The 45,153-nt window shown below is 71.8% G+C and carries 47 protein-coding genes; 23 read left to right on the top strand and 24 right to left on the bottom strand.

The annotated features are described in order from the left end of the window. The 5 genes from JWR33_RS07785 to hrcA all read right to left on the bottom strand — a co-directional run. Nucleotides 1-487: PhoH family protein (locus tag JWR33_RS07785; RefSeq protein ID WP_297410792.1), on the bottom strand; the 487-nt coding region annotated here is incomplete at its 3' end. 67 nt (nt 488-554) lie between these two features. Continuing rightward, complete coding sequence (locus JWR33_RS07780) at nt 555-905, bottom strand: HIT domain-containing protein (protein WP_297410789.1); 351 nt, start codon at nt 903-905, stop codon at nt 555-557. Nucleotides 906-952: 47 nt separating this feature from the next. Continuing rightward, a complete protein-coding gene (locus JWR33_RS07775) occupies nt 953-1,687 on the bottom strand; it encodes a 16S rRNA (uracil(1498)-N(3))-methyltransferase (RefSeq protein WP_297410788.1) in 735 nt (244 codons plus the stop codon). Between the two features lie 4 nt (nt 1,688-1,691). After that, nucleotides 1,692-2,786 (bottom strand): molecular chaperone DnaJ, encoded by a 1,095-nt coding sequence (dnaJ, locus tag JWR33_RS07770; protein ID WP_297410787.1) that lies wholly within the window; start codon nt 2,784-2,786, stop codon nt 1,692-1,694. A gap of 54 nt (nt 2,787-2,840) precedes the next feature. Then, nucleotides 2,841-3,863 carry a heat-inducible transcriptional repressor HrcA gene (gene hrcA / locus JWR33_RS07765; protein ID WP_297410785.1) on the bottom strand — a complete coding sequence of 341 codons (1,023 nt, stop codon included), beginning with the start codon at nt 3,861-3,863 and terminating at the stop codon, nt 2,841-2,843. A gap of 186 nt (nt 3,864-4,049) precedes the next feature. Here hrcA and JWR33_RS07760 point away from each other — a divergent pair, with 186 nt between their 5' ends. Both JWR33_RS07760 and JWR33_RS07755 read left to right on the top strand, forming a co-directional pair. Then, nucleotides 4,050-4,499: a DUF4870 domain-containing protein gene (locus JWR33_RS07760; protein WP_297410783.1), complete on the top strand. Its 450-nt coding sequence runs from the start codon at nt 4,050-4,052 to the stop codon at nt 4,497-4,499. 176 nt (nt 4,500-4,675) lie between these two features. Further along, complete coding sequence (locus JWR33_RS07755) at nt 4,676-4,978, top strand: DUF4870 domain-containing protein (protein ID WP_297410781.1); 303 nt, start codon at nt 4,676-4,678, stop codon at nt 4,976-4,978. Nucleotides 4,979-4,981: 3 nt separating this feature from the next. On the opposite strand, the gene hemW is transcribed toward JWR33_RS07755, so the two are convergent. Further along, nucleotides 4,982-6,223: a radical SAM family heme chaperone HemW gene (gene hemW / locus JWR33_RS07750; protein WP_297410779.1), complete on the bottom strand. Its 1,242-nt coding sequence runs from the start codon at nt 6,221-6,223 to the stop codon at nt 4,982-4,984. Nucleotides 6,224-6,301: 78 nt separating this feature from the next. Between hemW and JWR33_RS07745 the strand changes: the two genes are divergently transcribed. Next, a complete protein-coding gene (locus tag JWR33_RS07745) occupies nt 6,302-6,967 on the top strand; it encodes an HAD family hydrolase (protein WP_297410777.1) in 666 nt (221 codons plus the stop codon). Nucleotides 6,968-6,969: 2 nt separating this feature from the next. On the opposite strand, the gene JWR33_RS07740 is transcribed toward JWR33_RS07745, so the two are convergent. Next, nucleotides 6,970-7,638: a DUF1990 domain-containing protein gene (locus JWR33_RS07740; protein ID WP_297410775.1), complete on the bottom strand. Its 669-nt coding sequence runs from the start codon at nt 7,636-7,638 to the stop codon at nt 6,970-6,972. Between the two features lie 154 nt (nt 7,639-7,792). Here JWR33_RS07740 and JWR33_RS07735 point away from each other — a divergent pair, with 154 nt between their 5' ends. Continuing rightward, a complete protein-coding gene (locus JWR33_RS07735) occupies nt 7,793-8,119 on the top strand; it encodes a DUF1905 domain-containing protein (protein WP_297410773.1) in 327 nt (108 codons plus the stop codon). Nucleotides 8,120-8,169: 50 nt separating this feature from the next. Here the strand turns inward: JWR33_RS07735 and lepA are convergent, their stop codons facing one another. After that, nucleotides 8,170-10,017, bottom strand: coding sequence for a translation elongation factor 4 (gene lepA / locus JWR33_RS07730; RefSeq protein WP_297410771.1), 1,848 nt, complete (start codon nt 10,015-10,017; stop codon nt 8,170-8,172). A gap of 84 nt (nt 10,018-10,101) precedes the next feature. Here lepA and JWR33_RS07725 point away from each other — a divergent pair, with 84 nt between their 5' ends. Beyond that, complete coding sequence (locus JWR33_RS07725; RefSeq protein ID WP_297410769.1) at nt 10,102-10,578, top strand: NUDIX domain-containing protein; 477 nt, start codon at nt 10,102-10,104, stop codon at nt 10,576-10,578. 96 nt (nt 10,579-10,674) lie between these two features. Here JWR33_RS07725 and JWR33_RS07720 read toward each other — a convergent pair whose 3' ends face one another. Then, a complete protein-coding gene (locus JWR33_RS07720; RefSeq protein WP_297410767.1) occupies nt 10,675-11,820 on the bottom strand; it encodes an aminotransferase class I/II-fold pyridoxal phosphate-dependent enzyme in 1,146 nt (381 codons plus the stop codon). A 24-nt stretch (nt 11,821-11,844) separates the two neighbouring features. Between JWR33_RS07720 and JWR33_RS07715 the strand changes: the two genes are divergently transcribed. The 3 genes from JWR33_RS07715 to JWR33_RS07705 all read left to right on the top strand — a co-directional run bounded on the left by JWR33_RS07715 (nt 11,845) and on the right by JWR33_RS07705 (nt 13,608). Then, nucleotides 11,845-12,585 (top strand): alpha/beta hydrolase, encoded by a 741-nt coding sequence (locus tag JWR33_RS07715; protein WP_297410765.1) that lies wholly within the window; start codon nt 11,845-11,847, stop codon nt 12,583-12,585. Nucleotides 12,586-12,758: 173 nt separating this feature from the next. Beyond that, nucleotides 12,759-13,019, top strand: a complete 261-nt coding sequence (rpsT, locus tag JWR33_RS07710; protein WP_297410763.1) for a 30S ribosomal protein S20 — start codon at nt 12,759-12,761, stop codon at nt 13,017-13,019. 145 nt (nt 13,020-13,164) lie between these two features. Further along, on the top strand, nt 13,165-13,608 hold the full coding sequence (locus JWR33_RS07705) for a rhodanese-like domain-containing protein (protein WP_297410761.1): 444 nt from the start codon (nt 13,165-13,167) through the stop codon (nt 13,606-13,608). Between the two features lie 138 nt (nt 13,609-13,746). Here the strand turns inward: JWR33_RS07705 and holA are convergent, their stop codons facing one another. From holA to JWR33_RS07690, 3 genes are read right to left on the bottom strand one after another with little or no spacing between them, the layout of a single operon-like run. Next, entirely contained in the window at nt 13,747-14,760 is a 1,014-nt protein-coding gene (holA, locus tag JWR33_RS07700) for a DNA polymerase III subunit delta (RefSeq protein ID WP_297410759.1), read from the bottom strand. Between the two features lie 9 nt (nt 14,761-14,769). Continuing rightward, nucleotides 14,770-17,085: a ComEC/Rec2 family competence protein gene (locus JWR33_RS07695; RefSeq protein ID WP_297410758.1), complete on the bottom strand. Its 2,316-nt coding sequence runs from the start codon at nt 17,083-17,085 to the stop codon at nt 14,770-14,772. Continuing rightward, a complete protein-coding gene (locus tag JWR33_RS07690) occupies nt 17,082-17,705 on the bottom strand; it encodes a ComEA family DNA-binding protein (protein WP_297410756.1) in 624 nt (207 codons plus the stop codon). The genes JWR33_RS07695 and JWR33_RS07690 overlap by 4 nt, the downstream gene beginning before the upstream one ends. A gap of 237 nt (nt 17,706-17,942) precedes the next feature. Between JWR33_RS07690 and JWR33_RS07685 the strand changes: the two genes are divergently transcribed. The 3 genes from JWR33_RS07685 to JWR33_RS07675 are packed head-to-tail and all read left to right on the top strand — an operon-like array spanning nt 17,943 to nt 21,047. After that, nucleotides 17,943-19,412 (top strand): hypothetical protein, encoded by a 1,470-nt coding sequence (locus JWR33_RS07685; protein ID WP_297410754.1) that lies wholly within the window; start codon nt 17,943-17,945, stop codon nt 19,410-19,412. 17 nt (nt 19,413-19,429) lie between these two features. Beyond that, the gene (locus JWR33_RS07680; RefSeq protein ID WP_297410752.1) at nt 19,430-20,290 is read left to right on the top strand and encodes a DUF4397 domain-containing protein; all 861 of its coding nucleotides are present in this window, start codon (nt 19,430-19,432) and stop codon (nt 20,288-20,290) included. A gap of 4 nt (nt 20,291-20,294) precedes the next feature. Next, complete coding sequence (locus JWR33_RS07675) at nt 20,295-21,047, top strand: class F sortase (RefSeq protein ID WP_297410750.1); 753 nt, start codon at nt 20,295-20,297, stop codon at nt 21,045-21,047. Nucleotides 21,048-21,136: 89 nt separating this feature from the next. Here JWR33_RS07675 and leuS read toward each other — a convergent pair whose 3' ends face one another. Together leuS and JWR33_RS07665 are read right to left on the bottom strand one after the other, a co-directional pair. Beyond that, on the bottom strand, nt 21,137-23,689 hold the full coding sequence (leuS, locus tag JWR33_RS07670) for a leucine--tRNA ligase (protein WP_297410748.1): 2,553 nt from the start codon (nt 23,687-23,689) through the stop codon (nt 21,137-21,139). 15 nt (nt 23,690-23,704) lie between these two features. Continuing rightward, nucleotides 23,705-24,973 carry an anthranilate synthase component I family protein gene (locus tag JWR33_RS07665; RefSeq protein WP_297410746.1) on the bottom strand — a complete coding sequence of 423 codons (1,269 nt, stop codon included), beginning with the start codon at nt 24,971-24,973 and terminating at the stop codon, nt 23,705-23,707. Between the two features lie 12 nt (nt 24,974-24,985). On the opposite strand from JWR33_RS07665, the gene JWR33_RS07660 reads away from it, so the two are divergent. Both JWR33_RS07660 and JWR33_RS07655 read left to right on the top strand, forming a co-directional pair. Next, a complete protein-coding gene (locus tag JWR33_RS07660) occupies nt 24,986-25,771 on the top strand; it encodes an aminotransferase class IV (protein ID WP_297410744.1) in 786 nt (261 codons plus the stop codon). Nucleotides 25,772-25,813: 42 nt separating this feature from the next. Then, nucleotides 25,814-26,509 (top strand): DedA family protein, encoded by a 696-nt coding sequence (locus JWR33_RS07655; protein ID WP_297410742.1) that lies wholly within the window; start codon nt 25,814-25,816, stop codon nt 26,507-26,509. On the opposite strand, the gene JWR33_RS07650 is transcribed toward JWR33_RS07655, so the two are convergent. The 5 genes from JWR33_RS07650 to JWR33_RS07630 form a co-directional block, all read right to left on the bottom strand. Beyond that, nucleotides 26,506-27,450, bottom strand: a complete 945-nt coding sequence (locus tag JWR33_RS07650) for an ABC transporter substrate-binding protein (protein WP_297410740.1) — start codon at nt 27,448-27,450, stop codon at nt 26,506-26,508. The genes JWR33_RS07655 and JWR33_RS07650 overlap by 4 nt on opposite strands. Nucleotides 27,451-27,496: 46 nt before the next feature. Beyond that, a complete protein-coding gene (locus tag JWR33_RS07645; protein WP_366073913.1) occupies nt 27,497-28,225 on the bottom strand; it encodes an ABC transporter permease in 729 nt (242 codons plus the stop codon). Continuing rightward, nucleotides 28,225-28,899 (bottom strand): ABC transporter permease, encoded by a 675-nt coding sequence (locus JWR33_RS07640; RefSeq protein ID WP_297410739.1) that lies wholly within the window; start codon nt 28,897-28,899, stop codon nt 28,225-28,227. The genes JWR33_RS07645 and JWR33_RS07640 overlap by 1 nt, the downstream gene beginning before the upstream one ends. Continuing rightward, nucleotides 28,896-29,780, bottom strand: a complete 885-nt coding sequence (locus JWR33_RS07635; protein WP_297410736.1) for an ATP-binding cassette domain-containing protein — start codon at nt 29,778-29,780, stop codon at nt 28,896-28,898. Before JWR33_RS07635 ends, JWR33_RS07640 begins: the two co-directional genes overlap by 4 nt. A 158-nt stretch (nt 29,781-29,938) precedes the next feature. Beyond that, entirely contained in the window at nt 29,939-30,586 is a 648-nt protein-coding gene (locus JWR33_RS07630) for a TetR/AcrR family transcriptional regulator (protein ID WP_297410734.1), read from the bottom strand. A gap of 95 nt (nt 30,587-30,681) precedes the next feature. Here JWR33_RS07630 and JWR33_RS07625 point away from each other — a divergent pair, with 95 nt between their 5' ends. The 5 genes from JWR33_RS07625 to JWR33_RS07605 all read left to right on the top strand — a co-directional run bounded on the left by JWR33_RS07625 (nt 30,682) and on the right by JWR33_RS07605 (nt 35,241). Then, a complete protein-coding gene (locus tag JWR33_RS07625) occupies nt 30,682-31,737 on the top strand; it encodes a phosphatase domain-containing protein (protein WP_297410732.1) in 1,056 nt (351 codons plus the stop codon). A gap of 181 nt (nt 31,738-31,918) precedes the next feature. Continuing rightward, nucleotides 31,919-32,110, top strand: coding sequence for a hypothetical protein (locus tag JWR33_RS07620; RefSeq protein ID WP_297410730.1), 192 nt, complete (start codon nt 31,919-31,921; stop codon nt 32,108-32,110). 68 nt (nt 32,111-32,178) lie between these two features. Further along, nucleotides 32,179-33,261, top strand: a complete 1,083-nt coding sequence (locus JWR33_RS07615) for a winged helix DNA-binding domain-containing protein (RefSeq protein ID WP_297410729.1) — start codon at nt 32,179-32,181, stop codon at nt 33,259-33,261. A gap of 16 nt (nt 33,262-33,277) precedes the next feature. Continuing rightward, a complete protein-coding gene (locus JWR33_RS07610; RefSeq protein ID WP_297410727.1) occupies nt 33,278-34,315 on the top strand; it encodes an FUSC family protein in 1,038 nt (345 codons plus the stop codon). Beyond that, complete coding sequence (locus tag JWR33_RS07605) at nt 34,312-35,241, top strand: alpha/beta hydrolase (protein ID WP_297410725.1); 930 nt, start codon at nt 34,312-34,314, stop codon at nt 35,239-35,241. Before JWR33_RS07610 ends, JWR33_RS07605 begins: the two co-directional genes overlap by 4 nt. Here JWR33_RS07605 and JWR33_RS07600 read toward each other — a convergent pair. Further along, nucleotides 35,189-36,394, bottom strand: coding sequence for a glycoside hydrolase family 3 N-terminal domain-containing protein (locus tag JWR33_RS07600; protein WP_297410723.1), 1,206 nt, complete (start codon nt 36,392-36,394; stop codon nt 35,189-35,191). The two genes, JWR33_RS07605 and JWR33_RS07600, sit on opposite strands and share 53 nt — an antisense overlap. 56 nt (nt 36,395-36,450) lie before the next feature. On the opposite strand from JWR33_RS07600, the gene JWR33_RS07595 reads away from it, so the two are divergent. The 3 genes from JWR33_RS07595 to JWR33_RS07585 are packed head-to-tail and all read left to right on the top strand — an operon-like array spanning nt 36,451 to nt 39,022. Next, complete coding sequence (locus JWR33_RS07595; RefSeq protein WP_297410722.1) at nt 36,451-37,284, top strand: UbiA family prenyltransferase; 834 nt, start codon at nt 36,451-36,453, stop codon at nt 37,282-37,284. A 58-nt stretch (nt 37,285-37,342) separates the two neighbouring features. After that, nucleotides 37,343-38,497 carry an acyl-CoA dehydrogenase family protein gene (locus JWR33_RS07590; protein ID WP_297410720.1) on the top strand — a complete coding sequence of 385 codons (1,155 nt, stop codon included), beginning with the start codon at nt 37,343-37,345 and terminating at the stop codon, nt 38,495-38,497. Nucleotides 38,498-38,515: 18 nt separating this feature from the next. Further along, nucleotides 38,516-39,022, top strand: coding sequence for a 2'-5' RNA ligase family protein (locus JWR33_RS07585; protein ID WP_297410718.1), 507 nt, complete (start codon nt 38,516-38,518; stop codon nt 39,020-39,022). On the opposite strand, the gene JWR33_RS07580 is transcribed toward JWR33_RS07585, so the two are convergent. The 4 genes from JWR33_RS07580 to JWR33_RS07565 all read right to left on the bottom strand — a co-directional run bounded on the left by JWR33_RS07580 (nt 39,009) and on the right by JWR33_RS07565 (nt 43,538). Continuing rightward, complete coding sequence (locus JWR33_RS07580) at nt 39,009-39,821, bottom strand: EI24 domain-containing protein (protein WP_297410716.1); 813 nt, start codon at nt 39,819-39,821, stop codon at nt 39,009-39,011. The two genes, JWR33_RS07585 and JWR33_RS07580, sit on opposite strands and share 14 nt — an antisense overlap. Before the next feature lie 176 nt (nt 39,822-39,997). After that, nucleotides 39,998-40,912, bottom strand: coding sequence for a J domain-containing protein (locus tag JWR33_RS07575; RefSeq protein WP_297410715.1), 915 nt, complete (start codon nt 40,910-40,912; stop codon nt 39,998-40,000). Nucleotides 40,913-41,098: 186 nt separating this feature from the next. Then, a complete protein-coding gene (locus tag JWR33_RS07570; RefSeq protein WP_297410713.1) occupies nt 41,099-41,737 on the bottom strand; it encodes a hypothetical protein in 639 nt (212 codons plus the stop codon). 133 nt (nt 41,738-41,870) lie between these two features. Next, nucleotides 41,871-43,538, bottom strand: coding sequence for an MFS transporter (locus JWR33_RS07565; RefSeq protein WP_297410711.1), 1,668 nt, complete (start codon nt 43,536-43,538; stop codon nt 41,871-41,873). Nucleotides 43,539-43,725: 187 nt separating this feature from the next. On the opposite strand from JWR33_RS07565, the gene JWR33_RS07560 reads away from it, so the two are divergent. Together JWR33_RS07560 and JWR33_RS07555 are read left to right on the top strand one after the other, a co-directional pair. After that, complete coding sequence (locus JWR33_RS07560; protein ID WP_297410710.1) at nt 43,726-44,466, top strand: GAF domain-containing protein; 741 nt, start codon at nt 43,726-43,728, stop codon at nt 44,464-44,466. Next, nucleotides 44,463-45,153: S8 family serine peptidase (locus tag JWR33_RS07555; RefSeq protein WP_297410708.1), on the top strand; the 691-nt coding region annotated here is incomplete at its 3' end. The genes JWR33_RS07560 and JWR33_RS07555, both read left to right, overlap by 4 nt.

Genomic DNA, 45,153 nt, shown 5'->3' with positions numbered 1-45,153 from the left:
GCAGGTAGCCGAGCCGCTCTCCGGCCTCCACCGCGGGACGGGTGAGGATGATCCGGCTCACCTCCTTGCGCTGCAGCGCCTGCACCGCCTTCGCCATGGCGAGGTAGGTCTTGCCGGTGCCGGCGGGCCCGATGCCGAAGACGATCGTGTTGCGGTCGATGGCGTCCACGTACTCGCGCTGGCCGAGCGTCTTCGGCCGGATCGCCTTGCCGCGCGCGGTGAGGATGGCCTGGCCCAGGAGTTCGGACGGCGAGGACCCCGGGTTGTCTTCGAGGATGCGGGCGGAGCTGCCCACGTCGACGGGACCGAGGTCCTGTCCGTTCCGGATCATCTGCAGGAGCTCCTCGATCAGTCGTCGTGCGGCATCGACGGAGGGCCGATCGCCGCGGAGGGACACCTCGTTGCCGCGTGCGAGCACCGAGACGCTGGGGAACCGGGATTCGATCTGCTTGAGGAACCGATCCTGGGGGCCGAGCAGGCGCACCATGGCGACCCCGTCGACCGCGATGCGCTCCTCCGCGCCCGATGCCCCGTCGAGCGGGGCGGGAATGCCGTCAACCCTGGCCAAGGGATCCTTCCGGTAGTGCGCCCGCGAGGACGTGCGCGTGGACGTGGAACACGGTCTGCCCGGCCCCCTCGCCCGTGTTGAAGACCAGGCGGAAGTCCCCGTCGCCGTGCTCCGCGGCCAGCTCTCCCGCCAGTGCCACCAGCTCGGCGAGCAGCCCCGGGTCTCCGGCGGCCAGCTCAGCCACGTTGCGGTACTCCTCGGTCTTGGGGATCACCAGCAGGTGCAGCGGCGCCTGCGGGGCGATGTCCCGGATCGCGAACAGGCGGTCGGTGTCGCGCACGATCTCGCCGGGAATGTCCCCGGAGAGGATGCGCGTGAAGATCGACGGCCCAGTCACAGCATCGATTCTACGTTCGCCCACTGTGTGCGGGGCCCGGGCTTGCCTCAGTCCCATCTCCCGAGGAGCACTCCCAGAGCGGCGATGGCGGCGGGACCGGCCGTCGACGTGCGCAGCACGGTGGGCCCCAGCCGCACCGGTCGCCCTCCCGCGGCGGTCAGCGCGGCCAGTTCACGCTCGGACAGGCCGCCTTCGGGACCGACCACGACGGCGAGGTCGCCCGTGACGCCGCGGACCGCGTCGGCGAGGCCCAGCTCGGCCGTCGGCTCCAGCACGAGGAGGGTGGTGGTCGCGGCGAGCGCCTCGATCTCCGTGCGGCCGGCGAGCGGCTCCACCTCGGGCAGCCAGGGCCGGAGCGACTGCTTGACCGCCTCGCGGGCGATGACCTGCCAGCGCTCCCGGCCCTTCTCCGCCTTGGGGCCGGTCCAGCGGGAGATGCTGCGCTCGGCCTGCCAGGGGATGATCCGGTCCACGCCGAGCTCCGTTGCGGCCTGCACGGCGAGCTCGTCCCGATCCCCCTTGGCGAGCGCCTGGACGAGGACGATCTCGGCCTCGGGTCGAGGAGTGGAGCCGATCCGGCCGATCCGGACCGAGACGGCCGAGGCGGAGGCGGTGTTGACGACGCCCCGCGCGACGGTGCCGCGACCGTCGCCGACCGAGACGGTCTCGCCCGAGCGGATCCGGCTCACCGACGAGGCATGCCGCGCCTCGGCACCCTCGACACGCACCAGCGAGCCCGGGGTGACGCCCTCGAGCGAATCGATCAGGTAGAAGTGCGCCATCCGCTCAGCCGAGGAAGCGGTCGCGGAGCTTGCCGAAGAGGCCCTGCTGGAAGTGCGACAGCTGCGGCTTCTGCGTGCGGTAGCGGCCCGCGAACTTCTCGATCAGCTCGCGCTCGTGCCGGTCGAGCTTGGTGGGCGTGACCACCTGCACGCCGATCTTGAGATCGCCGCGCCCCTGGCCGCGGAGCCGGGTGACGCCGCGTCCCTTGATGGTGAGCACGTCGGCGCTCTGCGTGCCGGGGCGGATCTCCAGCTCGACGTCCCCGTCGAGGGCCGCGACGTTGGCCACCGAGCCGAGGATGGCGTCCGTCATCGGGATCTCGAGCGTCGCGAGGAGGTCGTCGCCGCTGCGGCTGAACGTCTCGTGGTGCCGCACCTTCACCTCGAGATAGAGGTCACCGTTGGGGCCGCCGGCCGGGCCGATCTCGCCCTGACCGGGGAGCTGCAGCCGGAGTCCCGTCTCGACTCCCGCGGGGATGTCCACGGGCAGGGTGCGTCGCGCCCGAACCCGTCCCTGACCCTGGCAGGTGGCGCAGGGGCTCGGGATGACGGTGCCGTAGCCGCGGCAGGTTCCGCAGGGGCTCGAGGTCATCACGTTGCCGAGCAGCGAGCGCACGGTGCGCTGAATGGTGCCGCTGCCGCCGCAGATGTCGCAGGTGACCGGCGTCGTGCCGGGCTGGCAGCACGAGCCCTTGCAGGTCTCGCAGAGGACCGCCGTGTCGACCTCGACGTCGCGATGGGTGCCGAAGACGACGTCCTCGAGGTCCACCTCGAGCCGGAGCAGCGCGTCGCCGCCCCGCTCCCGCCGTGACCGCGGTCCCCCGCTGCGCTGGGCGCCGCCGAAGAAGGTCTCGAAGATGTCGCCGAAGCCGCCGAAGCCGGCGTCGCCTCCGCCGCGGCCGCCGAGGTCGTACTCCTGACGCTGCCGCGGATCGCTGAGCACGTCGTAGGCGTGCGTCACCAGCTTGAACCGGTCGGACGCGTCCGCCCCGGGATTCACGTCGGGGTGCAGTTCGCGGGCAAGGCGGCGATACGCCTTCTTGATGTCGTCGACGCTGGCGTCGCGAGCGACACCGAGCACTTCGTAATGATCAGCCACAGCGGAGGGAGAACCTTTCGGACGCGCGGATCGGCGCAGTCGAGAAGCGGAACGTCATCCCTCGCCCAGGAGGCGGGAGAGATAACGGGCGACGGCGCGCACGGCCGCCATGTTGTTCGAGTAATCCATTCTGGTGGGCCCGAGCACCCCCAGGCGGGCGAGTTCTCCAGACGAGGAACTGTAGCCCGTCGAGAGGACCGAGGCCTCGCCGAGTCCGAAGGCCGCGTTCTCCCGGCCGATGCTGACGGCGACGCCGTTCTGATCGTGCGCCATCTCGCTGAAGAGCTTGAGCAGCACGACCTGCTCCTCGATCGCGTCGAGCACGGGGTGGATGCTCCCCGGGAAGTCCTTCTCCGTGCGGGCCAGGTTTCCCGTGCCTGCGAGCACGAAGCGGTCCTGCCTGCCGGCGAGCGCCTGCTCGGTCAGTGACCGGGCCACCGGCTCGACGAGCGGCACCGACTCCGGGGCGAACGAGTCCGGCAGGGAGCGCAGCCGTTCCGCTGCCTCCGGCAGCGACGCGCCCCCGAGCGAGGCGTTGAGCTTCGTCCGGAGCTCGTCGAGGAAGTGCGCGTCGATGTCCTGCGGCATGTCGACCACGCGCTGCTCCACCCGTCCACCGTCGGTGATGAGCACGGTGAGCAGCCGCGCAGGGGCGAGCAGGACGACCTCGATGTGCCGGATCGTGGCACGGGACAGGGTCGGGTACTGCAGCAGGGCCACCTGCTGGGTGAGCTGGGAGAGCAGGCGCACCGTCCGCGAGAGCACGTCGTCGAGGTCGACGGACGAGCCGAGGAATGTCTCGATCGCCTGCTTCTGGGCGGCGCTCAGCGGTCGCAGATCGGAGAGCTGATCCACGAACACGCGGTAGCCCTTGTCGGTGGGCACCCGCCCCGACGAAGTGTGCGGAGCCGCGATCAGCTCCTCCTCCTCGAGCTGCGCCATGTCGTTGCGGATCGTGGCGGCGGAGACGCCGAAGCCGTACCGGTCGACGAGGGTCTTCGACCCCACCGGCTCACGGGAGGCGACGTAGTCCTGCACGATCACCCGGAGCACCTCGAGGCCACGCTCTGACACCATGGCGATCCCCTCCGCGGCAAGTCCTGGCACTCGCGCCGACTGAGTGCCAATTGTACCCCGAGCCAGTCATTTTTCCGCGATTGCAGGGACAATGCAGCGGGAGTATCTTGAGCCCGTGCCAGCGCGGATGCTCGCCAAAATCGAGCCTGCAGGCGTGATGCGCATCCCTTCGACGAAAGGCACCTCATGAGCAACTCGAACCTCCCGCCGCAAGGCCCGGCCGCCGGCGGGCCGCAGCAGCCCTACACGCCCGCGGCTCCTGCCGCCCCGCTCACCACGGCCGAGGACAAGCAGTGGGCCTCCGTCGCGCACTTCGGCGGCGTCGCCGTCCTCTTCTGGCTCGGCTGGGTTCCGCCGCTGATCACCTACCTGGTCTTCAAGGACCGTGGTCCTCGCACCAATGTGGAGAGCAAGGAGTCCCTGAACTTCCAGATCCTGGTGACCGCAGTCCTCGTGATCAATGCGATCATCGGCACGATCCTCTCGATCGTGACGTTCGGCCTCTGGGCACTGATCCAGCTGCTCATCCACTGGATCGTCGTGATCGTCGCGGTCGTGTTCTCCATCCTCGGCGGGGTCCGGGTCAACGCCGGCGGCACCTACCGCTACCCGGTGAACGTCCGCCTCATCAAGTAGGGCGGCCTCCGCTTCGATCGGCGCGTCGCACGGGCCGGGAACCGCGAGGTTCCCGGCCCGTGCGGTTTACTGGGGCTCCACTGAGAACCAGAAGGAATCCCATGAGCGCTACGCCGCCTCCTCCCCCGCCGGGCGCCTACCCGCCGGCCGCGCCGTTGTCCCCACATGACCAGCGCATGTGGTCGACGCTGACCCATGTCGGCGGCATCATCTTCGGCTTCCTCGCTCCGCTGATCACCTTCCTCGTGTTCAAGGACCGCGGCGCCTTCGTGGCGGAGCACACCAAGACGGCACTCAACTTCCAGCTCACGATGCTGATCGCCTATATCGTGTCGGGCCTCCTCTTCCTGGTGCTGATCGGCGTCGTGCTGTACTTCGTCGTGTTCGTGCTGGTGGTCGTCTTCGGGATTCTCGCCGCGATGAAGGCGAACGCGGGCGAGCCGTACTCGTACCCGCTCACCATCAAGTTCGTCAAGTAGAGGTCAGGTGAGCCGGCGCACCACGTCGTCGGCCAGGAGCCGCCCCCGCAGCGTCAGCGTCAGCCGACCGCGGAGGGCGGCTTCTGCGTCCACCAGGTCGTCGGCGATCAGTCCGGCGACGGCTGCCCGCGCCGGTGGGGGCAGCGTCGGGATCGCGATCCCCTCACGGATCCGGGTCCGGAGCAGCACGCGCTCGAGCTCCCGCGCCTCCGGTCCGAGCGTCTCGCGCCCCACCGCGGGGGAATCGCCGAGGAGCACCCGCTCCGCATACGCCGCCGGGTGGCGGGCATTCCACCAGCGGACTCCGCCGACGTGGCTGTGCGCCCCGGGTCCGACCCCCCACCAGTCCTCGCCGGTCCAGTAGGCCAGGTTGTGCCTCGAGCGCAGCCGTGGATCCGGCGTGCCGTCCGCCGCGCTCCGCGCCCAGTTGCTGACCTCGTACCAGGCGTAGCCCGCCGCGCCGAGCAGCTGGTCGGCCAGCTCGTACATGTCGGCCTGCAGGTCGTCGTCCGGCGCCGCCACCAGCCCGGAGCGGATCTGCCGGGCGAGCTTGGTGCCGTCCTCGACGATCAGGGCGTACGCCGACAGGTGGTCCGGGTCCTCGGCGAGGGCGGACTCGAGCGACGTCCGCCAGTCGCCGAGGCCCTCCCCCGGCGTGCCGTAGATCAGGTCCAGGCTCACATCGAGTCCGGCGTCGCGGGCCCAGCCGACGACGAGCGGGATGCGCGCAGGGTCGTGCGTTCGCTCCAGCGTCGCCAGCACCGACGGGACGGCCGACTGCATGCCGAAGGACACCCGGGTGAAGCCGGCATCGGCCAGCACGAGCAGGTAGTCGGCATCCACCGAGTCCGGGTTGGCTTCCGTCGTGATCTCCGCGCCGGGTGCGATGCCGAAGCCCGCGCGGACAGAGTCGAGCATCCGCACCAGGTCGGTCGCCGGCAGGAGGGTGGGGGTGCCCCCGCCGAAGAAGACGGAGGCGGCGGGGCGCTCGGGCAGTCCGGACCGCTCGAGCACCCGAGCGGCGAACGCGATCTCCGCGGCGGCGTGGGCAGGATAGTCGTCGCGCGAGACGCCGCGCAGCTCGGTCGCGGTGTAGGTGTTGAAGTCGCAGTAGCCGCAGCGCACCCGGCAGAACGGGACGTGCAGGTAGACCCCGAAGGCCCGGTCGCCCGCGCGGGGCGCGGCGCTTGCCGGCAGCAGCCCGTCCGCCGGCGCCGGGTCGGCGAGGGGCAGGGCGCTGGGCATCCCTCCATTCTCCCTGCTCCGCGGGGGCCCGGAGGCGGGCGGGTCCGGCTGGCGCTTCCGATGTGGAAGAGTCGAGCGGTGGCGAAATACGTGCTCTGGGACGTCGACGGAACCCTGCTCCTCAACGGTCCCCGGGCCGGCAGCCTCTACGACGAGGCGATCGAGCAGATCGCCGGCATCTCTCCCTCGGGTCCCAGACCGGCCGAGCACGGCAAGGTCGACGGGCAGATCATCGCCGAGCGCCTCGCGGAGCACGGGCTCTCCCCCGACCTGCACCACGCCGTCGCGGACCGGCTCGATGATCTCTCCGTTGAGCGGCACACGGGGGCGGACCGCCGCCAGCTCGCCCCCGGCGTGCACGAGGCGCTGGACGCCGTGCTCGCGGCGGGCTGGACGAACTGCCTGCTCACCGGCAACTCACCGCGGCGGGCCCGGGTGAAGCTCGAGGGCGCCGGTCTCGACCCGGCCCTGTTCGACTGGGAGCGGTCGTTCTTCGGCGATCAGGCGCGCGCCCGCAGCGAGCTCACCACTGCGGCGAGCGCCGCACTCCACGGCAGTCCGCGGGTGATCGTCGGGGACACCCCCAGCGACGATGCGGCGGCCGCCGCTGTCGGCATCCCGTTCCTGGCGGTCGCGACCGGGGTGTTCCCGGCCCGCGAACTCGAGCGGACGGGCGCCGTATTCGTGATGCCGGACCTCGTCACCGGTCTGCCGGACCTCCTGGCCTACCTGCGGCAGGCCTAGCGTCAGCCGTTCGGGGACCGGGTGGGGTGCAGCGCGGTGAGGAACCGCCGCGCGTAGCGCTTCTGAGTCGCCCGCAGCAGAGTGGTGGTCAGCCTGAAGCGCCCACTGCTCGGCGCCGAGATGGAGCGGATGGTCAGCCAGACGGAGCCGTCCTGCTCCCGCTCGACGTACTGCAGCTGCTCGGCCTTCGACGGGTGCCCGTGCCGGGTGCCGTAGGCGAAGCCGACCCGGTCCGGCTCGTCGATCGTGTAGACCACCTTCACCGGAGCCCGCACCTTGAACGGCCCGATGGGGAAGATCATGACCGCTGTCATCCCCGCGGAGACATAGGGGGTGCCATCGGGGGCGAAGAGGTCCTCGGCCGGCGGGTCCGCCGGACCGACCGGACGGCCGCTGCCGTCGAACTCGATGCCCTTGTAGGTGAGGTCCGCCGCCTCTCGGGAGATGTCCACCACGGGGATGCCGCTGTTGCGGTGCACGCCCCAGGTCATCAGGGTTCGCGAGGCGATCTCGAACCGGGTCGCGCCGCTGCCGATCCGGTGACTCTGCTGGAACGTGCGGAAGCCCTTCGGCGGGAACAGCACCACGTCGGGGTTCTGGGTGGCGCCGATCGACGCGTAGTTGAGGGAGGAGTCGGCGCCGAACGACGAGGAACGGCGAGGTCCCGTCACTCGGCGCCCTCCTGAGGGAGCTTCGCGGCCGCGAGGGCGGCGACGGAGCGCGACGGCGGCGTGCGGTGCATCCCTCGACGTTAGCTGGTCTCCCCCTGACAGCGCCGTGACGGGCTGGCGATCAACCCGGGGATCTCCCTCTAGCCTCGCCCCTATGGACGCGACTTTCCGGGCGGAGCTGTTCGAGTGGCGCGGGCCTGCGCCGTTCTACTGGCTCACGCTCCCGGACGACCTGCGCGACCAGGTTCGGGCCGATGCGCCGGTCACCACCTATGGCTGGGGTGCGATCCCCGTGCGCGCGCGCATCGGTGCCACGGAGTGGGAGACGTCTCTGCTGCCGAGGAACGGCGGCTATGTGCTTCCGGTGAAGAAGATCGTTCGAGACCGGGAGCGGGTCGGCGAGGGCGATGTCGTGGCTGTCGCGATGACGGTCGCCCCACGCCATGGTCGGGCGGCGAACGGCGACGGCCGGACTCTCTGACTCCGACCACGCTTCTCGCCCCACTCGCATCTGGGCCGAATGCAGGACCGCTACTTCTTCTTCGCCTCGGTGTCGCCGGAGAGCGCGGCGATGAACGCCTCCTGGGGCACTTCCACGCGGCCGACCATCTTCATGCGCTTCTTGCCCTCCTTCTGCTTCTCGAGCAGCTTGCGCTTGCGCGTGATGTCGCCGCCGTAGCACTTGGCGAGCACGTCCTTGCGCATGGCGCTGATGCTCTCGCGGGCGATGATGCGCGCACCGATGGCGGCCTGGATGGGCACCTCGAACTGCTGGCGCGGGATCAGCTTCTTCAGGCGCTCGGTCATCAGCACGCCGTAGGCGTAGGCCTTCTCGCGGTGCACGATCGCGCTGAAGGCGTCGACCTGCTCGCTCTGCAGCAGGATGTCGACCTTCACGAGGTCCGCCTCCTGGTCGCCCATCGGCTCGTAGTCCATGGAGGCGTAGCCCTGGGTGCGGCTCTTCAGGTGGTCGAAGAAGTCGAAGACGATCTCGCCGAGCGGCATCGAGTAGCGCAGCTCGACCCGGTCCTCGCTGAGATAGTCCATGCCGAGCAGCGTGCCCCGGCGGCCCTGGCAGAGCTCCATGATGGTGCCCACGTAGTCCTTGGGGGCCAGGATGGCGGTCTTCACGACCGGCTCACGGACGCTGGCGATCTTGCCGGTCGGGAATTCGCTCGGGTTGGTGACGGTGACGACCTTCTTGTCGTCGGTGTGCACCTCGTAGATCACGCTCGGCGCGGTCGTGATGATGTCGAGGCCGAACTCGCGCTCCAGCCGCTCGGTGATGATCTCCAGATGCAGCAGGCCGAGGAAGCCGCAGCGGAAGCCGAAGCCGAGGGCCACCGAGGTCTCGGGCTCGTAGACGAGCGCCGCATCCGACAGCTTGAGCTTGTCGAGGGCTTCGCGCAGGTCGGGATAGTCGGCACCGTCGATCGGATAGAGACCCGAGAAGACCATGGGCTTCGGCTCGGTGTAGCCGGCGAGCGCGACCTTCGCAGGCTTCTCCGCGCTGGTGACGGTGTCGCCGACCTTCGAGAGGCGCACGTCCTTGACGCCCGTGATGAGGTAGCCGACCTCGCCCACTCCGAGCCCGTTGGTGGGCGAGGGCTCCGGAGAGGAGACGCCGATCTCGAGCACCTCGTGCGCGGACCGGGTGGACATCATCTGGATGCGCTCGCGAGGCCTGAGCGAGCCGTCGATCATCCGCACGTAGGTGATCACGCCGCGGTAGCTGTCATAGACGGAGTCGAAGATCATCGCGCGCGCGGGAGCGTCGGCGTCGCCGGTGGGCGCGGGGATCTTCTGGACCACGCGGTCGAGCAGCTCCTCGACTCCGACGCCGGTCTTGCCGGAGACGCGCAGCACGTCGTCCGGCGAGCCGCCGATCAGATTCGCCAGCTCCTTGGCGTACTTCTCCGGCTCGGCCGCGGGGAGGTCGATCTTGTTGAGCACCGGGATGATCGACAGGTCGTTGTCGAGCGCCAGGTAGAGGTTGGCGAGCGTCTGGGCCTCGATGCCCTGAGCGGCATCGACGAGGAGGATCGCCCCTTCGCAGGCGGCGAGCGAGCGGGACACCTCGTAGGTGAAGTCGACGTGGCCGGGCGTGTCGATCATGTTGAGCGCGAAGGTCTCCCCCGCGTAGGCCCACGGCATCCGGACCGCCTGGCTCTTGATGGTGATTCCGCGCTCGCGCTCGATGTCCATGCGGTCGAGGTACTGCGCGCGCATGTCCCGGTCGGAGACGACGCCCGTGATCTGCAGCATGCGATCCGCGAGCGTCGACTTGCCGTGGTCGATGTGGGCGATGATGCAGAAGTTGCGGAGCGCCCCCGGCGGAGTGGCCGCAGGCGGATGCGAGTCGAATGCGCGGGGAGCCATGTCGGTTCAGTTTCCCATGCATCTCGTGCCGCTGCGTCGCCGGCGGGCCGCGCACCTCGCGGACGCTCCCGTACACTGCCCCGCATGCCGGTCCCCGACTTCATCCTCGCCCTCCGCGCCAAGGTCGGGACAGACCCGCTCTGGCTCGTCGGAGTCAGCGCGATCGTGCTCGACGGCGACCGGGTGCTGCTCGCTCAGCGGGCCGATACTGGCCGCTGGTCGACGGTCTCCGGGATCGTCGAGCCGGGCGAGCATCCGGCGGCCACCGCCGTGCGGGAGGTGTTGGAGGAGACCGGCGTCACCGCGGCGGTGGAGCGCCTCGCGGCGGTATCGGTCACCCGGCCGATCACCTATCCGAACGGCGACCGGACCCAGTTCACCGACCTCACCTTCCGCTGCCGCTACCTGGGCGGAGACGCCCGCGTCGCCGACGACGAGTCGCTCGCCGTGGCGTGGTTCCCGGTCGGTGCCCTGCCCGAGCTCGACGACGGCTCACGCAGGCGGATCGCCCGCGCGCTGTCGGACGATCCGGCGGCGGCGCTGGACCTCGAGGAGCTCTGAGGCGCGACGCCGAGCGCGCCTCCAGACGCCGAGTGCGCCCCGTGTCCGACCCGCGCTCGGCGTCACCGGGCGCACTCGGCGGGGGACGGCTCGGCGTCAGGGAGTCGGGGCTGGCAGGCGGCGGAGGCCTTCGAGCAGCACCTCGCGGGAGGCGGCCGCGCAGATCCGGATCCAGCCCTCCCCGCTCCGGCCGAACGCCGACCCGGGAGCGACCGACACCCGCTGTGTGAGAAGGAAGGACTCCGCCCAGGCGGCAACGTCACCGTCGCTCGCGTGCGAGACGTCGATCCACAGGTAGAACGCGCCGGTGGGCGGCAGATAGCGGATGCCCCGCTCGTCGAGGAGCGCCGTGGCCGCGTCGAGGTTGCCGCGGTAGTGCTCCGCCGCGACCTCGACGTGGCTCTGGTCGCCCTGGATCGCGGCGATCGCGGCGCGCTGGGCGGGGGTGTTGACGCAGGAGACGATCGCCTCCTGGTAGGTGCGCAGCACGGCCGCGAACGCGGGTGGCGTCACCAGGTAGCCGACCCGCGCGCCGGTCAGGGCGTAGGTCTTCGACACGGAGAACACGCTGAAGACGCGGTCGTGCCGGTCGAGGGCTGCGACACTCGTGTGCGTCCGACCGTAGGTGAACGACTCGTACACCTCGTCGCTGATCACCCACAGGTCGTGCCGGGTGGCGAAGTCGAGCAGTGTTGCGAGCACCTCGCGGGGGAACACGGCACCGAGCGGGTTGGACGGCGAGTTGATCATGAGCACGCGGGTGCGGTCGGTGACGAGACGCTCCAGCTCGTCGACGTCCGGCAGGAAGCCGCGCTCCACGGCCAGCACGTAGGGAACCGGCTCGGCGTGCAGCATCCGCGCGTTCATCGGGAAGGTCGTGTAGCCCGGGTCGGGCAGCAGGATCTCGTCGCCCGGCGCGAGGGTGAGGCTCATCGCCAGATGAAGGGCCTGGGTGGCGCCGGTCGTGGCCCAGATGCGCTCGAGGTCCACGTCGATGCCGTTGCGCTCCCGGAGCTTCTCGCGCACTGCCTGCCGGAACTCCGGGAGGCCCCCGTTGCCGGTGTAGTTCGTGTCATCGGCGAGCCAGGCGGCACTGCCGGCGGCCAGCACGTGCGGGGCGACCGCCACGTCCGGCTCCCCGATCGCGAGGCCCAGCACGTCGTCGAGCTGGACCGCGATCTCGTGGATGCGCCGGATTCCCGAGGGCGGAACGGAGGCGACCTGCGAGGCGAGAGAAGGCATCGCCCGTCAGCGTAGTCTCGCGGGATGGGCCCCTCGATCGTGCTCGTGCACGGAATCCGGACCTCGGCGACCATGTGGCGCGCGCAGGTCGACGCACTCGACGCGGCCGGCATTCCGAATCGCGCGGTGGACCTTCCCGGGCATGGCACGCGGCTCGGCGAGCGCTTCACTCTGGCAGGCGCGCTGGATGTCATCGATGAGGCGGTCGACGCGCTGGCCGGCCCGGTGCTCGTGTGCGGACTCTCGCTCGGCGGCTACCTGGGGCTGCACTGGGCGGCGGAGCGGGGCGCGGGCCGCATCGCCGGGATGGTGGCGGCCGCCTGCGGAACGACCCCTCGCGGTGCCGCCCTGGCGGGCTACCGCGGGATCGCCGCCGCGATCGGGCGGCTGCCGGATCGCGGAGCCGCCATCAACCAGTTCATGATCGACCGGTTCATCCCGATCCCCGGTCGCGAGGACGTGGTACGGGGCGGGGTCGCCCTCGATGTGATGGGCGACGGCCTGCGGGCGATGGCTGGGGTGCGACCGATCGAGGCGATCGGCCGGATCCGGGTGCCGCTCCTGCTCGTCAACGGGCAGTTCGACCATTTCCGGCTCGAGGAGCGTCGCTATCTACGCGCCGCGAAGGCCCGGCCGGGCATGCCCGAATCGTGGTCGGACCTGCTCGTGGTTCCGGGCGCATCGCATCTGGTGAGCCTGACCCGGCCGGACGAGTTCAGCCGGATCCTGCTCGGCATAGCGGCCGGCTTCTCCAGCGCCACCTGACCAGCGTCCGACGGTCCCGGCCGCTGGCGGTGAGGCCCCGCGTTTGGTAATGTCTTCTGTTGGCTTACGCGCCCATCGGCGGCGTGACGGCCGGCGGCTCCCGCGACGTGCGCGATGCGAATCCGCGGGCCCATCACCGGCTCTCCCCATTTCGAACAAGCAGAAGGTAACTCGTGGCAAACATCAAGTCGCAGCTCAAGCGCATCGGCACCAACAAGAAGGCGCACGACCGCAACAAGGCCGTCAAGAGCGAGCTCCGCACGGCGATCCGCGCCGCGCGCGCCGCCGCCACCATCGGCGACAAGGACAAGGCCCTCGCCGCGCTGACCCTCGCCACCAAGAAGCTGGACAAGGCGGCCTCGAAGGGCGTCATCCACAAGAACCAGGCCGCTAACCGCAAGTCGGCGATCGCCAAACAGGTCGCCGCGCTCTGAGCGTCGCTCCCGATCTTCAGAAGGCCCCGCTCCGGCGGGGCCTTCTGCATTTCTGCCGCGCCGCCGGAGATCGGTCGGCAGGAAGTCGGCGGGCCGCGTCCCGAAGTCGGCGGCGCGCGGGACACCGGTCCGTCATGCTTCGGACGTGACCGATGTGCTGCCTGCCACCGATGCCGTGACCCACTTCCGCACCCGCCTCCTGCACGAAACCGACCCGAGCGACGTCGCAGCGGCGCTGGCGACCGGCACCCCCGGGTTCGCCCTGATCGACAGCCGCGGCGCCGCGGCCTGGGCGCAGGGGCGCATCCCCGGCGCGGTGCACCTGCCGACCGCTCGCATCGCCCTCGAGGCGGCCGCGGCGCTGCCGGAGGGGTCTGCGGTCGTCGTCTACTGCTGGGGCCCCGGCTGCAACGGCGCCACCAAGGCGGCCCTGGCCCTCGCCGAGCTCGGCTACCCGGTCCGCGAGATGATCGGCGGCTTCGAATACTGGGCAAGGGAGGGCCTGGAGGTGGAGACCGACGCCGGTCTCGCCCGCCGCACCCCGGACCCCCTGACGAGCCCGTCCACCGTCCCGGCCTGCGACTGCTGAGAAACCCGATTACGTCGCCAGTCGATTCCGGGGCTCGCTAGCGACTGCGCAGCGAGGGGGCGGCGATGGGGATGCCGCGGTCTGGCGGGCGTTCACGGGCACGGCGTCCCCATCGCCGCCCCCTCGCGTCCCCGAGAACTACCGAGAGCCCCGAGAAGCGATCCCCACGACCATGCGCTCCAGCGCATACAGCGGGTCCCGGGCGGCGCCCTTGATGCGCTCGTCGGTGTCGGCGAGGAGCTCGAAGCAGGCGCCGAGGCCCTGTTCCGTCCAGCCTTCCACGTCGCGGCGGGCGCGGTCGACCTGCCACGGCGCCAGCCCCAGCTGGGAGGCGAGCTGCGCGGAGGAGCCGCGGGAGCCGAAGACCTTGGCCATGGTGCGCAGCTTCGACGCGAACGCGGCGACCATGGGAACGGGATCGGCTCCGCCGGTGAGGGCGTGGCGCAGGAGGGCGAGAGCCTCGCCGTGCCGGCCGGCGATGGCGGCGTCGGCGACCTTGAACGCGTTGGTCTCGATCCTGCCGCCGTAGTACTTGTCGACGACGTTCTCGGTGATCTCGTCGCTCGCGTCCGAGATGAGCTGGGCGCAGGCCGCCGCAAGCTCCGCGAGGTCATCGCCGAACGCGGCCAGGACGGCGCGGAGGGCGCCCGGCGTGATGCGCCGGCCCGCCCCTCGGAACTCGGCGACCGCGAAGTCGTGCTTGTCGGAGTCCCGCTTGAGTTCCGGGCAGGCGATCTCGATGGCTCCGCCGGTGCCGGCCCGGATGGCGTCGAGCAGCTTCTTGCCGCGCACCCCTCCCGCGTGCCGAAGCACGATGTAGGCGTCGTCGGCGGGCGCGTCGAGGTAGGAGATCGCCTCGTTCAGGAAGTCGTCGCTGCACTTCTCGACGGCCGTGACGCGGATCATCCGCGGCTCCCCGAAGAGCGACGGGCTGGCGAGGGTGATCAGCTCGCCGCGGGCATAGTCGGACGCGTCCAGGTCGGTCACTTCGAGACTCGGGTCCTCGGTGCTGAGGATGTCGCGGAGTCGGCGCGTGGCGCGGTCGGCGAGGAAGCCCTCGGTTCCGGACACGAGGATGACCGGCGCGGGCCGGATCTCGTTCCAGCCGAGCGCGGGGCGCGCGGGGGTGCGCGATCCTCGGGGAGCTGCCACTTGTTCACTCTAATTCCCGCCTCCGACCGCCGCGGGCGGTGCGCGCTCGGACCACACCAGCAGCCCGGCCGGGCCGGCGGCCACGAGCAGCGTTCCCTGCAGGTCGGTGCGGGCGACCCGCGTGCCGACGAAGGCGAGCAGCCGAAGGGCCTCCTCGGTGGGGTGGCCGTAGTCGTTGCCGGCTCCGACGGAGATGAGGCCGAGGCGGGCACGCAGCCGCTCGTACAGGGCGGCGCGCTGGTCGGCGGAGCCGTGGTGGGCCACTTTGACGACGTCGACCGGGCCGACGGATCCGGTGGCCAGGAGCCGCCGCTGCCCGTCCTCGCCCAGGTCCCCGAGGTAGAGGGAGCGGATCCCGTCCCCCTCGAAGCGGAGCACCACGCTGGCGTCGTTCCCGGGCTCGACCCGCGCATCCCGCCGCGGCCAGAGCACGGTCCAGGAGAGCCGGCCGAGTGTCCCCGTGTCGCCGGCTCGCGCATCGATCACCTGAGCCCCGCCCGCGGCGAGCCCGGTGACGAGGCGATCCGCGTCCGGTCCGTCCGAGAGCCCGGGAAGGAGCCGATCGGCCCGTCCTCGCAGCGCGAGGGCGGCGCCCACGTGGTCACGGTCGAAGTGGGTGAGCACGAGGAGGTCCACCCGGCCGATGGAGAGCCGGTCGAGACACCGGAGGAGCGCCTCCTCGTCGTCGCCGGTATCGATGAGGGCGACCTGCCCATCGCTGCGCACGAGGCTCGCGTCGCCCTGGCCGACGTCGCACGAGGCGAGCTGCCAGTCCGGGCTGCGGGCCCGCGCGATGACGGCGCCGCCGGCGAGGCCGCCGGTCACGACGAGCAGGACCGCCACCGTCGACGCGAGCAGCCCGCGCCTGTCGACGAGCAGCGCGATCGCCGCCGTTCCGACGAGTGCGGCGAACAGCACCGCGCCGATCCCGCCCTCCAGCCAGGGCAGGCGTCCGGCCGGGAGCTCGGCGAAGAAGCGCGCGACGGCCGCGATCCAGGCGGACGGCGCCCAGGCGAGCCACACGAGCGCCGCGCCGAGCGGCGGCAGGACCGGAAGCAGCAGGCAGGCGGCCAGGCCGAGCAGCGTCGCGACCGGGGCGGCCGGCTCTGCCAGGAGGTTCGCCGGCACGGCGTAGACGGGCACGCCGGGGTTGAGGAGCAGGAGCACGGGCTGGCAGGCCAGTTGCGCCGCCGTCGGCACGGCGATGGCGGCGGCAACCTGCCGGGGCAGCCAGGCGGCGAGCAGTTCCGCGAGCGGACGCGCGAGGACGAGCAGACCGGCCGTGGCGAGTGCGGACAGCGCGAAGCCGTAGCTGCGGGAGAGCCAGGGGTCGAAGGCGAGCAGCACGAGCACGGCGAGGCACAGGGTGGGGAGGCCGCCGCCCGGCCGGCCGCGGGCGAGGGCGACGAGAACCAGGAGGGCCATCGTGGTGGCGCGCAGCACGCTCGGCTGCGGCGTCACGAGCACGGTGAACGCGAGCAGGGCTGCGCCGGCGAGCACGATGCGCGCGCCCCTCGGCACCCCCGCAGCCGCCCCGCCGAGCATGACGACCGCGACCACGACGACGCAGTTCGCCCCTGACACGGCGGTGAGGTGGCTCAGCGAGCTCGACCTCATGGCGTCGTTGAGGTCCTCCCCCACCCCGCTGTCGTCGCCGATCGAGAGTCCGGGCAGGAGCACGCCGCCGTCGCCCGGGAGAGTCGAGGCCGCCGCGCTCAGCCCACTGCGCAGAGCGGCCGTCGCCGCCAGGATGCCGGAGGGTGGCGCGACCAGAGTCGGATTTCCGCGGAGGAACACGAGGTAGGCGACGTCGTCACCCGGTTCCGTGGGCTGCAGCGTCCCACGCCCCGAGATCCGCGCCCCGGGTCCCGCCGTCAAGGCACCGCCCGACGCGATGTCGCCGAACACCAGGACGGGCACGGAGCTGCTGACCCGGGTGCCGCTCCTGTCGAAGGAGCGCAGCGTGCCCGGAACGAGGAGCCGCGGGGGCCCGGCGGCGAGCGAGGAGGAGTGCGCGATGCCCTGAAGCTCGACCTCGAGCGCGCCGGGATGGCCGGCGAACGCCGTGAGCTCGGCGGGCGAGCGGACGGGGGCAGCCGCGGCGACCGCGACCGCGAGGACGCCGACCCCCACCGTGGCAAGGGCGACGCCGGCGAGGGCTCGGCCGAGCCGGCCGGGACTGCGCCCCGCGAGGAGCAGGACGATGACGGTCAGCAGGCCCGTGCACGCCGCGACCGGCCAGGCGAACTCGGGTGCGCCGATCAGCAGGGCGGCGGCGACCCAAGCGGCAGCGGCCGCGGGAGCGAGCCGCGCGTCGGCGGTCATGGCAGCACCAGATCGCGGATGCCGTCGACCGTCTTCTCGCCGATCCCGCTCACCTCGAGGAGGTCATCGGCGGAGGCGAACGGCCCGTTCTGCTGGCGCCACTGGACGATCCGCTCCGCGATGGCCGGACCGATGCGCGGGAGGGCGTCGAGCTCCTCCGCCGTCGCCGAGTTCAGGTCGATACGACCCCCCTCCCCTCCCCCGGCCTCGACGGCAGGCGCCTCGCCGATCGCCGGGACCCGCACCTGCTCTCCATCGGCCACCAGCCGCGCCAGGTTGACCCCCGCCTGGTCCGCCTCCTCGGTGAACCCCCCGGCCGCGGCCACGACGTCGACCACACGGGCGCCCTGAGACACCGGGTACAGGCCGGGCCGCCGAACCGCTCCCAGCACATGCACGAGCATCACCACGTCCGTCCGCGGTGCCGCTGCCCCCGTCCAGGAGGGGAGCGGCACTGCAGGCAGCACGGTTGTCGTGCCGGCCGAGGAGATCGCGGAGACGAGGACGGCGACCGCGGCTCCCGCGAGCACGAGCACAATGACGGCCCCGGCGCGGACCCGGCGCGAGAGGCGGCCGCCCTCTCCCGCGAGACGCGTCAGAGCACTTCCGCCGCCCTCCATGCCCGAACCGTAGGCCGGGCCGCGGGCAGAGGCGACCCTCGATGGGTCGATCGCGGAAGCCGACCGGGAATCGCTCCTTGGGGAGGAGGGCCGATGCAAGGTAGACCGATCTGTCTGGCTGCACGCGGGCGACGGGGGTAGCCTGGAAGGACGCAGGCGGAACCGACGGCGAACCGCGAACGCGGACCCGGAAGACCGCCTCGCCCGAGGTCCCCGGAGGGATCGGGGGAGACGGCGATGGCCATGACGCTTCACTCCTCGTCCCCGACGGTCCGTGGACGCCGCCGCGCCCTGTCCCGGCACCGACGCTCCCGCTCGGTCCGGCTTCCTTCCGGCTGGTCGGGCTTCCTGCACCTCGGCGTCCCCGGTCTCCTGCTCGTGCTGATCGGGGCCGGCGCGACCGCCGGATTCGTGCTCGCCCCGGACCATCCGGGGCCCCTCCCGGCGCCCCTGACGCTCGTCGCCGTCCTCCTCGCGATCCCGCTCGTCTTCGCCGTGGCACTCCAGGTGGGGCTCAGCCCCCTCGCCGCCGTCGTCGCCGCCGCCCTCGCGGTGCTCGCTCCGCCCGCGGTGCGCGCGTCATCGGTCGGGGTGCCGGAACACCTCGCCCTCCTCGGGCTGCTGGCCGCCGTGGTGCTGCTCGGTTTCGCCGGCGGCCGATGGGGCGCGATTCCGCTGGCTGCGCTCGGCGTCGGGATCGCCGCCGCGCTCGCCCCGATCGCCCTGGCCGCCGTGCCGTTCCTCGCCTGGCAGGCGAGACGCGTGCTCCGGCGCAGCCAGCGGACCTTCATGCTGCCCGTCGCGGGCGCCCTGCTGTTCGCCACGGTCGCGGTCGGCTGGGCGATCCTCGGGCTCGATGCGTCGGCCCAACCGGTGCACGGCACCGCGACCATCGGCACCTGGTTCGCGAGCAACCCGGTGGGCACCCTCCTCGGGGCGGCGGCGCTGGTGTTCGGACTGCTGACGCCGTCGCTGCGCCCGCTCGGCGGCCTCGCGGTCACCCTCCTCGTCTTGAGCATCTGGCCCGACGGTGACGAGGTCACCCGGTACACGGTGCTGCTCGCGCCCACCTTCGCGCTCCTCGTCGGTGCGGCGGTCGATCGGGCGGTCGCCGCCCTCGGTCGCGCGGAGCTGGTGCCTCGCCTGATCGGCATCGCGGCGGCGTCCGTGGTGGCCCTCGCACTCGCCACAGGGGTGACGGCGTCCGTGCTGGAGGTGCGGGAGCGGGCTGTCGCAGCGGATCGGTCGCCCACAGATCCCAGCTCTGCGACCCCCGGGACGTCCGGGAGCGCATCGCCGGCGGCGGCGCCACTGACGACGACTCCCGGGGAACGCGCGTCGCGGGCCTCCGCCGGGAGCCAGCTCGCGCGCAATCCCCGACTGACCCTTTCGGCAGACGCGAAGCACCTGCTCGAGGAGGGGTCGGTGGATCGGCGCATCTCCGTGGTGCTCGGTCAGCTGCTGTCCGAGCACGACCTGACGGTCGCCGACTTCCCGGCAGGCGACCCCCGGGACGCGTTCCGACGCCGGGTCCTGGTCTCGGAGATGGACGGGGAGCAGCTCGCCCCCGGCGGCGCCCCGATGACCACCCTCAGCACCTACCTGTCCGGCCTCGCCGGCACGTTCGCCGTCGAATCCGTCACCGTGGACGCGCACGGCGTCCTCGCCACCTTCCCCGTCACCGATCCCGGCCGGGCCGGGAACTGATCCTCCAGGAGCGCGTCATGCTGCACCGATCCAGAACCGTCCGCCTGGGCCTGCTCGCGGCCGTCGCCGCCGGCATCGCCCTCGTTCCGATGTCCCCCGCAACCGCTGCGAGCCCCGGCTACATCCGCGTCGGCCACCTCTCCCCCGACACGGCCGCGGCGGACATCACCCTGAGCGCCCTGGCCGGCGGCCAGGTGCTCTACTCCCTCACGGGCGTGGGGTACGGCGGAGTGTCCAAGTACATGACGCTCGATCCCGGAACCTACGCGCTCGCCATGGCGCCATCAGAGGACGGCAGCAACACACCCCTCGTGAACGCCGAGGTGGAGGTCGTCGCGGGCGGCGCCGAGACGATCGCGGCGATCGGCCCGAACGCCTCGATCCGCCTCACGACGATCTCCGACGACCTCAGCGCCCCGGCCGACGACAATGCCCGCGTCCGCGCCGTGCAGGCGTCGACCACCTCGGACACGGTGAGTGTCGCGACGGCGGACGGCACGACCCTCCTCGATGCGGCGGCCTTCGGTGAGGTGGGCGACTACACCGACGTCACGCCGGGATCGACCGACCTCACGCTGACCGGCGACGACGGCGACGCGTCTGCGAGCGTGGATCTCGAGGGTGGGGCGTCCCAGACCGTGTTCGTGCTCGACAACGCCGACGGCAAGCTCACCGCTCTGGCCGTGATCGACAGCGCGAGCGTCACCGAGACCCCGGTCGGTGGAGTCGCGACCGGCGGCGGAGCACTCGCCTCGTCCGTCCAGACCGGCATGCAGCTCGCCGCAGTCGGCACCGTCGTCGGCGTCATGCTCCTCGGCGGCGTGCTCGCCCTCGCGCTCCGCTCCCGCCGCCTCAGCCCTCGCCGCCACCGCGCCTGATCCGATGAGCCGCCACCCCGCGCTCTCCTCCCCCGGACGCCACCGCGCCCGGCGGGGGCCGGTGGGGACGGCCGTTCGGGTGCTCGCCCACTCGCCCGTACTCGCGGCGGGCGTGCTGGTGACGGTCGCCGTCACCGCAGCGGCCTTCGACACGACCTGGCAGCCGGTGGTCGGTGCTTCCGCGCTCGAGTTCCGGCTCGCCGCACTCTCCGCTCCGGCGGCTCCCCCCGCCCCCGCGATGGTCTCGTCCGGGGTGGGAGCGGCCGCAGGGCTTCAGGACCCCCTGCCCCTCGACTCCGGCGCGCCCGCCGCCGGCGTCCGGCCCACCCGACTCGTGATCCCCGCAATCGACGTGGACGTCGACCTCGTCTCGCTCCAGCGGGACACAGCGGGAGTGCTGCTGCCCCCCGCGGACCTCGACAGCGCCGGCTGGTACACCGCCAGCGCGGTTCCCGGCGCGGTGGGACCCGCCGTGCTCGCCGGGCACGTGGACGACACCGAGACGGCCGGCGTCTTCTCCCGGCTGCACGAGCTCCAGCCGGGCGACGCCATCGCCGTTGCACTGTCGGACGGCTCGTTCCGGGAGTACCGGGCGGACCGCGCGATCGACGTGGCCAAGGAGGACTTCCCCACGGAGCAGGTCTACGGCCCGACGCCCAATTCGCAGCTGCGTCTGATCACCTGCAACGGCCCCTACGACTACGGCGTGATGCACTACAGCAACAACCTCGTGGTCTTCGCCGAGCCGGTCGACTGAGCCCTTCGACGAACCGCGTTTCGCTGACCTGCCCAGTTCTGTCGCAACTTGGTGGTGAGTTGCGGCAGAAGTGGGCAGGTCAGCGTGGGCTAGGCCCGGGTCGCGATGTTCACCACACGAGGAGCACGGACGATCACGTTGACGATCTCGCGGGTGCCGATCGCGCGCTGCACTCCCGCGTCCGCGCGGGCGAGCTGCTCGAGCTCCTCGGCAGCGACGCGCGGGGACACGGTGAGGCGCCCGCGGACCTTGCCGTCCACCTGAAGCACCGCGGTCACCGTCTCCTCGACGAGCAGTGTCGGGTCGGCCTTGCGCCACCCGTACAGGGCGACGGACGGCGGGTAGCCGAGCACCTCCCACATCTCCTCCGCGGTGTAGGGAGCGAAGAGGCTGAGCGCGAGCGCCACCGTCTCGGCGGCCTCGCGGACGGCGGCGTCCGCGGGGCCGGCGCCGCTGTCGATCGCCTTGCGGACGGCGTTCACGAGCTCCATGATCCGCGCGACGACCACGTTGAATTTGAACGCCTCGATCATGCCGGGAGCATCGGCGAGGAAGCGGTGGGTGATGCGGCGCAGCGACTCGTCGCCCGTCTTCCACACCACCTCCGGCGCGCTCGTCACGTCCTGCGCGATGCGCAGCGCCCGGTTGAGGAAGCGCAGGGACCCGCCGGGTGAGACGTCCTTCCAGTCGATGTCCTCCTCAGGCGGGCCCGCGAAGGCCATCGTGAGGCGCACGGCGTCCACGCCGTACTGGTCCAGCTGGGACGAGAGGGTGACCAGGTTGCCCTTCGACTTGCTCATGGCGGCGCCGTCCATCTGCACCATGCCTTGGTTGAGCAGGGCGCTGAACGGTTCGGTGAAGGTCACGTAGCCCATGTCGAACAGGACCTTGGTGATGAAGCGCGCGTAGAGCAGGTGCAGGATCGCGTGGGTGACGCCGCCGACGTACTGGTCGACGGGGGCCCACTTCTCGGCCTCCTTGACGTCGAACGCCTGGGTGTCGTCGTTCGGTGAGAGGAAGCGCAGGAAGTACCAGGAGCTGTCGACGAAGGTGTCCATGGTGTCGGAGTCCCGGCGGAGGGTGCGGCCGTCCGCCCCCGTGGTCGTCACCCAGTCGGTTGCGGCGGCCAGCGGGGAGACCCCCTTGGGCTTGAGGTCGAGGCCCTCGGTGGGCGGCAGCACGATCGGCAGCTGATCCTGCGGCACCGGGATCTCGGTGCCGTCCTCGTCGTAGAGGATCGGGATGGGGGTGCCCCAGAAGCGCTGACGGGAGATCAGCCAATCGCGCAGGCGGTAGTTCTTCGCCGGACGGCCGAAACCCTGCTGCTCGAGGAAGGCGGTCATCCGGGCGATGGCGGCGCTCTTGCTCAGGCCGTCGAACTGGCCCGAGTTGATCAGCCGGCCCTCGCCGGCGAGGGCGGTGCCGGTGACCGCGGGGTTCATCTCGTCGAGCTCGGGCAGGGTGCCGTCCTCGGGGATGATCCGGATGGCGCCGGTCACGGCCTGGGTGGTGTCGACGACGACCCGCACGGGCAGGTCGAAGGCGCGGGCGAAGTCGAGGTCGCGCTGGTCGTGGGCGGGGACCGCCATGATCGCGCCCTGGCCGTAGTCGCTGAGCACGTAGTCGGCGGCCCAGATGGGCAGCCGCTCACCGTTGACCGGGTTGATCGCATAGCGGCCGGTGAAGACGCCGGTCTTCTCCCGGTCGGTCGCGAGCCGTTCGATCTCGGTGCTGCGCTGGGTGCGCACCAGGTAGTCCTCGAACGCCGCCCGCACCGAGGGCTCTGCGCCCGCCACCAGGTCGGCGGCGAGGTCGGAGTCGGGCGCGACGACCATGAACGTCGCGCCGAACAGGGTGTCGGGGCGGGTGGTGTAGACGGCGATCTTCTCGTCGCGACCCTCCACGGCGAAGTCGACGTCCGCTCCCGTCGAGCGGCCGATCCAGTTGCGCTGCATGCTGAGGACCTTGGACGGCCAGGAGCCCTCGAGCTGGTTGAGGTCGTCGAGCAGCCGGTCCGCGTAGGCGGTGATGCGGAAGTACCACTGGGTGAGCTTCTTCTTGACCACGACGGCGCCCGAGCGCTCCGACGTGCCGTCGGGCAGCACCTGCTCGTTGGCCAGCACCGTCTGGTCCACCGGATCCCAGTTGACCCAGCTGTCCTTGCGATACGCCAGGCCCCGCTCGTACATCTTGAGGAACAGCCACTGGTTCCACTTGTAGTAGGACGGGTCGCTCGTGTGCAGCACGCGGTCCCAGTCGAAGGACGGCGCGTAGCGGCGCATCGACTCCCGCTGCTGGGCGATGTTGTCGTAGGTCCAGGTGACCGGATTCGCGCCGCGCTTGATCGCGGCGTTCTCGGCGGGCAGGCCGAATGAGTCCCAGCCGATCGGGTGGAGGACGTTGAAGCCCTGCTGGCGCCAGTAGCGGGCGATGACGTCGCCGAGGGCATAGGCCTCCGCGTGGCCCATGTGCAGGTCTCCCGACGGATACGGGAACATGTCGAGGACGTACTTGCGAGGACGCGTGTCGTCCGGGTTCGACGTGGCGAACGGACGCAGCTCGTCCCAGACGGAGAGCCACTTCTCTTGCAGCCGCTCGAAGGTCGGAGCCTCGGTCTCGGAACTACGGGGAGTGGATGCCACAGTGCTCTCTTCGGATCATGGCCGGGAAAGGCCATCCCCTAGATTACCGGCCTCGCCCCGGCCTTCGATCAGGGCGGCGATCAGGGGTGCGGCCTTCAGCCGGACCTCCGCCAGCTCCTCCCAGGGGTCGGACAGGGCGGTGACGCCCCCGCCGGCGCCGATCGTGGCGATGCCGTCCGTGACCACGACGCTGCGGATCGCCATGGCCAAGTCGGCGGAGCCGTTGCGGGAGAGATAGCCGAACGCGCCGGAGTACACGCCGCGCGGCGCGCCCTCGAGGGCGGCGAGGAGGGCCATGGCGCTGATCTTCGGCGCGCCGGTCATCGACCCAGCGGGGAACAGCGAGCGCACCGCATCCGCGGCGGTGAGGCCCGGCAGCAGGTCGGCCTCCACGGTGCTCACCAGCTGGTGCACCTGGGCATAGGACTCCACATCGAACAGGGCGGGTACCCGCACGCTGCCCACCCGCGCCACCCTGCTGAGGTCGTTGCGCACCAGGTCCACGATCATCAGGTTCTCGGCGCGCTCCTTCTCGCTGTCCAGCAGCTCGCCGGCCAGCTCCGCGTCCCGCGCGGCATCGGGATCACGGCGCCGGGTGCCCTTGATGGGGCGGCTCCGGACCGTGCCGTCCCTGGCCACCTCGACGAACCGCTCAGGCGACGCGCTCACCAGCTCGACGCCGTCGATCCTCAGGTAGCCGGCGGAGTGGGTGGGGCTCGCCGCGGCGAGCCGCCGGTAGGTCGCCCAGCCGTCGACCGGCACCTGCGCGGTCGCCGTGTTGGTGAGGCACAGCACGTAGGCGTCGCCGCGCACGATGGCCCGCAGGCACTCGGCGATCGCGGCGAGGTAGGCATCGTCGTCGGCGCGCCACAGCACCGGCAGCTCGGAGCGCGGCCCCGGCTCCGGCTCCGGCTCCGGCGGCGAGGAGGGCCGGGTCAGGCTTGCCGCGACCTGGTCCGCCCAGCGCGCCGTGCCGCCGAGGGCCGAGATCTCCCGGGTGCGGTGATCGAACCGGATCGCCCGGTCCACCTCGAGGAAGGTCGCCTCGCCTTCATAGCTGAGCCAGCCGGCCCAGCCGAGGTCGAAGGAAGCGTCCGTGCCGCCGCCGTCGAGGGGGACGGCGGGGAGGTCGTGCACGACGGCGTCGCCCAGCCCGATCCAGCTGATGCCGCTGCCGTCGCTCGACTCGAGGAGCACTGCATTCTCGGTGCCGACGGTGACGCCCTCGAACACGTGCTGCGGCGCCGCCCACCCGGGCAGGCGGCGAGCTCCGGGGGCCGGCATAGGCTGAATCCTATGGGCGCCGACGGTTCTCCTTCCCCGGTCCTCGGTTGGGACGGATTCGGACTGACCCCGGTCGCGGAGACCGCGCCCCCGGCGGGACCGCGCACGGCGGCGGACTCGTTCCTGGTCGAGGAGGGCCGAGTGCTCGCTGTCGACCTGCACCGCGACAGGTTCCTCGACGCGGCCGGCCGGTCGCAGGATGCGAACACGTTCTGGGCCGCTGCGGTGGACGCGCTGCCCCGGACCGGAGCCTGGTTCCCGCGATTCGAGGCCTTCGCGGGCCCATCCCGGCCGGAGTTCCGACTGCTGCTGCGTCCCTCTCCCCCGCTGTCCCGGTCGGTCGCGCTTGTCCGGGTGTCCGGAACGGAGGCGCGCCGAAGCCCGTCGGTGAAGGGCCCCGACCTCGACGCGATGCTGCGCCTGCGCGGAGAGGCGGTCCGTCTGGGGGCAGGCGACGCCGTGCTCACCACGGGCGAGGGCTATGTGATCGAGGGCGCGACGACCGCACTCGCATGGTGGCGCGGAGACGTCCTCTGCACTGCTGCGCCGGAGCTCGCGCGGGTGCCCAGCGTGACCGAGCGGGTGCTGCTCACCCTGGCTGCGGCGACCGGCACACCCACCCTCACCGAGCACGTCACCGCGAACGAGCTCGACGGCCTCGAGGTGTGGGCGCTGAACGCGCTGCACGGCATCCGGATCGTCCCCGAATGGCTGGGCGGACCGGCCCTCGCCGAGCTCCCGGGACGGCTCGACCTCTGGCGCAGGCGCCTCGCCGCGCTGCGCCGTCCGCTCCCCTGAATCGGCCGCCTCCCGGGGGCGCCATCCCCTAATGTTCGTTGCGTGAACGACCTGCTCAACGGCATCCTCAGCACGGTCGCCGGCGTCGACCCCGTGCTGCGCACGCTGCTCGCGGGCGTCGGGATGTTCCTGGAGACGTCGATCCTGGTCGGCCTCATCGTGCCAGGGGACACCGTGGTGATCGTCGCGGGCACCGCCGTGGACGGACCGCTCGGCTACTGGTCGCTGCTGGTGGCGGTGATCCTCGGGTCACTGGCGGGCGAGAGCCTCGGCTTCGCGATCGGCCGCTACTTCGGCCCGCGACTCCGGGCGAGCCGGCTCGGGAACCGCATCGGCGGCGGCCAGTGGGCCCGCGCCGAGCGCTACCTGGCACGGCGGGGCGGACCGGCCGTCTTCCTCAGCCGGTTCCTGCCGGTGCTGCACGCCCTGATTCCGCTCACGGTCGGCATGAGCCCGATGCGGTATCGGCGGTTCCTCGCGTGGACGGCGCCGGCTTGCATCCTCTGGGCGTTCGCCTATGTGACGGTGGCCGCCGCGGCCGCCGGCGGCTACCGGTCCCTCGGCGACCGGCTGCACTACGCCGGGTATCTGTTCGCCGCCGTCATCGCCCTGTTCCTGCTGCTCGCCCTGGCGGTGCGGGTGCTGCTGACTCGTTCGCAGCGTCGCCACATGGAGGGCGATGGGGACGATGCGGCCGCCCAGACCCGCGACAGCGAGCCCGAGCGGCCGATCTCCTAGGAGAGCAGTCCGTTCTCCGTCAGCCAGTCGGTGGCGATCTGGTCGGATGACTCCTGCTTGTCGACGCTCAGCACGTTGAGGGCGGTGAGGCCCTCCGGGGTGAGCGCGGCATCGATCGGATCGAGCACCGCCGCGAGCTCGTCGGCGATGTCGGCGTTCACCAGCGGCACCACGTTCGAGGCCAGGAACAGGCCCTCCGGGTCGGCGAGGGTGACGAGGCCCTGCGAGGCGATCCTGGGGTCAGCGCTGTAGACGTTGGCGATGTCGATCGTTCCCGCCACGAGGGCATCGACCGTGGTGTCGCCGGTCGCCTGGAAGTCGACCGTCACGCCGTAGACGCTGGCGAGGCCCTGGGGACCATAGGGCCGGTCTTCGAGCTCTGCGTTGCCGCCGAGAACGAGACCGTTCACTGCGGCCAGGTCCGCGATGCTGGAAGCGCTGTACTTGTCGGCGAACTCCTTGGTCACGTTGTAGGAGTCCTGGTCGGTGGCCGGCGACTGCTCCAGGACGGTGAGGCCGTCGGGCAGCGCCGTCTTCAGCTCGGCGTAGACCTCGTCGGACTTGGTCGCCGTCGTCTTGGGGTCGTAGTACTGGAGGAGGTTGCCGGTGTACTCGGGGAAGACGTCGACATCGCCCTTCTCGAGCGCGGGGAGGTACGCGTCACGCTGGCCGATCTGGAACTGGCGCTGCACCGTGTAGCCGGCGTTCTCGAGCGCCTGCGCGTAGATCTCCGCGATGATCTCGTTCGAGTAGTAGGCCTGCGAGCCGACGACGATCGTGTCGGTCGTGCCCGTGCTGGTGCTGGAGTCGGGCGTGGAGGAGGCGCCCGTCGACGATCCGCTCCCGAGCGGATCAGCTGATGCGCACCCTGACAGGGCCAATGCCGCCCCGACCACGGCTGCGCCCAGGGCGAGCCGGCCCTTGTTCCTTGCTGTGTACATGATCTTTCCTTCTCTTGGTTTCCCGGGGTCCCGGGAAGTTCGTGGGCTAGCCGGCCTGAACGAGCCGGTTCGCGGTCTCCGTGGCGATGGCCGGCGGCCTCCGCCGCCGCTCGCCGATGCCGCGGCCGAGGCGCACGCCGCGTGGAACGGTCACGCGCTCGAGGACCCCGAAGATCGAATCGAGCACCACCGCGAGCAGCACGACGATGAGCGCTCCGCCGAGAGTCTCGTCGTAGCGTCGGACAGCGATGCCCTGGAGGACGGGATAGCCCAGGCCGCCGAGCCCGACGTACGCGGCGAGCGTCGCGGTGGCGACGATCTGCAGGGCACCGGCCCGCATGCCCGAGATCAGCAGGGGCAGGCCGAGCGGGATCTCGACCTTCGTCAGTACCTGCCACTCGGTCATCCCCATCGCCCGGGCCGCGTCGAGGGTGCGGCGGTCGATCGCCTCGAGGCCCGAGTAGGCGCCGGCGAGGATCGAGGGGACCGCGAGCAGCACGAGCGCAAGGGTGACTGCCGGCACGATCTGCAGCACTCCGATCAGGAGCACCAGCAGCAGGATGAGACCGAAGGAGGGCAGCGCGCGGGCGGCCCCCGACAGCGCGACCGCGATCTCCCTGCCCTTGCCGGTGTGTCCGATCAGGTAGCCGAGCGGAACCGCCACGAGGACCGCGATCGCGAAGGCGAGGAGGGTGAAGAACAGGTGCTCCCCGAGCCGCTGGACGATGTCGGAGTCCGCGCTGAAGATCCAGGTGATGGCGTCGACGAAGAGCATCAGACGACCGCCTCCCGCGCGAGGGCGGCCCGGCGGCGCTTCGGCGCCCGCGCCCACGGGAGCAGGGCGCGCCCCGCGAGGGCCAGGAGCTGGTCGAGAACGAGCGCGACGATCATGGTCATCACGACGCCGGCCAGCACCTCCTCGACGATGCGCCGCTGGAAGCCGTTGGTGAACAGATAGCCGAGGCTCTGCACCCCCACGAGGATGCCGACGGTCACGAGCGCGACTGTGCTGACGGCGGCGACGCGGAGCCCGGCGAGCATCACCGGACCTGCCAGGCGGAAGTCCACGCTCCAGAACCGGCGCCAGCCCGAGTAGCCGAGGGCCCTGGCGGCCTGACGGACATCCGGATCGACCGAGTCGAGCGCGTCCGCCACGGATCGGGCCAGGATCGCGACCGCGTACACGGTGAGGGCGATCTCCAGGTTGGCCTCGCTGAGCACGGACAGGCCGGTGACCGCCGGCAGGACCACGAGCAGGGCGAGGGAGGGGATCGTGTACAACAGCCCCGCGACGGTCAGCAGGATTCCCCGGGTGCCTCGGAAGCGGTGGGCGACGTACCCGACCGGGACGGCGAGAACGAAGCCGAGCAGGATGGGCAGCACCGAGAGCCGCAGATGCTGCAGCGTGAGCGCGAGAACCAGGTCGAGATTGTTCGACAGCCAGTTCACGACGCGAGCTCACCCTGCGCCGGAGCACCCGGTGCCGTGCGGGCACCGGCCTCTGCCTGTGAGGCGGACCGGGCGAGGACACCGGCAGGCCGGCCGAGCTCGTCGACGACCACATCCGCGCCGCCCACGCGCTCGATCCGAAGGGCGCGGCGGCCGCGGTCGGCACCGACGAACTCGGCGACGAAGTCGCTGGTGGGGTTCGCGAGGATCTCGGCCGGGGTGCCGACCTGGGCGATGCGGCCCCCGCGCTGCAGGAGCACGACCTGATCGCCGAGCAGGAACGCCTCGTCGATGTCGTGGGTGACGAAGACGACGGTCTTGTCGAGCTCCCGGCGCAGGCGCAGCAGCTCCTGCTGAAGCTCGGCGCGCACGATGGGGTCGACGGCGCCGAAGGGCTCGTCCATCAGCAGGATGTTCGGGTCCGCGGCGAGCGCGCGAGCGACCCCCACGCGCTGCTGCTGGCCCCCCGAGAGCTGGGACGGGTAGCGGTCCCCCAGCTCCCGATCGAGCCCCACCGTGTCGAGCAGGGTCAGCGCCCGCTCGCGCGCCTCAGCCTTGGCCATGCCGTTGAGCCGCGGCACCGTGGCGACGTTGTCGAGCACCTTGCGGTGCGGCAGCAGCCCGGAGTTCTGCATGACGTAGCCGATGCTGCGCCGCAGTGCGACCGGGTCGCGGTGGGAGATGTCCTCGCCGTCGATGAGCACCGATCCGCGGGTGGGATCGACCATCCTGTTGACCATCCGCAGGAGCGTCGTCTTGCCGCAACCGGACGAGCCGACCAGCACCGTGGTGGTCCTCGAGGGGATCATCAGGCTGAAGTCGCCAACGGCCTGGGTGCCGTCGGGGAACTGCTTGCCCACCGAACGGAACTCGATCGACATGGAGTGCCCTCACTGTTCGGGGGTGCGGCGCACCCGGGCCGTCCCGACGGCGCTTCCGCGTTCGACCCAAACAGTGTTCGGGGCCGAGTGCAACGCGGATTGCGGATGTCAATCGCCCGCCGGGTTCCGGTATTCCCCGGCGAGGAGGATCCGACGGTTCACTCCCCCACCGGCGCGTGCTGCTGGAGATAGGCGACGGCCACCTCCTTCGCCTCCTGGATGTACCGGGCGTCCCCCGACGCCTCAGCCACGAAGGCGCGGTGCACCAGCGCCTCGGCGAGCGCGATCACCACGCTGAGCCGGAAGACGAAGTCGTCGGGGTCCTCGCGCGGAGCGCGCTCCGTGGCGAGCTCGGCCAGCGCTTGCGCCAGCACAGCATTGTTCGTCGGGCGCCCGTCGATCAGGCGCACGTCCACCACATCGCCGAACCGAACGACCCGGAATCCGCGTTCGCTGCGGTACAGCTCGACATAGACGTCGATCGCGGCGGCGACGCGTTCGGGCACGGTCTCGAGCCCGCTGTCGCGGTACTGCTCCGACACCCTGTCGAGGAACCGCCGGAACGCCCGGGCGGAGAGGCCCTCCAGGACGGCGATTCGGTCCGGGAAGTACCGGTAGACGGTGCCGATCGAGGCGCCGGCGCGCTCTGCCACCATCGCGGTGGTCAGTCGCTCGTACCCGACCTCGTCGACGACGGCTGCTGCCGCGTCCAGCAGCGAGGAGAGCCGTGCCGCGCTGCGCGCCTGCACCGGCTCGTTGCGAAGGAGGAACTCGGCAGTCGGCCCGAGGAGCCCGTCGATGCTCATATGTGCTCCATCCTTGAGACGCCTCAAGATAACCCGCCCCCTGGAGGGGGCTATACCCCCTCGGCGGCGCCGCCGGGGGCGACTAGGCTGACCCGGTGCCCTCGGTACGCAAGAAGCGCAGCGAAGCCGCCGGAGCTGGTGCCCTGATCCTCGGGCGGGCCGCTCGGGCCGAGGATGCCATCCAGGAGTACCGCGAGCGCTGGGCACGCCGTCGGGGACTGCTCCCCACCGTCATCCCGTACACCGGCTACGGCGCCCCCGGCTGGGTTCGAGCCCTGGGTCGGGTCATGCTGACCCGCGAGCCGCGGACGCGCCGTCCCACGGTGCGGGGCTGGCGCAGCTTCACGAGCGTCGCAGTGAACTTCGTCGACGTGATCATCACGGTGGGCGGCATCGAGCACCGGGTGCGCGCGGACCGGGGCGGCGTGATCGACATGCGCGTCCCCTCCACGCTGGCTCCCGGCTGGCACACCATCACGATGCGCAGCGACGACCCGGACGGCGAGGACCTCCCCGCCGCCGAGGCCCCCGTCTACATCCACGATCCGGCGTCGGGGTTCGGGATCATCTCGGACATCGACGACACCATCATGGTGACGGCGCTCCCCCGCCCGTTCCTCGCCGCCTGGAACACCTTCGTGCTGGACGAGCACGCGCGCGGCGCGACGCCGGGCATGGCCGTGCTCTACGACCGGCTCATCCGCAACCACCCCGGGTCGCCGGTGCTCTACCTGTCGACCGGCGCCTGGAATGTCGCCCCCACGCTCTCCCGCTTCCTCACCCGGAACCTGTACCCCGCCGGCCCTCTCCTGCTCACGGACTGGGGGCCCACCCACGACCGCCTGTTCCGCAGCGGCCGCCAGCACAAGGTCGACAGCCTCCATCGGCTCGCCGAGGAGTTCCCGGACGTGAAGTGGCTGCTGGTCGGCGACGACGGCCAGCACGACGAGGAGATCTACGGCGAGTTCGCCCTCGCACGTCCGGAGGCGGTGCGGGCCGTGTGCATCCGCCAGCTCTCGGCGGGAGAGGCCGTGCTCGCCGGTGGCCGCACCAAGGCGGAGGACTACGCGACCCGCACGGAGGTCCCCTGGCTGTACGCGCCCGACGGCGCCGGGCTGGCGACCGAGCTCAAGGCGCTCGGCATCCTCTGACGCCGCCCGCGGAGCGGAACAGTTGGCGCCGCCGGGGGGACAGACAGATCGGTGTACCTCGTAGTGGGGAGCGCGCGCGCGACGGTCGCCGCGTAACTTGAATCTCGGTCGGAGTCCTCCAAAGTGAGGACAAGGTCCACAAGAGATATGACTCGTCCCCCAGAGTAAGGAAAACATCACGATGACCAGCCGAATTCGCGTCCCCCGCGCGGTCCTCGGTGTCGCCGGCGCTCTCCTCCTGAGCACCTTGGCAATGGTCAGCGTGTCGACCTCGGCGCCCCACGCCGAGGCCGATGGCACCACCTCCTCGCACGGCCTGTCGGAGTATCAGCTCCCGACGCTCGCTCTCGAGGAGGACCCTTCCGCCGAGTGACCCGACTCGGATGGCCGGACTACCCACCCGGCCGGATGAACCGCCGGCCTGCTCCTAGTATTCGGAGCATGCCGGCGGTTCTGTCTCTCCCGGAAGTCGCACGCATGCGGGCGGCCAATCAGCTGCTCGGCGTCGCCGATCCCGGAACGGCGGAGGACACCGCGCGCTGGATGCTCGCGCTCCAGGCCCAGGACTTCGCCGGCGCACGGTGGGCGCTCGCGCTTCGCGGCCGCTCCGGTGAGACGGTCGCCGACATCCATGCCGCCCTCGACGGGGCGCGCATCGTGCGGTCCTGGCCGCTCCGGGGAACCCTGCAGATCACCGCCGCCGAGGACCTGCGCCTCCTCCTCGCCGTCTCCGCTGAGCGGACGATCCGCGCCACCCGCACCCGGCGGGCGCAGCTCGGTCTCGAGGCGGAGGACCTGATGCACGCGGAGGCGCTCGCACTCCGCCTGCTGGCCGACCGCCGGCCGATGCAGCGCACCCAGCTGATGGCCGCGTTCGACGCCGACGGGCTGGACACCTCCGGCCAGCGCGGGTCCCATCTGCTGCTGCACCTCGCCCTCACCCGCGTGGTCTGCTTCGGTCCCCTCGAGGGCAGGCAGCACACCGTGGTCCTGCTCGACGACTGGGTGCCGGGACCCGATCCCGACCGCTCCGGGGCCCTCCGGGTGCTCGCCCCCCGCTACTTCACCAGCCACGGCCCCGCGTCGGTCGGCGACCTCGCCTGGTGGGCCGGCATAACCACGACGGAGGCCGCCGCCGCCACCGCTGAGGCGGCCGGCGGACTGATTCCCCTGGCCGGCGAGAGCGGCGAGCTGTGGGTCGGCCGCGGGTCCGCCGCCGTCGACCCCGTCGCCCTTCACGTCGTTCCCGGCGAGGCCGTCCGGCTCCTTCCCGCGTTCGACGAGCTGCTGCTCGGCTACGCCGACCGGTCGGCCAGCCTCGCCCCGGAGCACGCCGAGCGGGTGTCGCCCGGCGGGAACGGGCTGTTCCGGCCCGTGCTCGCCCGCGCCGGCCGGGTGCTGGGAACCTGGCGGGCGGTCCGCCGCCGGGGTGGGTTCACGGTGACCTCGGAACCGTTCGACCCGGACTCGCCCGTCGATGCAGATGCCGACGCGCGTGCGTTCGCGGCCTTCTCCGCCCCGTGATCCCTACGCTGGAGCCGTGCGTCTGACGGGCCTGGTGCGGGCGAATGCACGAGTGCCCCTTCTGCAGGTGCTGAAGACTGCGATCGCCGCGATCCTCGCCTGGTTCACGGCGCTGCTCGTGTTTCCCGAGCAGATCCCCGTCTTCGCCTCGGTGGCCGCGCTGCTCGTCGTGCAGCCGAGCGTCAACCAGTCCTTCGGCAAGGCGGTGGAGCGCAGTGTCGGCGTGCTCGTCGGAGTGCTCGTCGCCCTCGGCGCGTCCATCCTGTTCGGTGACGCGAACTGGCTCGTCCTCGCCGCGATCGTCGCATCTCTGCTCGTCGCGTGGGCGCTTCGGCTCACCCCGGGCTCCTCGGTGCAGATCCCGATCAGCGCGATGCTGGTGCTCTCCATCGGCGCCGCGACCCCCGGCTATGCCGCCGCCCGAGTGGTGGAGACGGTGATCGGCGCGGCGGTCGGCCTGCTGATCAACGTGGCGATCGTGCCTCCCCTTCTCGCCGGCCCCGCTCGCGCCGCCGTGCTTCGGCTCGGCGGCAGCATCGCGACGCAGCTGGAGCTGCTCGCCGACTCGATCACGGGCGGGACCGACCGCGAGCGTCTGGACGTCGCCCTCCGCTCGGCACGCGAGCTGCGGGCGCTCCGCGACAGGACGGGAGATGCGATCCGCAGCGGCCGGGAGAGCCTCGCGCTGAACCCCCGCCGATCCCGGCATCGGGATCAGCTCGAACGCGACACCGCACTGCTGGCCCGGATGGAGCCGCTCGTCACCCAAGTGGTCGGCATGGCTCGCGCCCTGCGCGACCACTGGGATCCGTCCCTCGCCGACGAGCCCGCGGTGCGGGGCATCGCCGAGGAGCTGCGCCGGGCCGCGCACGACCTGCGCCTCCTCGTCCGCGCCCCCGGATCGCCCGCCGGCGAAGCCGAGCCGCGGACGACGGAGCTGCCCGCGCTCACCAGTCCGCTCGTGGTCCTCCAGCCGAACCCGCGGCACTGGATCCTCATCGGGGCCCTCCTGGAGGACCTCCGCCGGGTCCGCGAGGAGATCGTCGGCGAGTGACATCGCCGACCTCCGACCTCGGGCTCGTCGAGCGCCGGGTCGCCACTCCCCTCGGCCCGATGACCGTGCACGCCGCCGCGACCCGCTCGAGCGACACCGCCCTCATCCTCGTGCACGGCGCCGCAGGCTCCTGGCGCACCTGGCGCGAGCTGCTGCGCCGAGCCGAGGACGGCGGCGACCCGCTGCGCGACGTCGTGGCGGTCGACCTGCCCGGCTGGGGCGCGTCCGGCGCCCTCGCCCGCCCCACCCGGGCCACCGTCGACGACATGACGGAGACCCTCGTCACCGCGGCGGAGGCCTGCGGCTATTCCCGCTGGCGCGTGCTGGGACACTCGATGGGAGGGCTGCTCGCCCTGCACCTCGCGTGCCGGGAGCCGGTGCGCACGGTCGGTGTGCTGTGCGTCTCGGCGAGCCTCGCCGGCGTGCTCGAGTCGCTTCGCGCCCCGATGCGCACGCTCGGCCGACGCGGACGCTTGCCCGCGCTCGTGCTGCTGCGCTTCGCTCTCGCGGCAGTCGCTCCGATCGAGCCGCCGATTCGCGCACTGGTCCGGGGACTCGGGCGAATGGGGCTGGTGCGGCTCCTCGCCGCGCCCCTCTTCCGGCACCCGCTGCAGGCACCGGCCGACACCGTTCGGGACCTCGCCGTCGACCTGCGCCCGCGCTCGTTCGTCGCGGCGGCGCTCGCCGTGCGCGACTATGACGTGGGCCGCTGGCGCGCGATCGTGGCCCCGGTCGTGGCCCTCAGCGGGGACCGCGACCGCTTCACCGCTCGAGGAGACCTGGACGGCCTCCGGGAGCTGCTTCCCACCGCCCGCACCGAGGTGCTCGAGGACTGCGGCCACTTCCCGCAGGTCGAGCAGCCGGAGCGCCTCCTCAGCCTGCTGCGGGAACTGTCCCCGAGTGATCCCGGATGCCGATCCGAGTGAGCAGGAGGCGGCGCACGGAGTCGTCCACGCGCTCCTCCGGTATGCCGCCATCCTCGACGGCGGTCACCAGGCCGCTGAGCAGCTCCTCCGGGTCGACTCCCGACACCTCGGGGTCCTCCGCCAGCACGTAGAGGAGCACGTCGTTCCCCGCGTCGATCGCCTGGATGGCGTTCGCCAGCGGATCAGCGTACGTGTCGTTGCCCGAGTGCTGGAGCATGAGCATGTCGTCGGTCACGGCGAGGCCCTCGAAGTGCAGCTCGTCGCGGAGGATGCGGTGCCAGGCCGCGGACAGGCTGGCCGGAGCCGAGTCGACCGAGTCGAGGCGGAGATGGCCGAACATCACCGCTTCGGCGCCCGCGCCGATGCCGCGCTCGAAGGGCAGAGCTGGTCCCTTCCGCCAGTCCTCCAGGCTGATGTCGCTCTGCGGCAGCGAGGTGTGCGAGTTCTCCGCGGTGAGCCCGTGGCCGGGGAAGTGCTTGAGGGTGCTGAGCACGATTCCCCGCTCGCCGAGGACGGCCTGCTCCACCCGGTCGCCCGCCCGATCGGGGTCGGAGCCGAGCACACGATCGGCGATGAATGAGTCGGGGTCCCCGGTGACGTCGGCGATGATCCCGAAGTTGAGGTTGGCCCCTGCCTCCCGCACGAGCGCGGCACGAGCCGCGAATGCGGTCCGAGACGCGGCGGGCGGCTCGTCGCGGAGCTCGGCGGCGCCCGGCCCGTCGTCCACACCGATGCGGGAGACGTCGCCGCCCTCCTGGTCGATGCCGATGAGAGGCGGCAGGGAGTCGTCCACCTGGAGGCCGGCTGCGGTGCCGGCGAGATCCTGCACGGAGCCGGCCACGTTGTCGCCCATCAGGATGAATCCGCCCGCGCCCGTTCCTGCCATGAAGTCGTGGAGATCGGCGGGGTCGGTGCCCGGCCGGTGCAGCATCAGCATGGTGGCCAGCTTCTCGCGCACGCTCATGGCGGCCAGGCGCGACGCCGCTTCCTGCTCCTCGGCGGAGACAGTGGGGGTCGGGCTGGCGGCACTCGGCACAGGCGCCGCTGGGGCGGAGGACGAGCCGCCGGCGGACGTCGAGGCGCCGCCGCACCCGCCCAGCAGGACCGGGACGGCCAGCGCTGCCAGGACGGCGATGCCTCGGATCCCTCGCACCCGGCTCACGATACGCCCGGCCGCTGGGCGCCCTCCCGCGCCGCTAGCATGACCGGGTGAGCCGCCGGTCGCCCGTTTCCGCGCTGCTCCTGTCCTCCCATCCGGCGCCCGCCGCAGCGGTGTCCGTCGTCGCCCTGACCCTGGCGATCGCCGTGGGACTCGAGCCGTGGCGAGTGCTGGTCGTCACCCTCGCGTTCGTGCTCAACCAGCTCTCGATCGGCTGGTCCAATGACTGGGTCGACGTCGACAGGGACCGCCTCGCGGGGCGGACCGACAAGCCGGTCGCTCGCGGCGACGTCTCGGTCCGCACCGTCCGCACGGGCGCCTTCCTGGCCGCCGGCGCCTCGATCCTCCTGGCCTTCCTGCTCGGCCCGCCCGCCGGCCTGGCTCATGCGGTGTTCGTGGTGTCGGCCTGGGCCTACAATCTCGGACTCAAGGCCACTCCGCTCTCGGTGCTGCCCTACCTCGTCAGCTTCGGCCTGCTGCCCGCCGTCGTCACGCTCGCCGCGGCCCCGCCCCGGGGCGCGGCCTGGTGGGCGCTCCTGGGTGGCGCTCTGCTCGGCGTCGCCGCGCACTTCACCAATGTGCTGCCCGACCTCGAGGACGACCGGCGCACGGGCATCCGGGGGCTGCCGCACCGGATGGGGCTGCGAGCCGCGGGAACGGTCGCGTTCGCCGCGCTGCTGGTGGGGGCCGCCGTGGCCGCCGCGGCGGTCGGCAGCGTCGGGGCCGTCGTCGGCGCGGCCGTCGTTCTCGTGCTGGCGATCGTCGGGATCCGGCGGGTCCTCGCGCGGAGGATCACCCGTGTCCTGTTCGGGCTCGTGCTGCTGGCCGCCCTCGTCCTCGTCGCCATGCTCGCCACGGGAGGGGGCATGCTCGCCGCCGGTTGAGCCCGTCCGGGCGCGGAGCGGAGACGGGTAGCGTGAGTGGCGAATCGAAAGGACGCCGATGGCCGACCGCACGGTGCTCGACGAGGCGCTCCTCGAGCGGATCGCCGCCCGCGCCCCCGAGTACGACCGGGGCAACCGCTTCTTCACCGAGGACCTCGAGGAGTTGACCGCAGCCGGCTATCTCCGCGCCATGGTGCCTGCCGAGTTCGGCGGCCTGGGCCTCACGCTGCGCGAGACCGCACGGGAGCAGCAGCGACTGGCTGCCGCCGCGCCCGCGACCGCGCTCGGCGTGAACATGCACCTGGTGTGGACGGGAGTCGCCAAGGTCGTGCACGATCGCGGGCTGGACTTCCTCGACTTCCTGCTCGAGGAGGCGGGGGCCGGCGAGGTGCTCGGCTTCGGCATCAGCGAGGCGGGCAACGATCTCGTCCTGTTCGGCTCCCGCACCGAGGCGGTGCCGCAGGAGGACGGCGGCTACCGCTTCACGGGCACCAAGGTGTTCACCTCCCTCTCGCCCGCCTGGACGAGGCTCGGCCTGTTCGGACTCGACACGGTCTCGGCCGACGCCCCGAAGCTCGTGCACGCCTTCATCGATCGGGAGGCGGCCGGCTACCGCATCCTCGACGACTGGGACACCCTGGGTCAGCGCGCGACTCAGAGCTCGACGACCGTCCTCGACGGCGTGTACGCGCCACCGGAGCGGGTGTTCCGGCGGCTCGATCCGGGTCCCAACCCGGATCCGCTCATCTTCGGGATCTTCGCGAACTTCGAGGTGCTCCTCGCATCGGTCTACACGGGCATCGGGGCGCGAGCGCTTGAGCTGGCCACCGCGTCCGCGCATCGCCGCACCTCGATGAGAAACGGCGGCGCCCCGCTCGCCCACGATCCGGACATCCGCTGGCGCATCGCGGACGCGGCGCTCGCGCAGGACGCGCTCGCTCCGCAGATCGACGCGATCGCGCGAGACGTGGACGAGCTCGCGGACCACGGGGCGCAGTGGTTCCGCAAGCTCGTCGGGGTCAAGGTCCGCGCCACCGAGACGGCGCGGGTCGTGGTCGACGCCGCGATCCGGGTGTCGGGCGGCTCGTCGTACGCGAACTCCAGCGAACTCTCCCGCCTCTACCGCGACGTGCTCGCCGGCATGTTCCACCCCTCCGACGACGAGTCCGCGCACAGCACCGTGGCGACCGCGCTGCTCGGGCCGCTGCCCTGAGCTCCCGGTAGGCGGGCCATGCCGAGCATCGAGCTGCTCCTGGACGACACAGCGGAGCAGGAGCTCCGCGGCGAGTGGGCCACGCTCGCGGATGCGGGCCTGCCGAGCCAGGCGCGCCACACGGGCGAGTCGAACCGGCCGCATGTCACCCTGATCTACTCCGAGACGCCACTCGAGCCGCCCCCGATCTCCGGGCTGCCACTCGAGATCGCGGTGGCGAGTCCGGTCGTGTTGGGATCGGCTCGCCGGGGCTTCGTGCTCGCCCGCATGGTGCGGGCGACTCACGAGCTCCTCGCCGTGCATGCCGACCTGCACGCCCGAGTCGCCCGGGAGGCGCGGATCGATGCGCTGACGCTGCCCGGCTCGTGGACGCCGCACGTCACCCTGGCCCGGCGCCTCACCCCGCCGCTGCTGGCGGAGGCGCTCGGACTGCTCGACGTCCGCCGGGCGATCCCGGCCACCGTCTCGGAGGCCCGGCTCTGGGAGTCGACCACCCGCACCGTCACGCCGCTCAGGACGCTCTGACGCTCGTCCCCCCACCCGCCCCGGTGACGCGGTGCTCGAGGAGGCGCCGGGCGAGCACCGCGGAACCGGCGACGGCCGCCGGCGTGGCGAAGAGAGCCCCGAATGGCAGCAGGAACAGGACGTAGACGGCGACCCCGAAGCCGAGCACCCGTCCTGTCGACCGGCGCCGCAGCCGCCGCTGCTCCCGCGAATCGATGGCGCGGGAGTCGAACGGGCGGGCGAGCAGCTCCGCCGCGATGAGCCAGCCGCCGCCGACGGCGCCCAGCGCGAAGCCCAGCACCCCGCCGACGACCGGCACCAGGCCGAGCGCGAACACCGCGATGCCGAGCAGCACCGAGAGCCCGACCAGCCTGCTCCCGCTTGCGATCCCCCGCCGGAGCGAGGGCCAGAAGCCGAGCTCCTTCGGCTCATCGAACGAGCCGAGCCGCCGTTCGGCGCCCAGCCAGATCCGCTCGTAGAACGGGTCCCCCACAGCCAGGGTGAGCGCGGTGAAGGTCGACACCGCGAGCAGCACCGCGATCACGAACAGCGCCGCGGCGACGGCGAGCCGGACACTGCTCCGCCAGAGCTCGTCCCAGTCCTGGGCGAACGGGGTGAGCCACTCGGTGAGGACGGGGAGGTTGAGCGCCAGCAGCGTGAGGAGCGCGAGCACGACGACCCCGACGATCAGCGCCGGCACGGCACCGAGCGCCATGAGTCCCGGAGAGGTCCCCCACACCCGGAAGCCGCGGAGGAAGTCGCCCACACCGCCGAGGAAGGAGCGGGAGCCGCTGGTGCGGGAGTCGACGGGATCGGCCACTCGACGAGGCTACTTCGCATCGGCGCCTCCCTGCCCCTCCCGCCCCCGCCCCGTCCTCGTCACCCTCTCCCACAGCAGGCAGAACGGCCTTCGACAGGCGGAACGGCCCGCTCTGCGGGCATGTTGGCGAAACTGCCTGCTGAGGGAGGGCGGACGGACGGACGGAGGGAGGCTGCTCAGACGAAGGTGACGGCGGCCTGCAGGCGCGAGCGCACGTCGAACAGCTCGTTGCCCCCGACCACCCGGGCCCCGGGCAGTCCCTCCCGGAGCACGTGCGGAAGCACGGACCGGCGCACCACGGCGACCGCGGCCCCCCGCGCCGCCCCCGCCGGGATGACCGGCTCGGCGAGCGCGTCATCCGGCACCACGAGCAGCAGGCCGCCGAACTTCACCCGGGCCGCCCTCGCGAGGACCTTGGCCCTGGACGCGAGCGCCTGCAGCGGCTTGTCGCCTTCGACCGACACTCCGTCGACCTCGCCCCGGCGCACCTGCACCGGTCCACCGAAGTCCTCCGACAGCAGCGCGAACAGCCCGGTCGGGCCGAGCACCACGTGGTCGAGCTTGTCGGCGGGGTCGCCCGTTGCGACGTCGTGCCAGACGGTGAAGCCGATCCCCAGGTCGCTCACCAGCCGGGCCGTGGCCTCCTCGGCCAGCGCGTCGGCCAGGATCCGGCGGATCTCGCGCGGAGCCGACCGCACCACGGCCGGATCATACGGATCCGGCACCGTCGTCCCCCTACCGGCCCACTCCGCGAGGAGTCGGAGGTAGCGCTCGCGCCGCCATCCGCCGGGATGGCCGTAGGAGCGAGCGCTCGGCCGGCCTGTCTGCGCGCCAGAGGGCTTGGGGGGCGCCCACGACGGCCGCTCCCCTCCCCCTGCCGGTTGCCCGCGATCGAAGGCGGCGCGCGCCTCGGGAGTGCCGACGAGCTCCCATGCCTGCTGGACGGCGATGAATCGGGCGGGGCTGCCGCCGGTATCGGGATGCGTCTCGCGAAGCAGCCGGCGATAAGCCTTGCGGAGGTCGTCGTCGCTCGCGTCCGTCGGCACTCCGAGAACCGCGTACGGCGAATCCGACACGGGACTGTCGGACATGGGCGGAACCCTTGCTGCTGAACGGACGAGGATCGGGCATTCGCCCCGGGAACCCGGCGAACGCGCCCCCTAGGCTAACCGCTCGCCCTGCGTCCGCCTGAGCGGGACCCGAGACGACGACCGCGGTGCGCCTCCATCGCGCGGTCGTCGTCCCGGGTCCTGGTCTTGTCAGGCCGGCTGCCCAGTTCAGCGGCCAGAGCGGGCAGCGTGCCCCTCGACGTCGTCGTCGTCCTGCACGACGCGGCCCGAGCGGGCAAGGTGCCCCTCGGTGTCTTCGTCGTCGTCGGCACCGCGGCCGGAGCGGACGGTGTGCCCCTCGGTGTCGTTCTCGTCCTGAGGCGCGAGGAACCGGACGCGCACGCCGTGGCCGTCCACGTCGTCCTCGGGTGCGACGGGGAACCTGCCGCCGTGGCCCTCGACGTCGTCCTCGTTGACGTGACCGGTGCGCGCGGCGTGGCCCTCGGTGTCCTCGTCGGTGACGCCTCCCCGGAAGGAGTGCCCCCTCACCTCGTCGTCCTCGGTGTCGCCGCCGCGGAAGACGTGGCCTTCCACGTCGTCGTCCTCGACGAGGCGACCGGAGCGAGCGGCGTGGCCCTCGACGTCATCTTCGTCGACGACGTTGCCGCGGAAGCCGTGCGCCTCAACGTCGTCCTCGACGATGCGACCGGAGCGAGCGGCGTGGCCCTCGACGTCGTCCTCGACGATGCGACCGCTCATGATGCCGTGGCCCTCGACGTCATCCTCGACGATGCGACCACTTTTGATCAGGTGTCCGTCAACATCCTCGGCGGCGGACCGGTCGGTGCGGTTCTGGTTGTCGTTCATGGTGCTCTTCTTTCTATAGCGGGTCAGAAGGTCTCGCAGGATGCGATAGGAGCAGTGTGCAGCGGGATCCGGGCGTGAACTGTCGGCCGGCGAACACCCGATGTGTCCGCTTCCCGACCCAGCAGCCCGGGCATCAGGACCCTCCCACTGCTGCCGTGGCGGCCAGGTCGGGATGGGTGCGGCGGAGTCGCACCATCGATGGCCCGAGCAGCAGCAGCGGCTGCCGCTGCGGCTCGATCGCCGCCACGAAGTCGTCCGCGCTGACTCGCCACAACGTGGCCGGCGACGCGGCCACGACCGTCGCGGTGCGCGGCAGGCCGGTGAGCACCCCGAGCTCGCCGACCACGTCGGGCGCGACGACGTCGGGAATGCCCGGCGCGGTGCTGGAGGTCACCGACAGCGCGCCGTCGGCGAGCACCCACAGGGCGTCGGCGTCCTCGCCCTCGCGGACCAGCACGTCACCCGGGGCCAGTTGCTGGACCTCGACCGCCCCCGCGAGCCGCTCCTTCACCGCATAGGACGACTGCGCGAAGAGCCGGATCCCGTCGAGCACCCGCACCCGGTCCGCGAGGACCGCGGCCTGGGCCGCAGAGGTGCGGTCGGTCCGAACCAGCACCGGCGCGAGCGCGAGCGCCACCAGCGTGAAGCCTCCGCCGAGCAGCACGAGCGAGACCTCGAGCGGCAGCGCCGAGAGCAGCGCGGCCGCCCCGATGCTGCCGATCACGCTGGCCAGCAGCGCGACGGTGTCGAGCAGCGACAGCACCCGGCTGAGCCGTCCGGCGGCCACCTCGCGCTGGATGGCAGTGAGCGCGACAACGTCCACCACCACCATGCCGATGCCGGACAGCACCTGAAGCCCGATTCCGATCGCCGCCAGATCGGTGAATGCGGTGAGCGCGTAGGGAATGGACTGAACGACCACGCCGCCGACGATGATGGGAGCCAGCCTCCTGGCCCGGCTCAGCCGGTCGGCGACGAGGGCGCCGACGATCCCACCGACGGCCGCGCCGGCGAGCAGGTAGCCGTAGCCCTGCGTGCCCATGCCCACGTGCGTGCTGATCGGGATGTACACCACCGTGTAGGCACCGGCGAGCATCGTGTCGAGCGCGGCGAAGAGCACGAGGACGGCCGCGGTGGGAGTCGCCCGGAGCGCGTTCACCCCGTCCAGGATCTGCCGCACGAGCCGTTCGCCGGGGGCCGCGTCGCCGCGGCTGCGCACCCGCAGGAACAGGGCGAGGATCGCGGCTGCGAAATAGCTGGCGGCGTTGAACCCGACACCGATTGCGGGCTGGTCGATCAGGACGAGCAGCCCGCCGATGGCCGGTCCGATGACGATGACGATGTTGTCGAGGCCGGCGAACACCGCATTGGCGGTGGGCAGCGCCTGCTCGTCGACCACCTCGGGCGTCAGCGCGCCCGCTGCCGGCCCATAGGGGGCGCGGACGATGGACGCGACGATCCCGAGCAGCAGCATCAGGATGATGGGCGCGTCCGTCACGACGATGAGGACGAATCCGACCCCCACGATGCCGGAGAGGAGGGCGGAGACGATCATCACCCTCCGGCGATCCAGTCGGTCCGCGAGCACGCCGGCGACGGGCGCGATGAGGAGGCCAGGGATCCAGCCGGCGGCGGCCATCGCGGCCAGCCAGCCCAGCGAGCCGGTGACGTTGAAGACGTAGACGTCGAGGACGACGGTCGCCGCCCAGCTGCCGACCGAGTTGATGAAGGACGAGGTGATCAGCAGGCGGAAGTCGCGATAGCGGAACGCCGCGGCATAGCGGTTCAGCGGTGTGGCCACAGCTGCTCCTTCCGGCTTGGCCGACGGACCGAAGCCCGCGCTGATCAGGGGCGTGCGCGCGCACTGGTGCGCTGATGCTCCCATGACTCGACCTTCAAGGGAAGGATGAGATACCGGGCAGGTGAGCGCCCGCGGCTTTCGGTCGTCGTCGGTTGTCACACGGGTGCCCGCGCACCAGACTGGCGCGATGGTCTCCCCTACTCCCGAGCTGGTCGCGCTTGTCGCCCGGCTCGGCAACGCGCTCGGCTCGGCGAGCCGCCCGTCCTCCCTCGACGATGAGCTCGCCCGGGCCACGGCGGCCGTCCGGGCACTGTTCGACTCCGCGGCCTGCTCCTGCGCTCTCGTCGAGGCGGGCGGGGACGAGATCAGGTTCGTGGCTGCCAATGGCATCGGCGCAAACGCGATCACCGGAAAGGTGATGCAGGTGGAGCGGGGCATCGCCGGCTGGGTGGCGATGACCGGGCAGCCGATCGCCATCGCCGATGTGCGCGTCGACCCCCGCTTCGCGAGGGACGTGGCGGAGGAGACCAACTACGTGCCGACCTCCATCCTCGCCGCCCCACTCCTCGGCGCCGACGGAGAGGTCCTCGGCGTTCTCGAGGTGCTCGACGCCCGGGCGATGAACGAGAACACCGGACGCGACCTCGACGTGCTCGGCTTCATCGGCTCCCAGCTGGCGACCACGGTCCGACTGACGAGGACTTACGACCGCCTCGGCTCGGTGCTGCTCACCGCCCTCGCCGGCGCAGCGGACGAGGCGGAGTTCGCGGACACCCTCAATTCGCTGGTCGAATCCGGACACGACGATCAGGAGCTGGCCGAGCTCGTGCGCGCCTTCCACCAGCTCTCGTCGACGGGACCGGCAGGCCAGAAGTTCGCGCTCACCGTGCTGACCGCCTCCCTCGAGTACACCCGCAGCCGCGCGTGAGCCTTCCCGAATGGGCGTCGGCCTTCAGCGACGCGGAGCTGACGCCGGCCTTCCCCCTACCGCTTCCGTCGCCGCCCCGAGAGTGGGCGTGGGGCTCGGCGACCGGCAAGGGGGTGAAGGTGGCGGTGATCGACAGCGGCGTGTCCGCGGATCACCCGCGGGTCGGCCGGCTGGCCGGCAGCGTGGCGATCGAAGCGGATGACAGCCAGGCCGGCTTCCGCATCGTGGAGGGGCCCCACGAGGACCTGTACGGCCACGGCACCGCCTGCGCCGGCATCATCCGGATGCTCGCCCCCGAGGCGGAGATCTACAGCGTGCGGGTACTCGGCCGGAACCTCACCACCCGCGGCGCCCTCTTCGCCGCCGCCCTGCGGTGGTCGATCGACGCCGGCATGCAGGTGGCGAACCTCAGCCTCAGCAGCCGGAGCGAGCAGTGGTTCGGCCCGCTGCACGCGCTCGCCGACGAGGCCTACTTCCACAACCTCATGCTCGTCTGCGCGGCGAACAACGTGCCGGGACCCACCTATCCCTCGCAGTACGCCTCGGTGTTCTCGGTCGCGGCGCGGGAGGGGCAGGACCAGTTCGAGGTCGCCTACAACCCGCGTCCGCCCGTCGATTTCGGTGCTCCGGGCATCGATGTGGAAGTGGCGTGGACGACGGGCAGCATCACCGCCACCGGCAACAGCT

Source organism: Naasia sp. (genome assembly GCF_025465545.1).
In the GTDB taxonomy this organism is placed as follows: domain Bacteria; phylum Actinomycetota; class Actinomycetes; order Actinomycetales; family Microbacteriaceae; genus Naasia.
The sequence above is the reverse complement of the archived record's forward strand: the minus strand, read 5'-3'. Positions and strand labels throughout refer to the sequence as shown.

Excerpts from the sequence above, each read along its gene's own strand:
- JWR33_RS07775 (WP_297410788.1), bottom strand. The coding sequence starts at position 1,687 with ATGGCGCACTTCTACCTGATCGATTCGCTCGAGGGCGTCACCCCGGGC.
- hrcA (WP_297410785.1), bottom strand. The coding sequence starts at position 3,863 with ATGGTGTCAGAGCGTGGCCTCGAGGTGCTCCGGGTGATCGTGCAGGAC.
- JWR33_RS07760 (WP_297410783.1), top strand. The coding sequence starts at position 4,050 with ATGAGCAACTCGAACCTCCCGCCGCAAGGCCCGGCCGCCGGCGGGCCG.
- JWR33_RS07755 (WP_297410781.1), top strand. The coding sequence starts at position 4,676 with ATGTGGTCGACGCTGACCCATGTCGGCGGCATCATCTTCGGCTTCCTC.
- hemW (WP_297410779.1), bottom strand. The coding sequence starts at position 6,223 with ATGCCCAGCGCCCTGCCCCTCGCCGACCCGGCGCCGGCGGACGGGCTG.
- JWR33_RS07735 (WP_297410773.1), top strand. The coding sequence starts at position 7,793 with ATGGACGCGACTTTCCGGGCGGAGCTGTTCGAGTGGCGCGGGCCTGCG.
- lepA (WP_297410771.1), bottom strand. The coding sequence starts at position 10,017 with ATGGCTCCCCGCGCATTCGACTCGCATCCGCCTGCGGCCACTCCGCCG.
- JWR33_RS07725 (WP_297410769.1), top strand. The coding sequence starts at position 10,102 with ATGCCGGTCCCCGACTTCATCCTCGCCCTCCGCGCCAAGGTCGGGACA.
- JWR33_RS07720 (WP_297410767.1), bottom strand. The coding sequence starts at position 11,820 with ATGCCTTCTCTCGCCTCGCAGGTCGCCTCCGTTCCGCCCTCGGGAATC.
- JWR33_RS07715 (WP_297410765.1), top strand. The coding sequence starts at position 11,845 with ATGGGCCCCTCGATCGTGCTCGTGCACGGAATCCGGACCTCGGCGACC.
- JWR33_RS07695 (WP_297410758.1), bottom strand. The coding sequence starts at position 17,085 with ATGACCGCCGACGCGCGGCTCGCTCCCGCGGCCGCTGCCGCTTGGGTC.
- JWR33_RS07690 (WP_297410756.1), bottom strand. The coding sequence starts at position 17,705 with ATGGAGGGCGGCGGAAGTGCTCTGACGCGTCTCGCGGGAGAGGGCGGC.
- JWR33_RS07685 (WP_297410754.1), top strand. The coding sequence starts at position 17,943 with ATGGCCATGACGCTTCACTCCTCGTCCCCGACGGTCCGTGGACGCCGC.
- JWR33_RS07680 (WP_297410752.1), top strand. The coding sequence starts at position 19,430 with ATGCTGCACCGATCCAGAACCGTCCGCCTGGGCCTGCTCGCGGCCGTC.
- JWR33_RS07675 (WP_297410750.1), top strand. The coding sequence starts at position 20,295 with ATGAGCCGCCACCCCGCGCTCTCCTCCCCCGGACGCCACCGCGCCCGG.
- JWR33_RS07665 (WP_297410746.1), bottom strand. The coding sequence starts at position 24,973 with ATGCCGGCCCCCGGAGCTCGCCGCCTGCCCGGGTGGGCGGCGCCGCAG.
- JWR33_RS07660 (WP_297410744.1), top strand. The coding sequence starts at position 24,986 with ATGGGCGCCGACGGTTCTCCTTCCCCGGTCCTCGGTTGGGACGGATTC.
- JWR33_RS07650 (WP_297410740.1), bottom strand. The coding sequence starts at position 27,450 with ATGTACACAGCAAGGAACAAGGGCCGGCTCGCCCTGGGCGCAGCCGTG.
- JWR33_RS07645 (WP_366073913.1), bottom strand. The coding sequence starts at position 28,225 with ATGCTCTTCGTCGACGCCATCACCTGGATCTTCAGCGCGGACTCCGAC.
- JWR33_RS07635 (WP_297410736.1), bottom strand. The coding sequence starts at position 29,780 with ATGTCGATCGAGTTCCGTTCGGTGGGCAAGCAGTTCCCCGACGGCACC.
- JWR33_RS07630 (WP_297410734.1), bottom strand. The coding sequence starts at position 30,586 with ATGAGCATCGACGGGCTCCTCGGGCCGACTGCCGAGTTCCTCCTTCGC.
- JWR33_RS07620 (WP_297410730.1), top strand. The coding sequence starts at position 31,919 with ATGACCAGCCGAATTCGCGTCCCCCGCGCGGTCCTCGGTGTCGCCGGC.
- JWR33_RS07615 (WP_297410729.1), top strand. The coding sequence starts at position 32,179 with ATGCCGGCGGTTCTGTCTCTCCCGGAAGTCGCACGCATGCGGGCGGCC.
- JWR33_RS07590 (WP_297410720.1), top strand. The coding sequence starts at position 37,343 with ATGGCCGACCGCACGGTGCTCGACGAGGCGCTCCTCGAGCGGATCGCC.
- JWR33_RS07585 (WP_297410718.1), top strand. The coding sequence starts at position 38,516 with ATGCCGAGCATCGAGCTGCTCCTGGACGACACAGCGGAGCAGGAGCTC.
- JWR33_RS07575 (WP_297410715.1), bottom strand. The coding sequence starts at position 40,912 with ATGTCCGACAGTCCCGTGTCGGATTCGCCGTACGCGGTTCTCGGAGTG.
- JWR33_RS07570 (WP_297410713.1), bottom strand. The coding sequence starts at position 41,737 with ATGAACGACAACCAGAACCGCACCGACCGGTCCGCCGCCGAGGATGTT.
- JWR33_RS07560 (WP_297410710.1), top strand. The coding sequence starts at position 43,726 with ATGGTCTCCCCTACTCCCGAGCTGGTCGCGCTTGTCGCCCGGCTCGGC.